We start from the raw sequence: 57,671 nt of genomic DNA on the forward strand, positions 1-57,671 counted from the left end.
GACATCGACTTGGCCCTTGCTCCGGTGCGGGCCGAACATACCGCGTTCTACCAACGCTACCTCGGCTATGAATTGGCGATGGGACCACGCAGCTACCCGGGATTGAGAAAGCCCATCCAGCTTCTGACCGCTGAAGTTCGCGAACAGCGCGCCGCGGTTCTGGCACGCACACCAGTTTTCGGTCCGGTGAACGAAATCCCACAATCCGATATTGCGTTTCCAGACCTAGCAGGGGTTTACGCCGCTTCAGCAGATGCTGGAAGTTCAGGGTTGTGGGCTCATCCACTGCTCGGCAGGGGTATGCGAAGCAGTCACTGAAAGGAGGGATGCGGTCATTACCAAGTTCGAGCACCGCTCAGCGGCGCATCGCCTCGCTGTGATAGAGCGTCTCTTCCGCCATCGGTTTCTCGGCGCATACCAGTTCTGAGCGAAGTAAGCCCGTAGCATTTTCTCCAACAGCATCGGCGGATGTCCACCGGTAATCCCACCTAAAATTAGTGGTGTTCAAAAGTAGAATTTTCTCGGCAAGGTATCTGAGATTTACGATGAAGAACGGACGATACAGCGACGCGCAGATCATGGCCGTGTTGAAGCAGGCGGAGGGCGGTGTGCCGGTCTCTGAGCTTTGCCGTGAGCATGGCATGAGCAGCGCCAGTTTCTATAAGTGGCGCGCCAAGTTTGGCGGCATGGATGCGTCTTTGATGTCTGAGATGAAGGATATGGCGGAGGAGAACCGCCGTCTGAAGCGCATGTATGCTGAGATGAGCATGCAAAATGATCTGCTGAAGGAAGCCCTTGGAAAAAAGCGTTAAGGCCGTCTCTGCGACGAGAGATGGCCATGAATGCGGTCGTACGACACGGCGTAAGCATCGCGTCGGCGTGCCGGGCGTTCCCAGATCAGCGAGACCTGCTACAGATACAGCCCTGTTATGAGCGATGAGAATGAAGAGATCGCCGATTGGCTGGAACGTCTGACAGCAAACAAGCGCAACTGGGGCTTCGGCCTGTGCTTCCTGTATCTGCGCAACGTCCAGGGTTACGGCTGGAACCACAAGCGGGTTTACCGGATCTACTGCGCAATGGAGCTAAACCTGCGTATCAAGCCGAAGAAACGCTTGAAGCGGGACAAGCCGGAGCCCCTGGCGGTGCCTGATAAGCCCAATGAGACATGGTCCATGGATTTCATGGCGGATCAGCTGGCAGACGGGCGCTCGATTAGGACATTAAACGTGCTGGATGACTTTAACCGCGAGGGTCTATGCATCGAAGTGGACTTTTCGCTGCCCGCAGAGAGAGTTGTCAGAAGCTTAAACCAGATCATTGAATGGCACGGACAACCGCAGACAATTCGCGTCGATAATGGCCCAGAATATATCAGTGGTAAGCTGATGGAATGGGCCGAGAAACGCAATGTTCGGCTGGAATATATCCAGCCGGGCAAGCCACAACAGAACGCTTACATCGAACGCTACAATCGTACCGTTCGCGGTGAATGGCTGGGGCAATACACCTTTGAAACCATCGAGGAGGCACAGGACCAAGCAACTGAATGGCTCTGGACTTACAACAACGAGCGACCCAACATGGGAATCGGCGGCATGACACCTGCCATGAAACTAAAGACAGCCGCCTGAATTCTACGGCTGGACCCCATTAAAAATGGGGGGATTACCCTATGGCGCGGAGTTTATCGCAAAGAAGGTGCGGGCTTGGATCGGGGCCGTGGGCGCGAAAACCGCATTCATCGCACCCGGCTCACCGTGGGAGAACGGCTACTGCGAGAGCTTCAACGCCCGATTTCGGGACGAGTTACTCAATGGTGAGGTCTTCACCACACTGCGCGAGGCACAGATCCTGATCGAACGGTGGCGTCGCCACTACAATACGGTTAGGCCGCACAGCGCTTTGGGTTACCGCCCGCCAGCGCCAAAAAGCATCGTACCGATAGACCAAAGACCGACCATGCATTAACAATCAAACTGGACCACCCGATGGGGGCACTCCAAGGCATCGCCAAGCAGAACTCCGATCCGATTGCCACCTTAACGAGATAATTCACTAATCTCGTTGAATGTTCGTCCGTGATTATCTTAGGATAAGATGGTTCAAAGCGCAGTTATGCGAAGGATGGGGCACCTTCGACTTTGTCAAAGATATTATCTACCACGGCATGAACTTCTGGAAGAGTTACGGTAGCAAAATCAGATATCTGGTCGATTTCTCTTCGAACAAGGTTGATCGCCTCGGCCTTTGTCAGGATGTTACGATCAGCAAGCGGCGACACTGCGATGTCAATTTTTCTGCCTCCAAGAGCGTCGGCGCGTTTCACTGCTTGGCATGCAGAATATTGTAGCCGGTTGTACAAAGGCTCGGACTTCCTAGATGTGCGGCCAATGATACAGCAAAGAAAATGCCCCTGCCCGATATAAGATAGCAGCAGCTGGGTGCCTGGAGCCGCATTGGAAATCTGCTCGCTGACCACATGTAAGCATCTAAGGCTGGTTTCACGATCGGCACGAGTGCAATATTCTTGAAAGTCAAAAATACAAATGCGGAAAATACTTAGCTGATAGGGACCGTCTTGCAGCCTGTGCAGTTTATTTTCCAGTTTGTAGTAATCCATCATTCCGCTTACGTCCGAAAAGCACACGTGCTCGTCGGCACACAACATATCGAGCCTTGGCACTGATACGAACCCAGTAAGCGAGGCATCGCTCAAGCGTTTTTCTTTCTTCGTAGCCTCGACGAGTAACATTGCAGTGCCGATCCGCCCAGCCAACTCTGTGTCATTCAGAGGTTTTCTCAGAAAATCGGTTGCACCAGCTTGGAACGCGCGCTCCATTAGCGGCGATTGCTGGCTAGCGGTAATCATAATGATTGGAACGGATTTGCTAGCGACTTGATGCCTCAATCGGCGACAAAGCTCAATTCCATCCATTTCCCCCAACATGATATCCAGCAAGTAGATATCAAAAGGCTGCGACTGTCCCTCACTCAAGTCCAAAGCCTGTTCCGCCGACTCAGCCCTAATGACATCATTAAAGCCGCGACTCCTGAGTTTACTCATAATTACATCACTGAATATGTGGTCATCGTCGACCAAGAGAATGCGCAAATCGAGTTTCTCCATGCAAAATGGCAATCAAGTTCTAGTTCAGAGAATAAATATCCTCCAAATATGGCCATTCTGAGGAACGTCTCATCAACGCCTTCGGCCAAGCCGGGGTTTACACATGAGCGTCGAATTCCACGCAGAACTGACCCGTTTTGGCGGATAATTCACCGTTGAAAATAAATGAATGCAACCCTTCCCTGAAAGCAGCCTGAAGCGGGGGTATCCAAGTGTTCCAAATTTGAGTTTTGAATATCATCAGCCGTATGGAGTTGTAGGTGCAAGTTTTTTGCAATCGTCCGTCCGAGGTAAGCATTTCAATTTGACTTGGGTGGCTCGCCAAGATGTGTGAGGCCCTGCTCAACAGCTGAACTGCTACTAATCCTCCCTCCTCCGTTTTGCGGGTACAAATTGCATAGCGGACGTCGTTCTTGGCACACCTCCACGAAGGCGAATCAGGCCAACAGAACGGCTTCATTGAAAACTTAAATGGAAAACTGCGTGAAGAATGCCTTAGTGAAACACTGTTTGGCAAACTTCGCGAAGCGTTGAAAGAATGGCAGAGGACTACAGAGGCGAAGGCCACATTCCGCACTAGGCAAACTGACGCTGACGGAATTCACGCCAACACAGAAAATGGACAGAATGGCCTCCTAAGATCACAGATTTAACCGCAGGAACTCTGGCGCCGGCTAGGGGAACTTGGGGCTCACGTCAGGCGCTAGCACTTGAGTAGGCCCGCAACTGGTCTGCCATGTTTGCCCACCGCTCTGTTCTCCACAAGGGTGATCGCGTGATCCGTCGCCATTCTGGCGCGCTCTACCTTTGTGCCCTGTGGTTTTACTGGCCCCCCAACCGACACGCCTATCCCCGTGCAAGCCTCCGAAACATTGCCTTTGAGCCATCTTTCAATGTTTTTCTCGATGATAACCGCAGGCAGTAGGTTTGTAGAATTTACAGCAATCAGAAGGGTTGCGTTGTCCGTGTAGGCCATCACGGTTTGATCGACGCCGAGACGATCGGCCGCTGCCGCTGCAACATTCTGAAGCAGCAAGACGAACTCTTGGGGTGAAGATCGCATTTGATCCGCTTGGACACCATCTATGCTTACGGCGAACACTTGGATGTCGGTCACTTTTATGCGGGGTAATTGCGTCAGATAATTCGAAAAGACCGTGTAATCGACGAGACTTTTGACGCCTTCGAAACGTAGTCCGTCGGGCAACGTCAAGCCGTAACGGCGCACTGGGCTCCAATGATATCCTGTACCCTCCTGCCCGGCATGGCTCCGCTCTCGCTGGGCGTGGATCGTTTTCTGCGCCAACCGCAAGCGGGCGCCTAACTCTTCGATATCGAATGGCTTGGTGGCATAATCCGTGGCACCGGCCCGGTAGGCGTCACCCATATTTTCCATGTCCCGCTTCGCGGTGAGCATGACAATTGGCGTCTGTAGGTATTGGGGGATCTGGCGTACACGCCGACAAAGTTCAATACCATCCATTCCGGGCATGTCGATGTCGAACAGGAGGCAGTCGAAAACCATGTCGGAGTCGGCCAACACTTTCAGGGCCTGTTCACCCGATGCCGCAGGAATAACTTCGGAGAACCCCGCCTTTGCGGAGATTTTTGGTATGAGCTCCAGAATGAATGGATCGTCATCAACGGCAAGGATTCTCATTGAGGTTTCGGTAGCCTCGCCTTGTCGGCTAGCGGAGGGTTCCGCCAAGTGCGGATTTCTTATCTCGTTAGAATTGCTTGTGGTGGCGAGGGCTTCGCCGCGATCAATAAGAAAACCGACGATCATCCGGGCAACAGGCAGCAGGATCACGGAGACCAGGCCGACCAAGGTGTAAAGACCTAACGCAAGCCAGAACGGTGCCCCAAAGATAAGCGCAGCAAAGAAGGTGAGTAGACCCGCAAAGGCACCGACCAGAATATATCCAAGTATCATATGAGCATCTCCCACACATCAATCAACCAAGAAAACAACCGAAAGGTGATCAGCAAGTTTAACCAATCATCTTTGGTCACCACCCTCGGCCTGACTATTTTCTGTTGTTAGAGGGGCTCCTGGGCGATTGTATGGAGAGAAGTATTCAACTTAGTGGCGAAATAATGGCACGCATGAAAGCTATGCCTACTCTCTCGTTCAAAGCGGGGTATTTGCGAATGCCTTATCGATGTGGCGCGCAGGATCTCGAAGCAAAGCTGGGCGAATGGGAACGCTTCTACAACTTCCACAGGCCGCACGGCGCGCACAACGGCAGAACACCTTACGAAGCCCTCAGAGAAAAGCTATAATCAACAGACGGGATGTCCCACGAGCAACCGCACCTTACAGTCTCGCATGGAAGCAATAGGGTTTGGTACCTACGGTTAGGACCGCATCCGCCGTCGCCGCACAGTTTCACCTGACCATTTTCACTTGGATGAAGTGGTCAACTCGATCCGCGGGCGGAAACACTGGCTTTGGTGCACCGTCCTGCAACCACAGCGAACCGCAGCAATTTCTTCCAAGCCGATTAACCCATAAGCGTATTGCTTCCTAAGCCACAACGGCACACCGCTCCGCCAGCAAACCTTCAACCTCGAGTATGCATATTGCGAAGCGGTAGTAAGCCAAAACAGCAAGTGGTCCGATTTTGTCGGACCGCTTCACTATTCGCCCAACGATTTGGTCACTTCGGCCAAAGCGTCCTCCAATATATCGAACATTGCATCAATTTCGGCCAAAGTGATCACCAGTGGGGGTGAAAATACCGCCATGTTGATCAAGGGACGCACCAAAAGCCCACGTTTCTCACAGGCCTTATCTAGCAAAGCCCCCAGACGACGTTCGGCTTCCAGTCCCGTGCCACTGTTTTCGGGACGCCCTTCGATACAACCTAGAAGGCCCATTCCACGCACGTCCCCGACAATGGAAAACTTTTTCAACGCTTGCAGGCGCGCCTGAAAATGCGGACTGATGGATCGCACATGCTCCAAAATCCCTTCATTCTCGAAAATCTCGATATTTTTCAGCGCGGCGATGCAACTGACCGGATGCGCGGAATAAGTATACCCATTCGAGAACATAACCGGTTGGTCCGGGCCGGTCATCCGCTCCATGACCCGATCAGAAATGATGCACGCCCCCAACGGCAAATATCCCGAGGTGAGGCCTTTGGCACATGTGATCATATCTGGCACGATGCCAAACACATCCTCGGAGGCAAACCAATGACCCAAACGGCCAAAAGCGGTCACAACTTCATCCGAAATGTAAAGGATATCGTATTTCTGGCACAGTTCCCATGTACGTTTGTGATAACCTTCGGGCGGGATGATCACGCCGCCAGAACATAGGATAGGCTCGGCGATGAAGCCGCCAACGTTCTCGGGGCCACATTCAAGGATCATCTTCTCCAAATCGGCGACCTTTTCGTCACACCAATCCGCCACACTCATCCCATCGGGCCGATGGTAGGGGTTCACGTCAGGTAGGAAGCGAACTAAGCGCGATTCGACATCAAATCTGGATTTCAGACGGTCCTTTCCACTCATGCTGGCGGCCAGGTAGGTCGATCCGTGATACCCCTTTTCGCGTGCAATCACGATTTTCTTGGACGGGCGTCCCAGCTGGTTATTCATAAAATGCACGGTGCGCAGCGCAGTGTCGACAGCGGTCGAGCCCCCCGTGGTAAAAAACACGTTGTTGAGATCTCCAGGAGCTTTTTCGGCGATCGAGCGCGCCAGCGACGCTGAGGGTTCGGTCGTGCTAGTCCAAGGGGAATTATAGGGCAATTTCATAACTTGAGCTGCAATCGCCTCGGCCATCTCAGCGCGACCATAGCCGATCTGCACACACCACATACCGCCGGGTCCGTCGATGAACCGTTTGCCGGTGGCGTCCCACAGGTAGATGCCCTTGGCCTGCTGCATGACCATCGACGCATTCTTTCGCCAAGCGTCCATTGCAGCCCAGGGGTGCAGTTGATGCACGCGGTCGTATTTCTCAATAGTTTCGGTTGCGGGTGAATTGGATAAGTCCGATGTAGAAAATTGGGTCACGTGAAGGCTCTCCTTGAGTGTTTCTATTACTAGCTGTGCGCGTTTTACTAAGGCGCGGCTGTGCTATTGCGAGCTATTTGGCCTTTTGCTGCTTTGATCCTCGGGTCAGGCGACCAAGCGTGCTTATGCCATGTGCCAGGCCTTTGGGCATCACCATCACGAACAGGATCAGTGCCAGGCCCAGGATCAGGTTGCGTGCGTCGCCCATGTCTTTTGCTAATTCGACCACGACCATCATCAATCCGGTCCCGATCAGCGGCCCCCAGGTGGAGCCAAGGCCACCGACAACGACCATCGCAAGGATGAACATCAGGGTCGAGAAATCAAACAGGCTGGGTCCGGCGAACCGGAAATGCGCAGCGTAGACCGCCCCAGCCAGTCCTGTCAGAAATGCAGTGACGCAAAATGCGATGATTTGGTATTTCTTGCGGTCGATGCCGCGACTGGCGGCATAGCCGGGGTTGTCGCGGATGGCGCGAAACGCCAGTCCCAGACGCCCGTGGATGATCACGACGCAGGCCAGAACCGTTAGCGCGAAGGCCGCCAGAACGGTATAATAATTGCCCAGCATCCAACTGCCTTTCAGCAGTGCGCGGAACCCGAAATCGTCGAACCGCGAAAACCCGGTTGAGCCGCCGAACAGCTGCTGACAGTTGTTGCGCACCAGCGTGAAACACTCGGTATCGGTAATGATCAAAACGTGGATCATCTCGGCAATCGCGTAGGTCAACAGGGCCACGTAGGCGCCGGTCAGGCGCAGGCAGGCCATGCCGATCACCAGCGCCAGAAGCGCCGAGGACACCGCCGCCATCGGGATCGCCGCCCAGACATTGAGCCCGATAAAGGTGACACCCATCGCCATGCCATAGGCCCCGACCGCGATGAACAGCATCTGCGCCAGCGAAAACACCCCGGCATGCCCCATCAGGATGTTCCAGTTCATTGCGACCATGGCCCAGATGAAAAAGACGACGATCTCACCCAGCAGGTAGCGTTCGGTGATGATCAGCGGCAGCAGGCAGAAGCCCGCGATGACGGCGATACCGACGGCAATATGGCGTTGAAACGGGCTGAGCGCGGTCATAGACGAACCACCTTTTCCTTGCCGAACAGGCCCAGAGGCCGCCAGATCAGCACAACGATGACCAGCATCAGCATGGTCGGAAATCCAAAGCGGACGCCGAAATAGAACCCAATGGCGGATTCAAGTAGCGCCAGACCAAAGGCACAGACGCCCGCGCCCCACACGTTGCCCAGCCCTGCGACCACGCAAATCACGAAGGCCTTCAACAACGGATCGCCCCCCATATGCGGCGAGAGGGTCGTGAGGGTCGAAATCATCAGACCCGCAACGCCTGCCAGCGCGCCCGCCAGCGCCATGACCTGTAGGTAGACGGTATTGGTGCGCACACCCATCAGGCGGGCCGCGTCGCGGTTCAGGGCCGTGGCACGGATCGCACGGCCGAATTTGGTCTTCAACAGCAGCCATGCAACCGCACCGATGAACACGGCCGCAACCAGCAAGATTACCAGTGCCTGATAAGTGATCGACACGCCGACAAGGACGAAAACACCCTCGACTTTTACAGGTTGCGGGAAGGGGTAGCCACCGTAACCCTTAAGCACCAGATCCTCCAGAACGATGGCCAGACCGGCAGTGGCGACCAGAATGTTAGTGCCGAACTCGGGTGAATTCAGCATGAAGCGTACAATCAATAGGTGGGTCAGGACACCGATAGCCGCGCCCACCAGCATTGCCACCAAGATCCCCGCCACCAGCGGCAGGTTCATCGCCGATGCCAACGTTAGTACCGCATATGCGCCCAACGTCATGAACATGCCATGGGCCATGTTGAACATGCCCAGCGTGCCATAGATCAACGACAGGCCAACGGCAGCCAAGGCATACATCGACCCCATCGTCAGCCCGGTTACGATGATCTGAATGACGATCTCCATCTTAGTGCCCTCCCAGATAGGTTTTCAAAATGTCCTGCGAACTGTCGGCCTCGGCTGCGGTGCCGGACCACACGATATGGCCCGCATCCATCAACAGCAGTCGGTCGGCAATGGCCATGACGCGGCTTGGGTTTTCTTCGACGATTAGGAACGACAGGCCCTCGGCGCGCAGCACCCCCAGCGCTTCGTAGATCTGTTCGATCAACAGCGGGGCAAGACCCAGAGACGGCTCGTCCAGCATGAGCACCTTGGCATCGGCCATCAGCCCGCGCCCGATCCCCACCATGCGCCGCTCACCACCGGACAGCGAGCTGGTGGGTTGATTGCGCCGCTCTTTCAGACGTGGAAACAGGGTGAACACCTTTTCTAGCTTGCGGTCGATGTCGAGTCCGTTCTTCAGCAGATAGGCCCCCATCAACAGGTTTTCCTCGACCGACATTTCCGTGAACAGCTGATCGCCCTGCGGCACGTGGATCAAACCCGCCTCGACGCGGGTATGCATGCTGGACTTTTCCAGACGTTGGCCAGCGATTTCACACTGGCCTGCGCGGAAGGGCAAAAAACCCGACAGCGTGCGCAGCAGCGTCGTCTTGCCGTGGCCGTTGGGACCGATCAATGCCAGCACCTCACCTTCGGCCAATTGCACGGTTACTCCATGCAGGACCGGGCGGTATAGGTAGCCGGACACGACACCTTGGGCATCCAGAAGAAAGCTCATCCTGCACCTCCGGTTCCGGCGGATCCAAGGTAGACCTCGGTCACTGTCTTGTCCGCACTCAATCCCTTTGGAGTGCCATCATAAATGATTTGGCCCTGATGCATCATCACTGCGCGATCCGCGACGGCCATCAGAAAATGCATGACATGTTCGATAAAGATCAGCGTCAGGCCCTGTCCCTTGAGGCGCAGGACCAGCGCGATGAATTCTTCGATTTCGGGTGGTGTCAGCCCGCCGACGGGTTCGTCCATCAGCAGGATTTCAGGTTCGCTAACCAGGGCCGTAGCTACCATCAGCTTCTTGCGGGCAAGGGTTGGAACACCGGCGACCATGTAATCCGCGATGTCCTCAAGTCCGATATCAGCGATGATCGCCCGCGCCGCATCTCGGTCGGCGCGTGGGGTCATCACCCAACCGCCCGCGCTGCGCCGCCCAAAGGATTGCGCAGCCAGCACATTTTCATAGACCGTCAGCCCGTCAAAGCCCGAGTTCAGCTGAAACGTGCGTGCCAGCCCCCGTTGGCACAGCTTGTGCGGCGCAGTGCCGACAATGGGCTGCCCCAAATAGTGGATCGTGCCATCACTGACCGGGGTCAACCCGCTGATAAGATCGAAAAATGTGGTTTTGCCCGCGCCATTGGGACCGCCGATGCCGACGGTTTCCCCCTTGGCGACGGCAAAGTCCACCGCATCCACAGCCACCAGCGCGCCGAAGCGTTTGGTAACGCCCCGGCACTCTAGTGCGGCCTGATCAGGCTCGCTCATACGGTTTAGCCTTTCATCCATGGTGGCGTCTGGAACTTGCCCTTGGTGTAGGGCCAGGGCGCGATCAAAACACCATCCTTCGTCTTGTCATGGATCTGGCTGAAGATGTGCGGCATTCCCAGTGACGGATCGTTGGTTTCGGTCGGATAGGAATAGGCCGATTGCGTGTCGGGACGGATGCGCAGGGTGCCCATGGGGCTGCGATAGATCAGCGATTTCAGACAGTCCGCCACAGCGCGGCTCTGTTCCTCCTCATAGGGCGCACCGGGGCCACCGGCCAGGGCGGCCGCGATGGCGTAGGCATGCAGCGCCGTATAAGTCTGACCGCCGCCGTTGGGTGATGAGTTTGCGCCAAAGCGTGCTTTGTAGGCGTTGGTGAAAGCGGTGCCGATTTCGTCCTGCAACGCACCGATCACGGTGGCATAGGTCACCCCGACCGAGTTATCCCCCGCGATATCGCGGAATGCGGCCAACGATGCGCCGTATTGCATGTAAATCAGACTGTCAGTGGGGTCATTCATGAATTGGTTCATGAACTGGGCCTGATCGGAGGTATAAAAATGCGTCACCGAGATCACGGCGGGCGGATCTGCACGCAGCTTGGCCAAAGTCGGACCCCAATCAGTCACAGGCACCTTCACTGTTTCATACAGCGACGTCTCAAAACCTGCGTCCGCGGCACCGTCGCGCAATGCATTAGCGATATTGACCGAGTAGGTACCGGGGCCGGTGATGATAGCCAGTTTTCTGTTGGGTAAATTGAATTCGTCGGTCGCCTGAATATCGCCAAGAAATTTCAGCAGACCGGTACCATACATTGTTTCCGGTGGGCCGTACTGGATCGTGCCCCAATAGCGATCGGGATCGGATTTGACCAATTCGTCATGCACCGCCACAGTGTTCGCGTGCATGGCGATGATGCCGGCATCGGCGGCAACGTCGTGCACCGCGATCCCAGTATCCATATTATAGCCGGTGATCAGCGCGCTGGCGTTGTCGCGGTCGATCAGGCGCTGGCAGGCCTGAATGACCACATCGTCGCCTTTGCTTTCGGTGTCGACGAACACGACCTCGACGGGGCGGCCAAGGATGCCGCCGGCCTCGTTGATTTCATCGCGGGCCATTTCCATGCCGTTGCGGAATTCGATGCCATCAGCGGCGACGATCCCGGTCAGTGGCGCGGGGCAACCGATTACGATGGGATCGCCCGATTGCGCGTTTGCGGCAGTGTTCAGACCGGCCAGAATCGCGGCACCGCCTGCGGTGGCACCGGCACCACGCATAAAGCTACGGCGCGATGGATTGGTTGGTTTAGTCATGTTTTTATTTCCCCTGTTGCGTGATTATTTGAAGAACGCTTCTTTGACGTTATCAATGAGTTGCTTCTGATCCCCGCTCAGGTCCTGCCCGCCATAGGCGGCTACGACGGCGGCGAACGGATCCTCGAACGTGGCATCCGCGCCAGACAACACCTCCAGCGTCGCCAGACCGCAGTAGGGCACATAGGTGGCGGAGTATCCGCCCTCATGCGTGACCACGATGCGCCCCTTTGCGTATTTGTCGGCCACTTCCATCAGGCGCGCCGTCATCCATGCGTAATCGCCCGAGGCCAGCATCTGCATCCCCAAAGGGTCCAGCGCGCAGGAATCGAATCCGCTGGGCACAAAGATCATCTCCGGCTGGAATGCCTCAAGCGCGGGTATCACCAGCTCTTCAAAGGCGGCACGATAGGCGCCACTGCCCGATCCTGGGGGGAGGGGTATGTTCAGGTTCGTGCCTGCACCGTCGCCCGTGCCCATATCGGTAAAGTCGCCCGAATCCGCCGGATAGAGACGGTTCTGGTGCAAGGAAATCGTCAGAACGGACGGGTCGTCATAGAAAACAGCCTCAGTTCCGTTGCCGTGATGCACGTCCCAATCGACGGTTGCGATCCGTTTCAGGCCATGTTTCTGTTGCGCGTGTTTCGCGCCCAGCGCCGCGTTTGCGAACAGGCAGAAGCCGCGCGCGCGCTCAGGCTCGGCGTGGTGGCCGGGCGGGCGGCACAGAACATAGGCGTTGTCCCAATCCCCGGCGACCACCTTGTCGACCGCATCCAAAACGCCGCCCACGGCAAGGCGTGCAATATCCAGACTGGCCCGGCTTACCGGCGTCAACTCGCCACTATCACCACCGCCCGACGCGCAGACCTGCGCAATGTGGTCGATGTGGCTTTGCGGGTGCACCATATGGATATCTTCGTCACTTGCCGAATGAGGGCGCAGAGCGTGCAAATGCGGCGCCAGGTCCAACGCCTCGACCAGCCCATGAAAGCGGCGCTTGGTCTCGGGGTTCTCAAAGTGCAGACCCGGCTGGATGGTCATGCCTGGCTCGAAAAAGCCACAATAGTTCTGCGTGTCGTGCCAATAATACAGCTCGGATGTAACCCATCCGGTGCGCTTGGCGCATTTGGTGTCGGCGTGAAACTGCATGATATACCTTTAATATGCATGATTTCGATTTCATGTTTTTGAGCTGGTTCATCTAGCCTTGTCTGAATTTGCATTTTGCAGCTAAGGCTCGTCTCGCTTTTTGCTCATCCGATCGCCAGACGCTTTTTGGGATGTAGAAGATCTTTATCGTTGGCATGGTAATCTCGTAGTGATTAGCCTTCGCCCAATCTCTCGAAGGTTTGAGCGTAGTAAAAATACTTTCAGTATCCCGCGATGTAACCGTGGCAACCACATCATCTGCATTAAACAGAGACCGCCTCTCAAGATCACCCTCAAGTTTTTTGTAGAATGAAAAGCGCCAGTGCTAAGCGTGTTCGTGGCATGAACACTTTCAAATGCCACCCTTCCAATCCGATCAAGATCGTCGTTCGCGAAGTGTACGTAAAAGCTTGGCAAGCGACCCGGACGCCAATCTATGTCGTCCTTCGCCTGAAGCTCCGTCGCGATGAAAACTTCAGCTTCATCGATGCCACCTTGCGGCAGTGATATACCATTCACCATATCTTGCCCCGTTTGTTATCACATATGAGGCAGAAAAAACTTCTATATGCAAGAACAAATATATTATAGTGCACTTTATAAGCTATCGAATGGTTAAATATGATGCTGAATATGAGACATTATAATACGTAAAGATGTGGCAAAAGTTATGATGGACGTATGATGGACCTTAAAGAGAAGCTTTCAAACGTCGATGTCGTCGTGGTTGGTGGCGGCATCATTAGGAGCGCACCAGCGCTGGCATCTGATCGAGATTGGCCCACAAACTTTATGCAGTTCTCCTGCTCTTGACGCTTCTGCCTCAGTGGTATCCGCTCCACCGTAGCCATAGTGCTCACCCTAGGTATAGCGACGCACTGACCGCCACGATCCGAACGATCACTCCTGCGCTGGCAGGCTTCCACTCGCCCTCGGCTTTGATGCCGGTGCTATCCGTTGCCCGGCAAGGCAATGCATAACAGTGTCCGGAGAGGGGATAAGAAGGTTCAGTGCGCCCGTTCCACCGCTATAGGGCAGGCCCACATTCAACACTCTTTGACGCGACAGGTCCACACAGTGTGCTAAAATCCGGGATCGTCCAGTCCGGCGAGCCGGAACAGACTCTGCACAAATTTGGAGGTCTGCCGGTGCGGCACCCAGATCATTATAGGATCAAGCCAGCCTTAAGGCGATTACAGACAATCGCCTATCGGCTCGTGGATCGACTACGATCCGTGTCAGCTCAAGCTGTCATTGCAGGACGGCCAGTTCGCGACCTTATACTTCGGCGGGAACTCAGCTGCTAATGATCTCCAACAATCACGCCGGATTCGCGAGATGAAACCCCTCACCCAATTTGCGCAACATATGTAATCGCCCCAAACGCAAGAGGGATTTTGAATCTTTTTGACGCGTCGTCGGGTCCAGATCAAAGCCCCGTTCTCATAGGCACTCTGTTGAACACTGGTTTTCCGACCCCGTCTCACGACTATTGCGCCAAACTGTTCCTTGCCCTCTTTCGCTCAGACGTCTCGCGACCGTCAATCGACTTACGCCGCCGCAGCCGGAGCCCTATAAACTTCGCTCTTCAACATCAGCGCTCAGACGATCCGCGCCATCCGTTGCCCGAGCAACCAAAGCTGTGGCGATCGACGGCCCGGGACCCGGAATTGTCATCAGCCTGCGCGCCACCTCATTCTCTTTTGCAGGCTGACTGATCTCTGCGTTGAGCCTGGTGATCTTGTCGTCGAGACGGGTCTTCGTCTCGATCAGAACCAGCAACGTTGCCCGAGCCTCTTGGGGCAAGCAACTTGCCGGAACCTCTATGATAGGAATTAAGAACGCTGCGTTCGCTGCGCCCAGTGGAGCTACCTCTCCAAACTCCGTCAGGTGGCCGCGAAGCGCATTGATCGCTTGAGTGCGCTGACGGATCAGCAGCTCCCGGACCCGGAAGACCATGGCTGCACCCTGCACATCTTCGCTCCTCACCGGCACGAAGCGCATTGATGGGCGTACCGTTGCTTCGCAAATCGCTTCAGCATCGGCCGCATCATTTTTTTTGGCGTTTAACGAAGGGTTTTACGTAGGCTGGCTGGATCAGCCGAACCTCGTGGCCCAGTTTGCCAATCTCGCGGCCTCAGTAGTGAGCGCAGCCGCATGCTTCCATCGCAACGACGCATCGCGGAAGTTGGCTGAAAAATGCCAAGACTTGTGCTCGCCGCAACTTCTTGCGCAGAACCGCTCTACCTGCGCCATCGGCTCCATGCACTTAGAATACATTCTTCGCCAAATCGAGCCCGACCGTGATAATATCCGACATGACCGCTCTCCTTTGTGGATCATTGCAGACCCACCTTGGCACATCGATGCCGTCGGAGGGCGGTTACATCATCAAAGCTAACAACACCGCACAGTGGACCGGTACCTCCTTCGGCCAGTTCTCTAGTCAGCGCGCATCCAATCATGCCAACGCCTATCGCCAAAAGATCGTAAGGGGTAGGTAAGTGACTGTATTTTAAGATAACTTACCAATATCTATTAAAACATCGTAGCATTTTATGGCTGCTATAAAATTTTGTTGTTGAATTTGTGATAGTATAATGTGAATGATTAGATATCAAACGAGGTCATAACATGGTGAATCGCATACCTTTCCCGCAAGCCGGTTTAGATGAACCTGAAATATCAAGCATTATGAAGCTTGAGAGCAACGCGGATGTTGATTGGCGTGGAGGGCGGTTGCCTGGCTTTTACGTCCACTTCGCGAACGACGAAGTGGACCGGGTGGGAAAAGCAGCGTTTGAACGATTCCATGCAACTAACGCACTTGGGCCGAGCGCTTTTCCTTCTATAGCGAAATTCAAAGCGGACTTGGTCGGGTGGGCATTGTCCCTATTTCACGCAGAAAATGGGGCGGCCAGCGTGACGTCAGGAGGGACCGAAAGTATCTTCATCGCGCTCAAAACCGCAAGGGATTGGGCAAAGGTTAACCGTCCTGAGGTCACTAGACCCAGGATGGTCATTTCGCACAGCGCTCACCCTTCGTTCGACAAAGCGGCAAATTATTTGGGCCTTGAGGTCGTGCGCATTAAGCCGCGGAGTGATTTCAGAACAGATATCGACGCCTTGAAATCGGCACTTGACGATCAAACCATTATTTTGGCAGGCTCAGCGCCTCAGTTTACCATAGGCGTGTACGACCAAATAAGTGAGCTGGCTGCTTTTGCGGAATCTCGAAATATCTGGTTTCACACCGACGCGTGTATTGGGGGTTTTTTGGCGCCTTTCGCAGAGCAGAATGGACATCAAATTCCTCCATGGGATTTCCGTGTAAAAGGCGTAAAGTCTATCTCCGCAGATTTACACAAATATGGATTTGCTCCAAAGGGGGCTTCTATCGTCGCGTTTTCCAGTGCAGAATACCGAAAATATCAGACCTTCGAATTCGACAACTGGTCGCGCGGGCGGTACATCACGGAAACCTTCGCAGGAACCCACTCAGGTGCTAACATCGCCGCTGCATGGGCGGTTATGCGATTTCTAGGGAATGAAGGTTATTGCGGTATTGCCGAACAAATATGGCGGGTTCGGGAAAAACTTATTCGCGAAATTCCTAGAATTGAAGGGTTGTTCATTTATAGCAATCCCGAGCTTACCGTCATGAGCTATGGTAGCAACACCCAGAATATTAACGACATTGCTGCAGGCCTGGCCCAAAATGGCTGGTACACAGTGACGCCGTCCCCCACCCCCCCGGCGATAAATTTGGGTATTATCAGTCTCGCATTTGGCGAAGTTGTCGATGAATATCTGAACGATCTTCGAGACATTATCGCCCAACTCAAAGCGGGCGATACCTTCTTCGATTCCTCTCTCCTCGGATCCTATGGGGATCAGCAGGCAAAAGGAACATAACTTCAGTCACCTAGAAGTGTCTGCTGTAAGATAAAGTGACAAGTTTCCAAATATCCGTTTGTCATCCACTGCTCAAAAATATCTGATCTTTCTGGGAGTTAGATAAGCGTAGCCTAATTATTGATATGTTTCTTTGAAATACCAAAAGTTATAAATATAAGAATGCACTCAAAGCGCAGCAGAGGGAAGTCCCTTAGGTTGAACAAGATAGCAACGATCAAAAAGGAGAACTGTCATGTTAGTAAAGTTAAATAAATTATTGCCTCCAGGGAGTGCCCACACTACGAACAGAAATGCTCGGATGTTCGCGCTCGCTTTGTCGCTGATCAGCCCGACGTTGGTAAATGCGGATGTTATACAGTACACTGCTGAAGATCCTGCGATATGTGCCAAATGCCAGTTTCTAACTGATACGTACTTTCCGGCTGTGGAGTCTTACACAGACGGCGATATCTCTATTCAACCACTATTTGGCGGCCTAATCGGTACACATCATGAAACCGTCGAACTTGTGGGGAATGATGTCGTAAAGTTTGGTACTACCTGGGTAGGAGCCCATCCGACCGTCTTCATCGCTCAATCGATATTTGACCTCTTTCCCATCGGACCAAACCGATATGAGGATCAGATGTATTTTTATCGTCAGGCATATGAGCGCATCCCTGCATTCAAAGCAGAGCTGGGAAAGAGGAATCTTGAGCTCATCATGATTTCGCCATTGCTGCATTTAGCTTTTGCTTCAAAGGAACCTATTTCTGAGCTTTCCGGCCTTGAAGGCAAAAAATTCCGAGCCGGAAATAAATGGCTACTTCGGTACTTGGCCACTAGCGGCGCATCGCCGGTTTCTGTGCCTTGGGCCGATATCTATATCTCCTTGCAGACTGGCGTCATTAACGGTGTACTGACGAACTACGACGGCATCGATAATATGAAGTTTTATGAGCCAGCGCCGCACCTTCTCATGGCGCCTGACCTCTGGATGGCTAGCCCGATGATTCACGTCGCAAACAAAGATTACTTTGACGGTCTATCACCCGAAGTCCAGGATGGCTGGATCAAGGCGTCTTTGGAGGCAGAGGACGCATTCGGCGAAGTTATGGCTACGGAGCGTGCAAAGATCATTCAGTCGCAAACAGCCGCCGGCGTGACCATTACTGAGATGTCAGAGGAGGATTTGCAGAGTTGGGGGGATCCTGACAGCCTCACAGAGGCGCGAACACTTTGGGTCGAAGAAGCATCGGCCGCTGGCCTTGAAGATGCCCAAAGTGTTTTGGATCTGGCAATGGAAATCTATAGTGAAACGCTAACGCGCTCTCAAAACTGATTGTTCCTGAGAAACACCAGCGCTCGGCTTAGTGCTGGTGTCACAAAAAAAATATCTACCGGAGGCGGCGTGCGATGGGGGCTCAGGCTTCGAAAATTCTAAGCGCAATAAACGATAAATGTACGATCGTTGCGGGATGGCTTCTGATGGTCATGGCCGGCTTGCTTGTGGTTGATGTGATATGGCGAACTTTCTTTACCCCACTTCAATCATTGATCGAACTCAGTGTCTTTGCGATGATGATCGTTATTGCACTCGGACTTGCTGCTTGTGAGGAAGGCAACGAACACGTGAGCCTCGAGTATTTCGTGGAAAAATTGCCAAGTAGTCCGCGTCATGTTGTAGAAGTTTTGGCGAGAATGCTTTCCTTACTTGCGGTAATAATTCTCTTTTGGGCAGTCTTTGTTAATGGCGTTGGGGCGTACCGTTCGCAAGCGTCGACAGAAGGTTTGATTTCGTTTTCCCTGTGGCCGGCAAAGTTTGTGATGGCTTTTGGTGTGCTTCTGCTAGCAATTGAGACATTGCGAACCCTTGCTAGACCTTAGCAAGGGCGCCTCGTTGGCAGCTGCCGCGCGACCTTGAACTAGGCTCACTGTCCTTCGCACCAAATTCTTTCTCGAGACGCACTAGCGTACTTTGCCAGGCAGGAAAGTGATTTCAATTATGGATCCAGTAACCGTAGGAATAATATGCATAGGGACACTGCTTGCGCTTATGGCAATTGGCGTAAACATTGCTTCTTCCTTTATTCTCGCCGGTTTTTTGGCGTCTTTTCTAATCCTCAGTGTTGACGCAGCAATCTCATTTTTGGGGCAGGCTGCGTATGGTTCCGTAGCGCGACCAACATGGGCTGCGATACCTCTCTTTATTCTGATGGGGGCTTTCTGCGCCAACGGGGGGTTGGCGCGACGCGCATATCTGGGCACTTATACAATGACGCGACGTCTGCCGGGCTCACTGATGGTAGCGACCTGCATAAGCTGTGGTATGTTTGGGGCGATCTCGGGCTCGTCGGTCGCAACTACGGCCATGTTCGGAAGAATGGCGCTTCCGGAAATGGACAAATTTGGATACGATCGCGCATTGTCTGCCGGATGCATCGCTGCGTCAGGTACATTTGCATCGATGATTCCACCAAGCATTATGATGATTGTGTATGCGTTGTTCACGCAGCAGTCCGTGGCGAAACTTTTTGCGGCGGGGGTGATCCCTGGACTTATGACTGTTGTGGTCTACGCGGCAGTGATCGTGCTGTTGGTGAAGAGAAGGCCCGAATATGCGCCCACAAAGAACAAAGCCGGTGAGGACATTTTGCAGGGTCGCGGACACTCAAAGACTGTAGTCGAGATGTGGCCAATCTTTTTGATCGCCGGATCGGTATTGGGCGGTTTATATGGAGGGATTGTTACGCCAACTGAGGCCGCAGCGGTCGGTGCTGTCATCAGTCTTTTGCTTGCCATTTTTCTACGTGCATTCAGAACTGTTGGTGATGTCAATAGCGCTATGAATGAGTCAGCTCGCACGACTGCAATGCTGTTTTTTCTTGTGATCGGCGCGTTATACTACAGCCGTGTGATCGCGCTCACGACCTTGCCAAATGTTATTACCTCCAGTCTGATCTCGATGGATGTCCCGCCTTTTGTGACGCTGTCGATTATCATGGCAGTCATGTTTGTGCTTGGAATGTTTATGGTTCCCGTAGGGATCTATGCAATGACTCTGCCCCTTGTTGTGCCAGTTCTTATTGATCTTGGTTACAATCCGATTTGGTTTGGCGTTATCGCGCTCAAATTGACAGAGATTGGTGCAGTGACGCCTCCTATAGGCTTAAATGTGTTCGCCATGAAGGCAGTAATTCCTAAAACGTTCAACATGTCCGTGACGGATATTTACAGAGGCTGTGCACCGTTCTTATTGGCAGACCTCGCTGTGCTTGCCATACTCGTAGCATTTCCTAGTATAACACTGTTCCTGCCAAGTCTCCTGTAGCGATTTGAATAATCATTGTAAGCGTCCGGTGAGCCTGCTCTGACGTGGCATAGAGTGTGTTGACTCTGTTGCGCAAATCAGCTGACGGACGGTTCTCCCCTTTCCCCAGACTGATTTATCCCGCGGCTTTCGTGACAGGAATGCCAAGTGCGGTGTAACCGTTCAGGATCAAGATGCGCAACTGAACTTCGGCGACCTGTCGGTCAAAGTCCCGTGTTATCAGGCGCTGACCAAGCAGTTTCATGCAATGCATCTTTGTCTCGACGCGACTCCGGCGGTGGTAGCCGCTCCAGTTCTGCCAGAGTGCCCGACCCAGATACTTTGATGCGCGCAAAGCATCGTTCCTGGCGATGGCACCGGCGGTGGTTGGCTTCCATGGCTGGGCATTTCTGCGCGGCGGGATGACCGCAGAGGCTCCACGATCAGCGATGACGTTGTGGCATCTGCGCGTGTCGTATGCTCCATCCGCAGTCACGCTGCCGATCTGCCGATCGCGCAGGATCTGGTCGAGAAGATGAGGTAACATCGGTGCACCGTTGGCGATATCGGCGTAGAGTTCCGGGTCTTGATTGATCATGTTCTGCGTCGGCTGCCAATGCGGCCAACTGACTTTGCGCTTGATCGTGTAGGTGCCACCGCTGGCGCCGCGTCGGAAACGAAGATAAACTGCATCAAAATGTTAAGCCTACCTGTCATGGCCCGAAACTTTGATTGGCAGGTTGAGGGAATCCAATTCTGCATCACCTTACTCTCCCGTTTTACCGCTCTTGGCATACCTGTCACAAAGGCTGTACAATACGTCCGTCTGGGGAAAGGAAAAGTCCTGGCATCATCCGATTTGTGCAACGAAGCCAACTGATGGGGAAACTCTACATGCCCGCGCTAAATGTCACAGAGGCACTCAATATCAGCTCCGTCAATCATTGGGGCCCTGATACCTTTAGTAGGGCCAACAACAATTACTGTATACAACGACAAGCTTGAAAAGGTTTATTCTGTGATCACCCCAAAACAAAATATTCATAGAGACCGAGTTTACAGTCGACTAGGTGAATTAATCCGTTGCGGCCAGTTTAGGCCAGGTGAGAAAATCTCGATTCGAAATTTGGCAAGCGACCTGGAAATTAGTGCCACACCAGTTCGTGAAGCCCTCTATCGTTTGATATCCGAGGGGGTCTTGCAAAGCGAAACAAATAAAACCGCATACATACCACTTTACACACCCGAACAGATTAGAGAAATCAAGGAGATCCGTCTGCATATTGAATGCTTCGCAGCAGAACGAGCAGCCCTCAGGGGCACGCCGGAAGTCGCCAATAATTTGCGAAAGATATCCGCTAAAATAAAAGAGGCTCGGGACGTTGAGAATCGTCGTGCCGACCTTGCTTTAGTGCACGAGTTTCAATTTGAACTGTATAATACTTGCAATATGCCGGATTTAATTAGAATTATAAGCTCTCTCTGGCTAAAAACCGGACCTTACCTAAACCTTCTTTTTCCCTATTACATCCTATCAACATCCGCTGATCGTGGTGACTGGCGCGAAAGGATTGCGGTGGCCGTTGAGAAAAAGGATGCCCCAGCAGTCAAGGAAGAAATCAGACAGGATATTACGCAATCTCTCGACTACATTGAGAGCATTGTCTCAGCGGCCAACCAGCTAAATAAGTGAAGCTATTTTTGGGCGTTGTTGCAGAACTCTATTCGCGAAGGAATCACATTGCGAATCCATGCGGTTAGACGGGTTGGATCAGCAAGCCGACACCCGCCCGCTATCGCACGACGAACTGGACTAGCCACACTTCGTCGCTTCGCAAGCGCGGGTCCTTGATGATCTGTTTAAACAAGAAGATGATTGGCTCGCGCCGCGTGGCGGTAGCCTCGGTCGGCCTGCGGTATTTTCCGACGCAGCGATCCAGTTTTGTCTGAAGAAGGGCCAGATTTGCACCGCTCTTATCGGTAGAAATACGATACGGGACACTGATTGTACCAACGCACGCTTGAATGACACTCGCCCCGAGGCGGTTTCGCGTCGCTCTGACAGCATAAAATCAAGGCTTTTCCCGTTACAATCAACTGCGCGGTATAGATAGGTCAATTAGCCTCGCAACCTTTATGTAGGTGTCGTATATCCGCCATGAGAGGGCTGTTGCTTTCTTTCTGAGCTGGGCATTTACACCAATCAGAGGTGAAAATTTACCACCAAGCGGTTCAACGTGGCATGATATTGATCATGGCTCGTTCAGGAATGATTTCTTCGAGGTCTCGGTATACCAAGAGTCGTAAAACGGTTGAGCACAACAACGCGAATCTGAATTTCGCGCGATCTTGGTATTGAGCTCTCTGACCGCCAGGGATTACCGCCCACCGGCAAAAAGGCATCATGCCAATAGGCCAAGAGACCGACCATACAATAACATTCGTACCGGGCCACCCCATCAAAGCTCTCCAAGGGGCATCCAAGCCATCAACAAAGCTTAGCTTAGGTTCAGGACTTCGGTAACGGGTCCGTCCCAGTCAAGACATTTTTCGCAAAAAGATTGATCCCGCCGAAGCAGGAGAGCGGCATCTATTGGTGTTCGTTCCTGATCTTCAAGCCGCCCTGAATGAGATCCTTTGGGCACATGCTTCGGTCCGTGGTCAGCGCTTGGCTGCCGACATGATGCTAGTTCGATGCAATTCCGATGTGCCCATCTCATAGGCGTGCTTGACGGATGCCAGCGACGGTCCTGAGCACGACATCATCGGAACCACGTCCCTGCGGGACCTCGAGGGCCTACGATCAGGCAGGCAACGGGTGACAGATCAGGTCGTCGGCGCAGCCTCAGCCAGTAAAGTTTGCTCAACGTTCCCCCAAATCATTGGGGTCCGTGAATCATGACGACAAATCAGCAGCAAGGCATTTAATGGGTCCTGAGCCTAACTATACGTGACCCAATTGCGATTGCGCAACTTACATTTGGAGAGATTTCTATTCAGGATCAAAAAAGGTCAATTATATTTTTACTCCATAGAGATTCTCTGCAGCGGAACGGGAAACTATTCCATCACGAACATCGCGCATTACGGCCAGTCGATCACGTTTCAGGGGATCTCCCCAACCGCCTCCACCAGACGATTCAATTGTTATCCGCTTGGGTCCCAAATTCTGAATGCCATATTGTGGGGATGCGATTTCATCGCCGCTATCAAGTTCAAATACGTGAAATTCACCTTTTGCGCCATCTAGGCCCTCGGCCACTCCGAAACCGCTCGGCTTTCGGCTGCCTTCACCTCTCAAGGAATGTTGCGTGTCTGCCCACACTTCTATTTCATAGGAAATGCCACATCCACCACGAAATGTTCCAGCGCCAGCGGCATCGATCCGAAATTCCTGTTGGTGAATTCGACATGGATAGGATTGTTCATACGTTTCAACATTAGGAATTACCATTCCTCCCAACGTAGCTTGATGGCTTATGGACGGGAACCCATCGCGCCCACGTACTGCGCCCCCGCCGGCGCAAGCATGCCAATGATAAAGGGTAAAATTACGCCCGACTGAATCTGGTCCGGAGGAAACTGAATACGAGATTTTCCCCCACCCTGCACACGCCCTCTCCTGATCTATTTGAGCAAGCGCTTTCCAACATGCGTTGATTATATCACCTGCGGGGTAAATCGTATTCATCGTCATTGCTGCCGGAGGCAGCGCGTTTAAGTGAGTTCCTTCCGGTGCAATTATCTTTACCGGCCGGGAAATCCCTTCGTTATGAGGCATCGACTCATCAAAGAATGCGGCGATAGCGACGTTAACAGCGGAATGGGTGTTTGCAACGCTACTGTTCTTAAAGCCGCGCACCTGAGGCGAGGAACCAGTGAAGTCTACAATGAGGGAATCGTTTTCGACCGTAATCTTGACGCGCGTCTCTACCTCTATTGTTTCAAAACAATCGGTGTCACTGAAATCGCTGGCAGTCCAGCTGCCGTTCGGCAGAGACGAGATTGCCTGACGCATGCTTCTTTCACCGTAATCAAGCACCGCTTCTAGGCAACGAGCCGAGCGTTCGGACCCGTGGTGTAAGATAAGCGCCTGGAACCGCTCAGTTCCGATGCGCGTCGACCCAAGCATCGCCCCGAGGTCACCGTCCAGAAGGTCCGGGCTTCTGGAATTCAACAACAGAAGGTTCCAAAGATCTTGTCGTAATTGCCCTTTGTCGACTAGTTTTAATACCGGGAGCCGAATACCCTCGTGAAAGATCTCGGTTGCTGCGGAGTTGTATGTTCCTGCCGCGCCACCGCCGATATCCGATTGATGTGCCCGGTTGGTGCAAAAACCGAAAAGACGATCATCCACAAAGACCGGACGTATGACCGTCCAATCCGGAAGATGATTTCCTCCTGCGACGTATGGATCACTGAGAATAAAGACGTCATCCGGGAATATTTGGTCGGCAAAGTCCCGCAGCACAGCCCGAACTGCGAAGCCGCCGCCTCCGGTGTGAATCGGTATACCATCTGCCTGCGCGACAGTTTCTCCATGCGCATTGCTGAGAAAACAAGAAAAGTCATGACTCTGGCTGAAAATCGGACTTCTGGCAGTCCGCGTCATCACTAGGCCCATCTGAAGACTGATATGATCCAGTTGGCGCTGTATGATCGACACTAAAATCGGGTCTTCAGTAATACGGGTCATAGACATTTTACCTGCTTTTAGGTGATTTGGATTCTAAAAATGAGACAGGCCGGCGCATTATATCAGGCTCGAGTCATATTCAGGGCGAATTAAATACCCGTCCGCGGATGTTATCTGCATGTGGTCGCCCTGGCTGAGGAGAATTGTTGTGGTATCTTCTTCAATAATTGCCGGACCGACAACCATATGACCCAACTGCAGCTTTCGCCCATCATAGATATCGACATCAACTGTTCCAATCTGCGCGTTGATCCAAACCGGACGTTTCGCGATCGGAGTAGCTGTTTCGAGCGTAACCGAGGGGGTTTCAGGCAAAACCTTTGGAAGTATGCCTGTTGCTGAAATCCGCAGATTTACAATTTCAATCTGACCTTTAGGTTGAGCGTAGCCATATCGGCGTTCATACTCTACCTCAAAGGCATCTCGGATTAGATCCGGATCCATCGTCTGGACGTCCACCGCGACCGTCCACTGTTGGCCATAATATCGTAGATCATAGCCAGTTTTCACAACGATTTTTTCGCTTGGAAACCCCTCACGCAACAAGATCTTTTGTGCATTTTCTTCAAGGCGGGTAAACTCACCGCGAAGCTTTTCGCAATCATGGTCGTCATCATCATCAAGATCTCGGAGCCAAGTTGACGTGTAGTCATGCCTTATGTCTGTATTGCACATGCCAAATGCGCAAAATACGCCAGCAAATCGTGGAATAAAAATGCCAGCACAGTTCAGGGCTCGCGCGACACCCGGCGCGTGCAATGGTCCTGCCCCTCCAGCTGCCACGAGCGTGAAAAGTCTTGGGTCGTGGCCACGCTCCACTGATACTCGCTCCACGACATGCTGCATGTGTTGTTCAGCCAGCTGGATCACACCAGCAGCGGCATCGCAAATGCTTAACCCCAAAGGATCGGCTAGATGCTCTTTTATCGCATTGGTCGCCTTGCTGAGGTCTAGCGATATCGCCCCACCCGCATAAGGGCCGGGTTTCAATCTTCCAAGAACGAGTTGAGCGTCGGTAACAGTCGGTCGGACTCCACCCAATCCATATGCCGCTGGCCCGGGAACCGCTCCGGCACCTTCCGGCCCTACGCGCAACAGTCCGCCCTTGTCCACGTAGGCGATGGTCCCTCCCCCAGCGCCCACCGTTTCGATATCAACGGCGGGAACAATGAGATGATTGCCATCCACTTCCAGCCGATCTGTCATGCCCGTCACGCCGTTTTGCGTAAGCATTACATCACAGCTCGTACCGCCGACCTCTATCGATAGAATGTCGTCCGAGCCAATGCTGTTCGAGTAATACTTTATCGCTCCAGCTCCAGCTGCCGGGCCTGATAAGATCAACTCCACAGGTTTTTCACGAATCTCTTTCACCGAAATTGCGCCTCCGTTGGATTGAACAATGAGGACCTCTTTCGGGAGGCCCAGTTTGTTCAACCGTCCGTTCAATGCACGCAAGTACGGGATAACCTTAGGCGCAACGTAGGCGTTTACCACTGTTGTCGACGTCCGTTCGTATTCCCCAACGACAGGCGCAACGTCGGATGAACAAGTGATCCATACGTCGGGCAGATGCCGCTTTAACATCTCGCAAACTGCATACTCGTTGTTCGGGTTGCGATAAGAATGCAGCAATGAGATGGCGACTGCTTCGACCCCTTCTTGTCTGAAAACTTCGGCAGCTTCGCTTACAGTGGTCGCGTCAACCTCGCGAATGATTTGCCCGTCGGCAGAAACCCGTTCGTCAATTGGTAGCCGAAGATATCGTGGCACAAGGACCTCGGGAGCCGGAGTCCGATGTTCCCAAACATTCTCGCGTAGCCCACGCCTAATTTCCAAGCTATCCCGAAACCCTTTTGTTGTCAGCAACCCAACGCAAGAACCCTTCCTCTCAAGTAGAGTATTGGTGGCGATAGTAGACCCGTGCACAAAATGCTCGGTTTCGCTAAGTAATTTTTCAACTGAACAGTTTTGAGAACGGGCAGCAAGTTCGATAGCGGCTATAACCCCGTCAGTCGGGTTGGCAGCGTTTGATGGCACTTTGAATGCGTAAACACTACCAGTGTTCCCTACAATTACCAAATCAGTAAACGTTCCGCCAATATCGACGCCAATTCGATATGATTCTGACTGCATAAAGATAGTGTCCTCTTGACTTTTAGAGCATAGATTATGGGAACCGATTTTTCAGGGAACGGCTTTGACAACAGGATTGTGGCTCAATCTAATTCAGAAAAATTTCGTTACTCATTGTGGCTCAAGATTTAAAAACTTCTCAAAAACTTCCACAATCCCATCAATATCTGCATCAGTCATCGCGGTTGACAAGCACGCCGCTCTTCCTATGGGTAATATGATATTCTGGCTGAGAAAATATCGCTTCATATCGCTCATGTTTTTTGCTTCGTCCGGCGTTGTGTGCGCTTCCCGATAATTTTCAGGTAATGTTGCTTTGTTATGAATGCGAAATAGCGATGCAGCTCCGCTAACTACATAATGCACATTACGCCGGCTTATGACGTCACTTAGACCGGAACGAAGACGGTCGCCCATACTGTCGAGGCGTGCAAAGGCTGTTTCGTCCAATGCCTCCATACATGCATAGCCAGCGACCATAGAAACCGGGTTTGCGGAGAATGTGCCGGCTTGCCCAACTTTCGCAGGCCCATTCGACCCGTCAAAGACACTCATCACTCGACTTGACCCGCCAACTGCCCCTATCGGGAATCCTCCGCCAATGATCTTGCCAGCTGTAATAAGGTCCGGTTCAATGCCGTACCGTGCTGAAGCGCCTTGGTAACCTTGGCGTAGATTGAGCACCTCATCACAAATCACGAGCACCCCGTATTCGCGCGCTGTTTCAACAACTGCCGCAATAAATTCAGGATCTGGATGATTCAGCCCACCACAACTTGGCATTGGGTCAAGCAGAATACACGCGAGCCGATCAGCCGACGCAGCGATTTGCTGTCGCGCTTGGTCCGGGTCGTTGAAAGGAAGAATTAGGCAATCGTCCGCGACCGACGTCGGCATGCCTTCATATGCCGGCACAGGGACAGGTGAGTCTGCATCCCCCCAGGTCGAGGGGTTCCCTACTTGGCCGACCTCGGCCCAATCATATGACCCGTGATACGACCCCTCAAACTTCGCGACGCCTGGTCGACCAGTAAATGCGCGCGCAGCCTTGATCGCGAACATGACGGCTTCGGTGCCTGTGTTTACAAAACGAATTTTGTCGATCGCCGGTATGCGACTGACTAAGAGCTCTGCCAAAGCAACTTCATGGGCTGTTGGGTTGGAAAAGCAAGTGCCATCTTGAAGAACGCGCGAAACCGCCTCGATCACAGGTGGATAGGCGTGCCCATGAATTAATGTGGTGAAGTTATTGCTGAGATCGAGAAATTTCTGACCATCGACATCAGTCAAATATGCGCCGGAACCTTTAGAAATATAGCACGGCGATGGATCGCGTTCTACAGTAGAGCGTGTGATGCCACCAGGAAAGACCTTTTGGGCGCGGGACGATAACTCCCTTGATTTGAGACCCGGAAAGTCTGCACCAGAACACTTCATAGATTTTCCCATCATAATTCGCTCCTTAATGAAGTTTAGCCTTCTCGCCGTTAGGCGCGCATCTCTCAACTTGCCAGATTTACATGTCGCACCCCGACACACATGTCCATCTTTAGCCGATATTATATTCTAAAATCATCATTTTGATATCACACATTACATCCAAAGCAATGTCAATAGCATGCCGCTCGTTTCAAAGGCCCACGAAAGGCCGAAGGGCGATGTTGTCACATTAACGGGCCTGAGGTTGCTGGTTCATTGATCTGGTCTTAGGCGGTGTCGATGCAGACAGTGAAAATCAGCTAAAAACGCCACCGGTTTCCGCCCCAGATCATTGCTCATGTTGTCTGGCTCTACGCCCGGTTCAACTTGAGCCTGCGCGAGGTCGAGGAGATGATGCTGGAACGTGGCGTGGAGGTTTTGTACGAGACGCTCCGGCGCTGGACCGTCAGGTTTGGGCCCCTGATCGCCCACGTTCTGCGGCGACGGCAGCCGCACCCCGGCGAGGTCTGGCACCTAGACGAAGTCGTCGTGAAGATCGCGGGCCGGTCATACTGGCTGTGGCGTGCTGTCGACTAACACGGCGTGGTTCTTGAGGAAATCCTGCAATCGAGGCGAGACAAGCGCGCGGCAAAGCGACTTTTGGTCAAGCTGATGAAACGCTGGGGCTTCGTTCCCAAAAGGATCATTACGGACAAATTGAGATCCTACGGCGCCGCCAAGCGCAATGCCGCAAGCGTCCTTGCGATCAGTCTTTACAGGAATTGCTGACAATGCGGCATGCAAGTGCCGTGTTTCCATCAGGTTAGCATGCACGCCTTTTGGTTTCAGGCCGCAAACGAGGAATTCTCAAAGCGGCCCAGCTTCAAGCCCAATTCCTTCTAACGTCGCCAAGTATGGCGAAAGGGCAGATCACAGCATATCTGTGAACAAGGGAGTCAGAAGATGGAATATTATGTTGGATTAGATGTGTCGCTTCGGTCGTGTGCGCTGTGCATCGTCGATAGCAGGGGTAAGGTTCATCTCGAACGAGAGTTGCCATGCGAAATCGAGGACATCGCCAATTGTCTCGCAGCTTTTGAATACCCCGTCGAACGCAACAAAGCCGCTCTGCCATCATAGTCAAAAAATCAGAGTTTTGTCGCGCTGATCCCATTCTTCCACTCAATCTTGTCGAGCAGTGATTCAATGACTTCCAATACCTTTTCGACCTGCTCTTTTTCTTCCTGCAGAATGGCGATGCGCTCAGGTTTTCTGGCACGCTTTAATGCCCTGAGAGTAGCTTCCAGTTCCTCCTCAAACATGCGCTGCCGGTCCCGCCACATTTCAACCTCGCCGACCTGATCTTTGGTTGCAGGACCTTCGATGTGGGCCAGACCGGTACTCATGTTGATCTTGACCTGGTCAGGATGCGGCAGCGGCGGTGGCAGGTCAGTGATGCCGAGCATCTCGCGGCGATGCAGCTCGCGCTCCCATTCCACCTTATATTCTATTGCGGTGCCCAGCCATGCGTCGGCCAGAGCCTTATTTTGACGTTCTGTGCTGGAAAGTATCTCCGCAAAGAGCCGTTGCGCGCGGTGCTGGCCCTTTGCAGCATTGACCGCCATTGACCGCACCACAGCCTGCGCCATAGGTACCGACACATTACGATGCCCGTCACGCACGGTGATGTTCCGATAGGCTTCCTCGAGAATGATGCCCTTGAGCCGTTCGTCATTAAGCGCCGGGCGTTTATTTTTGGCACCGCGTGGACGTCCCTTCGGATTACCGGACTGTCCCGGCATGAACCTTGTGCCCGCTGGCGGCTTGCCGAAGCCAACTTCATATCCCGCTTCAGGCGGGCTTGCAGGCAACATGAGCTTGCGGTCCTTCATTCCGCCGCCTCTAGCGAGTGTACCGACGCAGGCGGTGTCCAGCCGCAGAGGATCTGCTCGGCATTGTCCTTGGCATACCCCTCCCAGCGGGTCAGAATACGGTCACAGTAGATCGTATCAAGTTCGCAAAGATATCCCCTGCGGCCGGTCTTCTCAGCCGCAATCAGCGTCGAGCCCGAGCCTGCAAATATGTCCAGGACAATATCACCGCGACCAGAGACATCCCGGATCGCATCGGCAATCATCTGCACTGGCTTCACTGTGGGATGCAGTGCCAGCTCCTCCATCCGCCCTGCCCGCATGGTGTTCACACCGCGGTATTGCCAGACGTTCGTGCGGTAGCGCCCATGCTGACCGAGCTCGAAGGTGTTGATGTGGGCGGCTGTGCCCTTCTTAAACGCAAAGATTAGTTCGTGACGCGAGCGATAGAAGGTTCCCATACCCCCATTGTCCTTGACCCAGACAATGAGGTTTTTCATCTCGGCGTAAACCCCCTGCCCTGCCTGCAGAATCTCGGCCATGTGCCGCCAGTCCATGCAAATGAAGTGGATGGAGCCATCAACGCTTTGGTCGGACAGGTTTTGGAAAGCGGTCGTCAGGAATGCGGTGAACTCCTGTGACGACATCTCTCCCGATGCCATCGCGAACTCCCGGTGTTGAATCTTGCCGGAATTACCGACATGACCCTCGATCGGCACGTTATAGGGCGGATCCGAGAATACCATTCGGGCAGCCTCCCCTGACATCAAGACCGCGACCACCTCCGGGTCCAGCGCATCGCCACAAACCAACCTATGCCGCCCCAGTTGCCAGATATCGCCTGAGCGCACGCGCGCTGGGGCTTCGGCGGGCAGAACATCATCTTCCGGATCGCTTGGCTCCTCTGGTGCCACCGCCTCCATCAAGCTGTCGATTTCCGGGATTGAAAACCCGGTAAGGCCGATATCAAAGTCGAGGTCATCCGACATCAGTGCTCCCAGTTCGGCGGCAAGAAGATCTTCATCCCAACCCGCGTTCAACGCCAGCTTGTTGTCGGCCAGCACATAGGCGCGTTTTTCCTTCTCCGTCATATGATCCAGCCGCAGACAAGGCACCTCCCGCATCCCCAGAAGCTTCGCTGCCTCGACCCGCCCGTGACCTGCAAGGATTGTATGGCGCTCGTCAATCAACACCGGATTAGTAAACCCGAAGGTCTCGATGCTGTCGGCAATCTGGCGGATCTGCTTCTTCGAATGCGTCCGGGCATTGCGCGCCCAAGGCGTGAGATCACCGATGGCGAGGTGGTTAATGTTCTTCAGGGCCATGATGGCTTTCCTCTTTGCTCGCCGATTGACTCAATGAATCGGCCTCTGGAGTTAGATGTATCATACGACTGGCTATCCGTCAAATGTGGGTGTATCAAGGTGTCAGACAAAACTTACGGCTGGGAGAAGCCAATGCAAATCGGTGAACAATTGTTCAGCTTGCGGCAAAAGACCGGAGAATCGCTGCAAATGGTGGCCGATCAAGTCGGCCTGTCAAAAGCCCATGTCTGGGAACTGGAGAAGGGGCATAGCAAAAACCCCTCCTTTGACCTGGTGCGCAAGCTCGCCTCGCACTACGGCGTCAGCATCGACGTCCTCACAGGAGAGAGCGACGTGCCGAGCCAGAAAGACCTTCAGGTGGGCCGACTGAACCGTGGGTTTGAAGACCTCTCGCCACGAGACCGTGAAATCGTAGAGCAAATGATTGAGACCATGCGACAGAAGCAGCCTGAGGCATCCAGACCCATTGAATCTTGACCGAGTAGCGCTTTCCGACATTCATCATCCCCGTGCACTCGCTAAAGCGATACATGATCAACTGGGACCGGTTGAATGCAGCATCCCCGTGGTCAGGATTGCGAAGGAACTCGGAATCGGAGAGGTCAGATTGTGTCTGCTTGACGGACTGGAAGGCATGCTGCTCACGGACAGGGTACGCAGCAGAGGGTCGATTCTGGCAAATACCCTCAAAGGCAATCGGCGCGCCAATTTTACCGTGGCTCATGAATTGGGCCATTTCCTTCTGGAACGGCACATCTTTGAGAGCGCAGGATTCACATGCAGTCCTAAAGATATGCGGGTCAACGCGGGGAGCAGCCGCCACCAGCAGCAGGAGGCCGAAGCAAACGAATTTGCGATTTCGTTGCTGGCACCGCCGTACCGTATCCTGCCACTGTTGGGCAGCACGCCGGACCTGCAAGATGCCGTTCGATTGCGAAACGAACTCGACATCAGCCTCGAAGCAAGTGTTCGGCTGCTCATCGATTTCAGGCCTGAACCAATAGCGGCAATTTGGTCTAAAGGCGGAAGGGTACGTTACTTCGTCACCTCCCGCGCGTTTCCCTCTGTCTCGGTCAATCCAGGAGAAATGCTGCGAGATGACACTGGAGCCACAGGACTCATTGCTGCCAATAATCAGCGCATGTCAGAGTTCGTCAAAACACCGTCTGCAGCCTGGACCAAGAAAAAAGATATTCCCATGGGTGAGCAGACAAGGCTAGGGCGTGATGGCTATGCGGTGACGCTCCTAATTTGCGGACCTCTCTGATGAGGATGGGACCGGACGAGTGACGTCGCAATCGGGACGAAATGATCATCCGTTCAAATAATCTGCATGGGTACAGCACACCCTGTTTACAACATATCCTTCCCTGCAATCTCCTGAGCTTTCCCTGATAGAAAACTAAAGATTCCCTGTTCTTTAAGTAGCAGGGAAATGCCGCGCAAGACCCTGTAATCATGCCTAGAATCAGGCAGTGAATTGCTGGTTTTGCCGGACTACTCCCCAAAATCGCCAAATTTCCCTGTAAATTCCCTGTTAACCGGGAAGTACCAAGCCAGACCAGTTAGCTCAGAGGTGTCTCCACGACCAGACACCCAATGCACGCCAGACCCTTCGACTGCGTACGTTAATCACAGTTCGCGCGCGTTTGGGGGCGAACGTGTTATCCGCTAATCTGCAGAGTGATGCGATCGTCAGCTGCCGTCATTCGCAAAGTGATTGCGATTACTCTATCACGCGCCACGGACGTCGCTGGATAGCGACAAGGCGGGCGGTGATCGCCCGCCTGCCGTGTCTATGACGCCTCACTGCCAATGGCGCACACTGCATCAAGATAGGCGTGTATCGGGCGCCCGCGTCCCCCGGCATAATCCAGGCCCACTGCTGCCCAATCGATCCGGGCCGCGCGGGACCAGTCGATACCGGCGCCTTCATGCCCTGCATAGGACGGCGCGCTGATCTGCCCGGCGGATTGGGAGTAGTCTACATTGCGTTGCCCCTCCTCAAACGCGTCCAATGCCTGATCCCATCTCTCACCGCTCAGCGTCAGGCCCAAAGTCCGATCTTTGGGATTATACTCAGCTGTGAACAGCGTCCCGAACCCTTCGCCATAGCGGTCCTGAATCAACGGCGACTTAAGAAACTGCCGATTCAGGTGGCGCGGGCTGATGCGCAGATCCTTCAGATGCGCATGACGCTCGTAGCTGCGGGTAAAGGCAGGCCGGGCCGCAGGTTCAGGGCCGCTTTGGTGGTTCGTCGCTATTGCCTGCGGCATCACCCGCACTCCGCCGCCGGGGATTAGCTCAACGCTGGCCGTGCAGCCGGAAGCATCGGCGAGGACAAGATTATAGGCCATATGAGACGGCACTCGCCGCAGCGCTTTCAGTGCATCATCAACTGTATCGCACGTCTCGAGCACATAGCGCAGGATGGTCGTCACGCCAAAGCCCTCGCCCGTCTGGGCGCGCCCGCCATATGCCAGCGCCACGCTAAGGCCCGCATCGTTGATGCCGTCCGATAGCCCCCAGAGGAATTCGATCATGCCCATCACGGCGCGCCCGGTCCATTCGGTGCGCAAGAGCAGCCCCTCGTTCAACTCGGGCGACAGATCGTAATTGCGCACGAGGCGAACGTCGGTTTTATCGGACAACGCGGCCAGCGAGCAGCCGCCCAGATATGCCGGTGGGCACCACGTGGACAAGAAGCGCGCCGCACGATCAGACCCGCCTGCAAGCGCGACTAGCCTGTCATAGAGTGGCACTATTTCCGGCATGTAGTCGCGCATCGCGTCCCTGCAATCTGGCGCCGATGGGCCATTGTCACCGCCGCGGGCGACAAACCACGCCTCGTAGGCGGGCCACGACCGCTGCCAGCGTGCAACCCATTTTGGTCCGGGCGTTGCCTCGGAAACCGCGTCGAATGTCAGCTTCATACTCGTCATCTCATGTTTCCTTGTCGGTATCGTTAAAGAAAAAGCGGATCATTTCGGCGCTGGCATCGGGGCCTTTGGCATCCGTGTAGGACCCGGCAGGCTGGCCGCCTGACCACGCATGACCCAGTCCGTCGATTGCCCAGTGTTCCAGCGCCGTGGTGCCGTCCGGTGCGGATGTGATCTTGCGACTGTACGTTCTGCCCCCCGCAGTTCCTCGGTCCTCGTGCTCAATCGTTTGGCGCGGCCCGCGATCCATGGCGTCCCGTGCAATGCGATCCCCGTTTGACGGATGCACCGTTGCGTCTGCCGTCCCGTGAAAGACTATGGTGCGGGTAGCTGCCGCAGTGGATGCGCTGCGCGGGCCTTCCTGCGCGGTGCCGGACATGGCTGCAAAAGCAGATGGCACATCCTTGGCCGCGCCAAATGGCAGACCGGAATGCGCGCCGACGGCGGCGAACACGTCTGGATATGTCTCGCCAAGGATCACAGCCATGGCAGCGCCAGCTGATAGCCCCGCGACAAACGTCTGGTCGGACGAAACCCCATGCTCGGCCATCGCCTTACGGGTCATGCCGACAAGGATCTCAGGCTCGCCTCGATCACGGCGTTGATCGCCGGCGCTGAACCAGTTCCAGCACGATTGCGCGTTATCACCGCGCGATTGCTCTGGGTAGATCACGATCAGGCGGTGTGTTTCCGCCAAGGCGTTCATGCCCGTTCCAGCGGCAAAATCTTCAGCGTTCTGCGTGCAGCCGTGCAGCATTACGACGATGCCGCGCGCGCCTTCGTCGATTGAGGCTGGAATGTAGGTCCGATACTGACGACTTCCTGATTTGCCAGTATGAGTGCTTTGCCGGAATTCAGCCCCTTCTGGAATGATGACTGGTTGCGGCGAGAGGCCGCCTTGCTTGGATGCGAGCCCTGCCATCAGCGCATTCATCGATGGCAATGGACCGCCAGATACTGCCGTCTGGCCGGAAAGCCCGTGCTGCGCCAATGTGCGCTGAACAAGGTCGTTCGCACCCTCAAAACCTTTTGCGCGTGCGTCATCGTTCGCCCAGCGCAGTGCGCCAGCGGCAAAATTCTTCATTTTTTTCGTCCTTTTTTTCGGCTGTTAAGCCTATTGGATACGGTCTGCGAGGGCTTTCTTAATCTCGGCGCTGGCCTGCAATGCACCCAGCACAGTGATGGAGCCGATGGTAGCCAAAGCCAGCTCTGGCGTGACGTCAGGGGCGATGCGCGCAAGGCCAACGACCTTTACGTGCAATATCTCGCCCGCGGCCCGAACCGCCTCAAGATCGGCAGCGGTATAATCGCGCAGGCCCAGTTCCATCGTGTGTCGCTCGATGGATTGACTGACGGCAACTTCGTGAGTGCCTAGCTGATTGCGAATGGCCGTTCTGATAAAATCGCTGCGGTTGGAGTAGAACCCCTCCTGCACCAGCAAGTCGATCCGGCCGAGGTCGACATAGCCCAGATTGATCGTGATTTTCTCGCTATCGGGGGTCTTGTCTCGCAGCTGTCTGATGTTGCTCATCTCATTTCTCCATCCATATGGATGGTATATGGATGCTTATTACGGCTTTGCAAGACTGAAATAGACATGGGTGTGATAAAAGTTCGCGCGCACAGGATCGGTCTGCAACGCATACCTTCGGGCGACGACGCCCTAAATTTACCTATGGATCAGTCAGCTAAACCAGTGTCATGCAGGCGCCGCGACAGGCGCACTTTGATCTCGGTGGGCTCTGCGCCGATGGCCTGCACCACCTGCTCAAGCTTGCTATGCGCGCCATGCAACTGATCGAGCAGCGACATGATGATGACCAGTGCATCCTCGTTGACGTCAAAATCGTCGGTCAGCTCGCACAACAGCGTAATCCTGCGCACATCCAGCGTGTGATAACGCGGCCCTTCAGAAGTATTTACCGGGGTTACGATGCATAAACGCTCGAAATGGCTCAGGCGCTCTGCTGTGAGCGAAGTGATCGCATCGATCACCTGCTCCGGGGCGAAGGCATTGTTCATGATGTCTCCTTTCCAGCGCGGGGATTATAAGCGTGTTTCGCCCGCCACCCTTCCATGAAGTGTTTCAGCTCTGCGTCGATCTTGGGCGGGCTAACAATGCGCAGCGTAATGCGCTGGTCCCCCTTGCCCGAGCGTCCTTTGACACCGCGACCCTTTAGACGCAGCACCTGTCCAGAACTTGCACCAACAGGCACCGTCACATTCACCGCGCCTGTCACCGTGTTCACAGGAACTTTGCCGCCGAGGATCGCCTCATCGATTGAGATCGGTAAAGTGACCAAAATATCGTCGCCATCGCGCTCAAAATCTGGGTCCGGGGTGACGTCCAGAGTGATAAATGCGTCGCCGGGCCGGCCTGCGCCGTAACCTGGCCCACCTTTGCCGCGCAATCGCAGAGTTTGCCCGTCGCGCGCACCTTCGGGGATCGTTACCTCCAGTGCGTTTCCATCTGGCAGGGTAATCCGTGTCTTGGCCCCCCGCGCGGCATCTAGAAACGACACGGCGAGGCGATATTGTGCGTCCTGCCCCGGCATATCGCCGGGTGCGCCACGGCGCGGGTCGCCGCCAAACCCAGCGCCGCGATTGCGTGCGAATTGCGCGAAGAAATCATCCGCGTCGAACCCGTCGCCAAAGGGATCGCCACCTGATGCGGAGCGGCGTTGCGTATAGGGATTTTCCGGCCTGCGTGCCTCATCCCGATAATAGCCGCGTGGCGCCTGTTCAGCGCCGGTCGCATCAATTTCTCCGGCGTCGAAGCGGCGCCGCTGCTCGGGATCTTTGAGCAAATCATGCGCGCGGCCTGCTTCCTTGAAGCGCTCCTCCGCGCCGGGATCATCTGGATGAAGGTCTGGGTGGCTCGTGCGCGCAATCTTGCGATATGCCTTCTTTATCTCGTCCGCCGTTGCATTCTTGGTTAAACCGAGCGCGGCATAGGGGTCTCGTGGCATTATTCGCTCCGCATTTGGTTAGTGGTCTATGACGGCGGGCCCGAATGCGCCGCAGGGCAAACTGTCGACCACTTCTGTCGTAAAATGGCACAAGCTATATCGTATCATTTCATTAACTAAGGGCAACCTCTACCGAAATCTAAAGCTCCGTGGCAAAGCGCTGAGCTGCATTTTCCCCTATGCAAACGAAAACGGGGCAGATTGCTCTGCCCCGTTTCGTCGTCTGTATGGCTAGCTTTGGATCAGAAGCCGACCACGAGGGACACGTTGAACGATGTATCGGTATCGTCGCGGCCGGGCAGTGGATCGCTGTTCCATTCAGTCCGCAGGCTGGTCCGAGTGGCCAGACGCTTGGTCAGTTGGAATGTCACACCCAGATCGTTGACGACGAGCGTATCGGTATCGGAGAACAACACGTCTGTGTCATTCGACAGGAAGGCGTTGTCGTTGATCTTCTGGTACAGACGCGAGGATGCAATGCCCGCAACTTCGGTGTTGTCATTGCCGTTCTGATCTTCGATGTAGCGCACGCCGGGGCCCGCCTGAACGCGCCATGCGGTCTGCGGTGTGTTGATGATCCGGTAGCCCGGACCAGCGCCCAAGAACGCGTCCCACTTGTTGGAAGCAAAGCCGTCGTAGCGCACGCTGCCCAGACCAAAGAGGTAGAAATCTTCGGTGACGTAGCGGTTCGCTTCGTAGGTTGCGAAGGCTTCTTCTTTGTTGCGGACACTGTTGTCCTCAGCGGCTTCGAGTGCGAAGCCGAACGTGTGGTTCCAAGGTCCGTTGCCGTAGCGCAGGCGACCAGCGATCGACAGATCGGCGGTATCTGTGTTGCCTTCGGTGGCCGACAGACCCAGCGACAGGCTACCAGCCCAGCCTTGGGCGAACTGGTTGTTGCCGAAACGGTTGCTGTCTTCGCCATCGTCCATGTCGCGCGAGATGTCGCGCTCAATGTCTTCGATGCGATCATCCAGGCCTTCAATGCCGACGATCGCGCTCTGAGCGAAAGCGGGTGCAGTGAAAAGCAGCGCCAGGGCGGTGGCAGACGCCAGTTTGGTTGCGTTTTTCATGGGGTGATTCCTTTCCCAACAAGGTGACCCGATCTGATTTTCAAACCGGGAGCATCTCTGCTGAGACTGAAATATGAAATGCGGACGCCTAAGTTAAATTCATTTCATTCAAGGATGAAACGTTTATTACTCACCCTTGATACCCTTGAAATCGCCAAGGATTGCTATGTTGTCCATATCACTGATTTGACGCCATTTCTCCAGGACCTGTTCCTGCTCTACCTCGTTGTTCAGGGTCACATCCAGCAGTGCAGAGCGTGCCATTTCTGCCACTTCCGGATCTAAATCTTCTCGCAAGATGCACCAGATCGGGAAGGGAAATACCGGCGCCTCGGGCACCAGATGCAACTGGCCGCTATCGAGGTATCGCTTGACGTATCTGGCGGGCAGATAGGCCGCATAATTGCGCAGCAAGATAAACTCTGTCGCCATAGCCCCCAGCGCGAATGTCAGGCCCGGATTGGTCAGATGGGGCAGTTCGTGCGCATGGGACTGCACGAATTCCGGCCCCCAGTCGACGAACAGGTAGCGCCCCTCCAGATCCATCGTCGGATCGGGCCAGGGCGCGACCAGCACCAGATCCTCCTCAATCACCTTCTCGACCGACAGGCCCGGTCGCACCTGCGGGATATACATCAGAGCTGCGTGCAAAACCCCCTCGGTCAGCAGGCGGGTCAGGCGGTCGGGCATCCCTACCTCGGCTCGGATGTTCAGCTGCGGCATGATCTCTCGCAGGCGGTCAACCCAGCGAAAGCCGGACCGCGGCCAGAGCGAGTACTGCGCGCCGATTGTCAGCGTCTTGGTATAGCCTGCCGGGATTGCGATCTGCTGGCGCGCCTCCTCCCAGATCTTGATGAGGCTCAGCGCATAATGCTGAAATTCGCGGCCCGCAGGCGTCAGCTCCGCCCCCGCCTTGGACCGGGTGAAAAGAGGCCGGCCCAGCGAGTCCTCAAGTCGCAAAATGCGCAAGGAGACAGCCGATTGCGTGACGAACAGCCGCTCGGACGCCGCCACAAAAGAGCCGGAGGCCGCAACTTCGAGAAATGATTTGATGAGAGTGATATCCATGCGGCCAAGCATGAGAGATCCTCATGACATCAGCAAATAAAAAGCATGGTTAGTGGCGATCTAAAGCGAAACGAGGTGGTTATCCCACATCAGGCCGGGATGGGCGACCTGCGCCTTGTCGCGGCCCAGCCGGACCAGATCACCGGTGCCGGACGCCACGATCAGACCGCCAGTACAGGCCGCAACACCGCAGGCATCGGCCATCGCATCGCTGCGGAGATATTTGGCACTACCGGTGTCGAACATCTGCACAAGCCCGCCACGCGGCGAGGTGACCGCCACTTCGCGTTGCCCGGCAGCAAAGGTGATGCTGCCAATATAGCCTTGCATCGCGCGAAGGTGCGTATCGGGCGCTGTGCACAGGCGGATCGCGCCGCCGCGCCGGTGCAAACCCACCAACGCCGGGCCATCCTCATCCCCCTGCCATTGCATTCCAAAAGCCACCTCGCCGATCTGCGACACGGCAATATGCCGGATTGAGCCCCTGTGCATCTCAGGCGGCAAAGCGGCCGTTTCAGTCACCTTGCCGCTGTCGATATAGCTAAGGTTCGGCTGCATTATGGCGATGTTCAGCTTGGCCCGGCCCGACGCCGGATGCGTTTCGATCCCGCCATTGGCGACGACCAGTACATCGCTGCCGGGCATGCGCCGTATCTCATGCGGACCAGTGCCGCCGCTGGCAAATTCGCCTGTGCGTTTATATCCGTGTTGCGCATCCCAGATACCAATGACACCGCGCGCGGCTTCAAAATCGTTCTCAGTGGTATAGAGCCAGCGACCATCCAATGAAAACGCGCCGTGCCCGTAGAAATGCCGTCCTGTGGGCGCGGCCATCTGCGCTGTCTGGCGTCCGGCGGCGCAGTCGATGACGATGGCAAACGTGCCGGGGCGGCGGGCGAATGCGACGGCCTCGGGCCGCTCGGGGTGGGCGGCGGCGGCGTGTCCCCTGCCCGGTAGCGGAATGCGAAACCGCAGACCCATATCCTCGCCAATCCCGCACAGCGCAAAGCCGCCATCTGGCAGCCCCGCCGCCGACAGCCAGCGGGGCGCGCCCGCGTCGGCCCATGTCGCGGCAGGCGCAAGACCCGTCGCCAAAAGCCCCGCCAGAAAACCACGTCTGCTGGCCATGGCGTCAGTCCCCATCCATCGCGTTAAAGCCGGGGGCAACACCCAGTTCTGGCCCCAAATCATCGCGCACAATCTCGCGCACTTGGTTGATGGACTGCTGAAGTGATTCTACCCGAAGCCGTTTCAGCGGATCAGCGACGCCCGCGAGGATCGGATCATCCAATGCCTCTGCATCCGCGATCGCGATCCGAAACGCATCCTTCAGGCGGGCCTGCAATTCCGTATCGCGCTGCGCGAGGATTCCCGCAAGATCATCGAGCGACGCCAACGACAGCGCGATATTGCGCAGGGACCGGCCCGCGCGCCACGCCTCCGCACGTTTCGGGCGTGGCTTGTCGAAAGTGCCCAAGGGGCGGCCCAGCCGTGTATCGGAAGTGATTTCAAGCCCGAAGGTCAACGCCTTGAATAACTCCTGCACCGCTTCTTCGTCGCTGCGATAGGGGCTGCCTTGCCCTGTGTTCAGAATCTTGTCTGCATAACCGCCTTGCCAGCCATTAAGGATATCCGCGCTGAGCGCCGCGATATCTGTTGCCACCGCGCGCACCAGCTCGCAGCGGTACTCGGCTTCGCCCATGGCCCGAATTTCGGGATCGTAGAGCAAAAACTCCAGCGCATAGAAACCGCGCGCGGCGATAGACACACCCGCAAATGCGCTGGGATCACGCGCCACCGGATCAGCACCGTCGATCAAAGCAGCCAGGGCCCTCGGCGTGATCCCGCGCGTATCGGGCCAAAAGGCCAGCGCGAATGCGCGGTCCTGTGCCTCGCTGGGACCAAAGCGCAGGTGGCTGGCCGCGATCCACGCGTCGAAAGCATCGCTATAAGCCGCCGTCAGGGCGGGCGCATCGGGGCTGCACTCAGATTGCGCAGTCGTGGCCAACGTCTCGCCCGCCTTGGCGAGCGCCTCGTAGCGGGGCAGGATGTGCTGCGTCACGGCAATTTGCGCCGTCTCCCCCGCAGTTTGGGCAAAGGTCGTGGCGGGCAGCAAAAGTGCGAGGCAGAGAGGGATCAGGCGCATATGTCAGAGGCTTTCCAGATATTTGATCAGGGCGTCGCGGTCATCAGGCGGCATTTGGGTGACGGTATCCCGCGCGGTTTGCGCCTCACCCCCGTGCCACAAAACAGCCTCAAGCAGCGAACGGGCGCGCCCGTCATGCAGGAAATAGGTGTGATCGCTGACACGTCCAGTCAGGCCAATGCCCCATAGCGGCGCGGTGCGCCATTCGCGCCCGGTCGCGCGCGCCTCAGGCCGGTTGTCAGCCAGCCCCTCGCCCATGTCATGGAGTAACATGTCGGTGTGCGGCCAGATCAACTGAAAGCTCTGCTCGGGCTGATCCTCTAGCCTGTGGGTTACGAATTTTGGCGTATGGCAGGCGGCGCAGCCAGTATCCTGAAACACCTTCTTGCCACGTAGCACCTGCGGGTCATCGACGTCGCGCCGCGCCGGCACGCCAAGGTTGCGGCTGTAGAATGTCACCAGATCAAGGCCAGTCTCGTCCACCTCATAAACGCGGTCGTCGCCGGCGCCACTCGGCGCGGTCTGGCAGGCATCCTGAATGGTGGTGCATTCGCCAAAGGGATCGGCAAAGATGGGGTTTGATATGCCGATATCACCCGCGAACGCCCCGGCGCTCTGCTCGCGAATTGTGGGCGTGCCGGCCTTCAGGCCAAAGCGGCCCAGCATGGGCATGTCAAACTCAGCCGACCAGACGATATTGGCGCGGCCCGATATGCCGTCGCCATTCGCATCATCCGGGTCGGCGCCAGCCAGAATATCCGCTGCCGGAATTGCCTCAAGAAGGCCGAGCCCGATCATCTGCGGCGCGACACGCGGGCTTAGCATGGCCTGCGGGTGCATTGGGCCATAGCCCAAATCGGCGGCCGTGTACGTGGGCGCACGCAGGCTGGCCATTTCGCCGCCGGATAACGCAACGGGGATCTCTTTGAATTCGATTTGCAGCCGGTACTCTGCGGGAATGCCCGGCAACGCGAAATCCTGTAGCTGCGTGCCGTATGTCGGGTCGGGCGCGGTGCCTAGATATTCCTCAATTTCGGCAATCTGCGCGGCCTCGTCCGGGATCGAGATGCGCAGAAACATCGACACCGCATTGTCCTGCGGTCCCTCGGGCGGATGGCCGCGACCATCCTTTATGTGGCAGCTCTGGCACGACCGCGCATTGAATAACGGGCCCAGCCCATCAGAAGCGAGCGTCGAGGACGGCGAGGACACCCACAGCTTGCGAAAGAGGCCATTGCCGACCTTGAATTTCAACTCGCCGTCGAAGCTGATATTGTTCGACGGGTCCGAAAACGCATCAGCGGAATTGCGCACGCGCACCGTGGCGGCGCCTGCTGGCAGGTCCTCGAACCGTTCGGACGCGGTAAAATCATCGGTGGGGCGCACCGCGCCGGAAATGCGCGCCGCCTCGGCCTCTGTCCTGGGGATGATAGGCAGATGCGGCTCGTCCAGCGGGCCGGACAAGGCAGGGCCGACTAGCAGTGCGAGCGCTGCGAGGCTAATCGACGTGATCCATGCTGAGTTGGACGAGCTGCGCATGATGTCCTTTGCTAGCCTCGCAGAGCCAGTCAAATTGCGTTTGACCAAATGGTTATGCCCTTCGCGCCCTATCATCAACTGCCTCTGCGCCGCTATCGCCCTAAAATCGCACTTGGGCCTGTCGCATCCTCGGCCCTCTCAAAACTCGTAAGTAATGAGGGTTCCGATGGTCTGGTTCTTGTCCGCACCCTCGCGAGCCCACCGATAGCCGAGCGAGCCGAAGAGGTTTGGCGCCAGCGCCATCTCGCCTGAGACCGTGGCCAGATGGTCAGTGCGCGCGCCGCGGGCGTCCCGGGCCGAATAGGTGCCCGACACGGTCACCGGACCAATCGGCGCGGCAACGCCGACCGTGCTATACAGCGCAGATGCGTTTGTGCCGCCGAAATCAGTGAAGTACGCCGTCTCGGCGAGCAGCGCGATGGGAATGCCAAAATCGTAAGTATGCGTGACGCCGAGCACCGCGCCGGTCTGGTCATGCGTATCGCCCGCGCCGCGCGCAAGGCGCTGCACGCCAACGTTATAGGTCGTATCGCCCAACGCGCCGTTCATGGCGATGGCGATGCTTTCTGGTCCCTTCGTATTACTGACGCCGCCCGCAGCAATGTTGTTTTGCCCGCGCACGCGGCCCAGAGAATCCGACAGGATCGTGCGGTCAGCATTAAACAACGCGACCGATAGGAAATTTTCGGACGCGCCAATAGCGAACGGGATCAGCACCGCGCCGCCAAGTTGCTCGGTCAGTTGGTAATCCTCGGCAAAGTCGGCGCCAAAGATGCCAGGCGCCTCGTCCCATGCGACGCCGAACGCGGGGTTGAATTTGCCCAAGATCAGCTCGACTGCGCCAAAATCGTGGTTAAAGAATAGCTCTTCGGCATACAGCCCGTGATCCTCGAAAAATCGGTCACCTGCTGCGTCGGTGATCGGCTCGAACACCAGCGACGCATTCAACGACGACGATGCACCAATTGCCATCGTGATGGCGGCCTCTATTGTCGCGTAGGTATCGCTCATCTCTTTCGCGGGGTCGGTCGATTTGAAAAGCGAGTCGTTTTCGATTTCGACGGTAAGTTCAGCGATCAGCGATCCGTATTCCAGTGCCGCCGCGGGGGGGGGCAGTCATTAACGCAAGCGTGCCTGCGATTGGGGCCAGTGTCTTCATGATCGTGTCTTTCTGTGACTGAAGGATCTGGCTGGCGCGCTGCGCGCGTGGCTGAGGATTGGCCCGCCGCCGCGTGCGGCGGGCAGAGGGTTTATTGGAACACGGCGTCCGGATCATCGAGGCTATCGGACCCCTCAAAGGCGATGCTTTGGGCGCCCAGCGCCGTGACGATACGCTCAATCGTCTTGGTCTGGTCGATCAAGCCGTCTACGCCGCCCATGATCAGCGCCTCGCCCGCCGCATTACCGCGCGCCAGCATCTGGTCGTAGGAGGTGCCGGCCTCGGCCGCCGTCTTGATCCGGCCCAGCGCGCGCATCGTCGTCGACAGCTTGGCCTGCATTTCGGTATCAAGCGCCGGTTCGGCCTCCATGACCAGATCCGACAGCGACGCACCCGACACGACGCTGCCGTCGATGCGGACATACTGACCCAGATAGACGTTCTGCACGCCGATGCCATCATAGTAATGGCTGTTGTGGGTGTTGTCGGAGAAGCAGTCATGCTCTTCCTCGGGATCGTTTAGCATCAGGCCCAGCCGCATCCGTTCGCCCGCTTGCTCGCCGTAGCTGAGGCTGCCCATTCCGGTCAGCATTGCCGAGATACCGGCGTCCTCATTCTTGGTCACTGCGGCGCGCGCATCGCCGCCTTCGGCCCATTGCTGCGCCATCCAGTCCAGGTCGGAAACCAGCAGATCGGTCGCCGCGACCAAGTATTCGCCGCGGCGATCGCAATTGCCGTTGGTGCAATCATCACCTGCGCCGTAGTCCGTCCAAGGCCGTGCGCCCGCGCCATGATCCGTTCCGTTCAGATCCTGGCCCCAAAGCAGAAATTCGATGGCGTGGTAACCTGTCGCGACATTCGCCTCATTGCCATCGGCCTCGTGCAGGGTACCTGATAGAAACTCGGGCGTAATAGCGCTTGCATCGATCTGGTTTCCGGACAACTCAAAACTGGGGTTCGCCACGACGTTTAGCGCCTTCAGCTCATTCTCATCGGACGCTCCGCCATAGGCGGCATCGACGTAGTCGATCAGCCCCTCATCCAACGGCCACCCGTTTAGCTGCCCCTCCCAATCGTCGACGATTGGGTTGCCAAAGCGGAACACCTCGGTTTGCTGGTAGGGTACGCGCGCTGCCAGCCAGGCGGCGCGCGCCGCCTGCATCGCGCCCGCCGAGGGGGCGTCGATTAATGTCTGGACCGCCTCCCGCAGGGTGCGCGCGGCGATGGCGCTATCGTCATATCCAGCGGCGGCAATGGCGGCGTAGGTGTCCAGCACCTCGGATTTGGTCGCGGCGAAGGCGGGCAGCGACAGGCTGATGGCAATGGCGGTCGAGCTCAAAAAGAGGCGGTTCATTACGTTCTGTCCTTTGGTGGGATGGGGCAGGTTTGGGTGCCTGCCTTAAGTTGATGGTTTAGCGCGACGGCGGGCAATCTGGCAGCGGCGAGCGCGCTCACTTGGTCAGGATCAGCTTACCCGCGCGGGTGATGCGCAGGTTATACACCTTGTCCTCGAACACGATGCGGGCCTGATCGCCGCCCAGCACCAGATGCCTAGCGTCGTAGGTCGGCAGGCTGTCTGCGATGTGGTCAATCTGAATTGTCTTGGGCCGGTGGTTCATGGCCGGGCCTCCTGCGTTGGGCGCATCCGGTCCAGCATCCACTCAAGGGACGCGCCCTCAATCCCGCCATCCTCGTGCCACCGCTGCACAAACTCGGCGGCACCGGGGCGCGCGGCGGATCGTGCAGGTATGGGGGCGGTCTGCTGCGGTGATAGCGGGGCTGGCATACATTGCGCCTTGATTTGTGAACATCAATCGGCTGCCCGTGGCCGGGGCGAACCCGAATCGAGGTGGCTGGTAGAAATTCATTTCTGAGTATTTTCATAGGGTATGTCAATCCGACTTTTTTAGTCAGATAAAATGCGCGCCGTTCTGAGGCCCTGCTAACCCCGCGCATGCAACCCTTGCCTTTTGCCGCGTCCCTGTTGAAAGTCGCCTGAAACCTGCAGTGCCACCCTGCCGCCCGGAGATGCCCTATGCCGCCTAACAGCTACGTGTCCTCGCCCGCGCATAACGCCTATGACGTTATCATTATCGGGGGCGCAATGATGGGCGCGGCGGCGGCATGGTTTACCGCCAGCGACCCGGATTTCGATGGGCGCATTTTGGTGATCGACCGCGATCCCAGCTATGCCAACTGCTCGACCGCGCATACGAATTCTTGCATTCGCCAGCAGTTTAGCACTGCGCTAAATGTACGTATTTCACAGTTTGGCGCGGACTTCATTCAAAACCTGCGCGGCTACATGGGGGGCGATCCCCGCGTGCCCCAGCTAAAAATTCAGAACTATGGCTATATGTATCTGGCAGACACGACGGCCGGGGCCGATGCACTGCGCTCCAGCCATGCGGTGCAGCGCGCCGAGGGGGCCGAGACGCGTTTGATGACACCGGAGGAGCTGGCGACGGAATACCCCTTTTATGCCACGGACGATTTGGTCCTGGGCAGCATCAATACCAAGGATGAGGGCTATTGGGACTACATGGCCGTCTTTGACTGGTGGCGCCGCTCCGCGCGCGAGCGTGGGGTCGAATTTCTGGCAGGCGACGTGACGCAGATTAGCCACGATGCAGGACGCGTGACCGGCGTGACGCTGGCCTCGGGTGACAGCATATCCTGCAGACAGTTGGTCAATGCCTCGGGCCCGCGCGCCGCGCGCACCGCCGCTATGGCTGGTATCAATATCCCGGTAGAACCGCGCAAACGCTATACTTGGACGTTTTCCGCCGCGCAGCCGCTTTGCCGCGAATTGCCGCTGACAGTGGACCCGTCGGGCGTGCATATTCGGCAGGACGGCGCGGAGACTTACATGGCGGGCGCGCATAGCCATATAGATCCGGCGGTCGACCCGGATGATTTTGATATGGACCACGAAATCTGGATGGATCACGTCTGGCCCGCCATCGCCGCGCGCATCCCCCAATTCGAGGCGATCCGCGTGTTGCGCGAATGGGCCGGGCATTACGCGATGAACACATTCGATCAAAACGCCATCTGCGGGCCGCACCCCGAGCTAACGAATTTTCTGTTTCTCAACGGATTTTCCGGCCATGGCCTGCAACAAGCGCCCGCAATGGGCCGCGGCACTACCGAATGGCTGGTGCATGGCGGCTATCGCACGCTTGACCTAAGCCCCTTTCATTTTGAGCGGATTACGATGGGCAAACCCTATGTTGAGACCGCTATAATCTAAAGGATCGCCCATGAAGATCGTCCGCACCGACGCCGAGCTGCAAACCCCCATCACCGACGCGGCCCTGCGCGCGGCTGGGCACGATCTGGTCACCCTGCCTGATGGGATTGATGAGGATAGCCTGATCGCCGCCGTGCAAGACGCAGACCTTTTGCTGATGTGCTACACACCCATCACCGCGCGGGTGATAGAGGCTGCACCGCGCCTGCGCGGTATCGTCAAATACGGTGTCGGCATCGACGCCATCGACATTCCCGAGGCCAAGGCACACGGCGTAACCGTCGTGAACATCCCCGAATACGCCGAGGAAACGGTGGCCGAGGGCGCATTCACCCTGATGATCGCACTGGCCAAACGTCTGATCCCGCTGGACCGCCAGATGCGCCAAGAGGGCTGGGCGTGGCCCGAGCCTGCGTGGCTGGGCAGTGACATCGCGGGCAAGACGATCGGCATTATCGGCTTTGGCAAAATCGGGCGCAGCATGGCGCGGATGTGCGGCAAGGGCTTTCGCGCCGACGTGGTCGCCTATAGCCCGCATACGCCCGCCAGCGATATGGAAGCCGAGGGCGTGCGCCATGCCGCCACGCTGGAGGAATTGCTGGCACAAAGCGATGTCGTTAGCATCCATTGCGTTTTGAATGACAGCACCCGGCACTTGATCGGCGAGGCGCAGCTGCGCGCGATGCAGCCCCACGCGCATCTGATAAACGTCTCGCGCGGGGCCATCGTGGACGAGGCGGCACTGGTGCTTGCGTTGCAGGAGGGCTGGATCGCGGGCGCAGGGCTGGACGTGTTCAGCGAGGAGCCGGTGCGCCGGACCGGGCACACGATCAGCCCGCTTTTCGATATGGATAACGTGATCCTGTCGCCGCACCTGACATTTTATACAGCAGAGGCAATGGAGCGGTTGGAGCGCGAGACTTTGGAGCGGTGCAGCGAGTTGTTAGAAGGCAAGCCAGTCATGATCAAATCTGCCGATCCGCGCCTTCAAGGGCAGCCCGGCGCGCGTTATCCGTGACCGGCGATCAGCACGATCCCCAGCGCCACGATGATCGCCGCGATCAGGCGCCGCCCGCGCGGCCCTTCACCAAACCATAACACGCCAATCATCGCGGCAAAGATCACTGACGTCTCGCGCAGCGCAGATACCAGCCCAAGCGGCGCCAGCGTCTTGGCATATAGAACCAAGCCATAGGCGCAGCCCGATATAACCCCACCCAGCAAGGCCAGCGCGATGGTCTTGGCAGGTAGGGCGCGCAACCGTGCTATGCGCGTGGGAAAAATGTACATCGCCACCGTCACGTTGCCGATAAACACCCACCCGATATAGGCCACCGGATTGCCTGATGCCCGCACCCCCATCCCGTCGACCAGTGTGTAGCTGGCCACGATCACGCCGACACCGATCGCCGCCATGACGCCCGCCAACGGCAGCGCGCCGCGCAGAACCGGGGCGGCCAACACCGAGATGCCGACGCTAATCGCCAGGATGCCCGCCCATGCGTAGGCGGGCAGTACCTCGCCCACCCAAAATTGCGCCCCAAGCGCCACCAGCAGCGGGGCAAGACCGCGCGAAATGGGATAGATAAGGCTCAGATCGCCCAGCCCATAGGCGACGTTCAGCAGCCAGAAGTAGCCCCAGTGAATGACGATGGACGCGATCAGCCACGGCACCGCGTCCCAAGACATGAACGGCGAATAGAACGCTAGCACCAGACCGAACGCCGCCTGCCCCACACATATCAGCCCCGAGGTCAGCGCGCGGTCCCGCGCGCCCTTCATCACGGCATTCCAAAGCGCATGAAGCAGCGCGGCGCAGAGCACCATAAGGCTGACAGTTAGTGTCAGCTTGCCGCGTCCCGAATTGCGGTCACGACGATGTTCAGCGCGCGATCCAGATCATCCTTCGGGATGGTCAGCGGCGGTGACAGGGTCAGCACGCAGCCTTGGGATATTTTGAAGCTGAGGCCCGCGTCGAGACAGGCGTAATAGATACTCTCGGCCAGCGCATTTCCGGGGGTTTTACCCTCACGCTCCTGCACGATCTCGACGCCGAACATCAGGCCGCGGCCCCGAATATCACCAACGATACGGCAGCCGTCCAAGCGGTCACGCAGCATGTTCATCGCGTAATCGCCCAGCTCGGCCGAACGCTCGACAAGGTTCTCGTCCTCGATGATTTCCAGCGTGGTCAGCGCCGCGCGGGCGGTCACCGGGTTTTTCTCATGCGTGTAATGCCCGATGGCAAAATCACCGCATACGTCCAGATCGCGACGCGCAACGCAGGCCGCAATGGGCAGGATGCCCCCGCCCAGTGCCTTGCCCATCGTCACGATATCTGGGATCACATTGTCATGCTCAAACGCGAACATGCGGCCCGTTTTGCCCAGGCCTGTCGGTATCTCGTCAAAGATCAGCAGCGCGCCGTGGCGATCGCACGCCTCGCGCACCGCCTTCCAAAAACCGGGGGGCGGCACGTAGGGCACCGCGCGCATTGGCTCGGCTATCACAGCCGCGACATCGCCCTCACGCTCGAGTACGTAGTCTACCATCTTGGCGCAAGCCAACCCGCAGACGTCCGGCCCCGCGTGGTTGTAGGGGCAGCGATAGCAGGCGAAGGGCGCAACATGCTCGGCGCCAGGTATCAGCGGCCCGGCAATATGGCTGCGGAACGTCGCCTCGCCGCCGACGCTGGCCGCGCCCATCCCCGCACCGTGGAAGGCATCCCAGAAACTGACCGTCTTGAACCGGCCCGTCGCCGCGCGCGCGATTTTCAGTGCGACCTCATTGGCGTCCGAACCGCCCGTGGTGAACAGCGTCTTGCCCAGATCGCCGGGTGCGATCTCGGCCAATTTCTCGGCCAGTTGCGTCGCAGGCTCGTTGGTGAAACGGCGGGGGGCGAATGGCAGCGCGTCCATCTGTGCCGCGATGGCGGCCTTGAGGCGCGGATGGCCGTACCCAATATGGTGCAGCGAATTGCCGTGGAAATCCATGAAACGCCGGCCATCGAGGTCTTCGATCCAGATGCCTTCGGCCTTTGCGATGGTGCTGACACAGGGGCTGCTCAGGCTCTGGTGCAAAAACGCGTTCGAGTCGCGCTGCAGCAGCGGCGCAGAATTCGGCCCGATTGATTTCTTCAGCCACGCCTGACGCGCCTTCGAGGTGTTGGATTCGCCTTCGGTGTGAACAATCGGGGTCATGGGTGCCTCGTCTTTGGGGTGCCGGTGGCGTCAAAAAAGAGAGGCCCGACATGCGGGCCTCAAGTCTCAGGAAGAGTGGCTATACCGGCCAAGGAAGCGAGTATGTTTTAACATTGGTGAAGAACTTCATCGCCTCGATGACGCCCTCTTTTACGCCATTTCCGCTATCTTTGATCCCGCCGAAGGGCGACATTTCTATCCGGTAGCCGGGCTGTTCCCAGATATTGCATGTGCCCACGTTCAGCCCGTTGATATAGGCGATAGCGCGGTTCAGATCGTTGGTGCAGACGCCGGACGACAGGCCAAAGGGCGTCGAGTTCGAAATCTTCATCACCTCGGCGTCGTCATCTGGCACACGCACGATGGGGATGATGGGGCCAAATGTTTCCTCCATCACCAGCTCGCTGTCGTGAGGCACAAAATCCACTACAATAGGCGGCAGTAGCGCGCCTTGCCGTTTGGGATGATAGAGTATCTTGGCACCCTGCTTTTCTGCGTCCAGAACACGGTTTTCGAAAATTTCGGCGGCTTTGGAGTGAATCACGCAGCCCAGCTGTGTTTCTGGGTCTTGCGGGTCACCAAAGCGGATTGCCTTGGCCTTTTCCAGCACCAGCGGCACGAAGCGGTCCGCGACCGATTCCTGAACCAAAATACGCTTGATCGCGGTGCAACGCTGGCCAGAATTGCCCGTCGCGCCCGCAACGGCGATGGTTGCGGCCTTATCTAGATCGGCATCAGACAGGTCGTTGCAGATGATCAGCGGATCGTTTCCGCCCAGCTCCAGCGCTTGGCGTTTATAGCCTGCCTTGGATGCGATCATCTTGCCCACCGGGACGCCGCCTGTGAACGTGATGATATCGATATGCTCGTTGGTGATCATCTCGTCCCCAATATCGCCGGGCAGGCCGGTGACGATCTGAAACATTTCGGGCGGCAGGCCGGCCTCATAGAGGATATCGGCCAGCGCAATCGCGGTTAGCGGCGTCAGCTCGGTCGGTTTGCAGACCATGCAATTATTCGTGGCAATTGACGGCGCGATCTTGTGGCTGACCATGTTCAGCGGGTGGTTGAACGGGGTAATCGCGCTAATGCAGCGCACCGGCTCGCGCATGGTGTAGATGTTACGCGCCTTCCCATTGTGCGTCAGGTCGCACGAGAAGATCTCGCCATCGTCAATCAGTGCCTGACCTGCGGCAAATTGGTAGACATCCTGCGCGCGCTTCGTCTCGTAAATGGCGTGCTGGTGGCAAATACCTAGCTCCAACGTCAGCCACTTTGCCAAATACTCGCGCTTTTCGCCGATCAGCTGGCCTGCGCGGGTCAGGATCTGGCTACGCTCGTAGCGGGTCAGGGTCGACTTGTAATTTGCGGCGATCTCGAACGCGCGGCGCGCGTGCTCAGCCTTGCCCGCGGGGACGGTGCCCACGACCTCATCGGTGTAGGGATAGAGCACCTCGATGACATCATCGGTAAAGACGATTTCGCCGCCGATGCGCATTCCCTCGTGGCGTTGCTCGATCTTGGTCATGGGCTGGCCCCTTACTGCGCGGCGGCGGTGGTGGCGTAATAGAATGCGTCGAAATTACGCAATTCCGGCTTGCTGGGCAGGTCGAGTTTGCGGTTCGCGATGAAGGGCACGACCTGCTCGGTCAGGCCGCCGTGGCTGCGCAGCGGCTCGTTCAGGGCGGCCAGATCATGGCGATGCTCGGACGTGCCGATGGTCATGTTTTCGGTCGAGATCATGACGATATCGCCGATGCGATCCTCTGGCAGCTCAAAGCGTTTGACGGCCTCTTCTTTGCTGATGACTTCCAGCAGCTCGTCGTGCTTTTTAAGGCGCGCGATGATGTCGGCGCGGTCGGCGTTCTTGGGCAGGTAGGCGGTGGCAAAGCCGCCCAGCGCGCCGTGGTGGACAACATAGGGATCAGTGATTGGCAGGATAACGCGGGCCGCAGCCTCGCCCAGCCATTCGTCCATCAAATCCTGCACATAGATGACCTGCGGATCGCCATTGGCGTCATGTTTCGGCTTCATGCCGTGGTCCGCTGTCACAACGATAGCCGCGCCCATCTCATCAAGTTGGCCCAGATATTTGTCGAACATCTTGTAGAACGATTTGGCCTCGGCGTCGTCGGGCGCATACTTGTGCTGAACATAGTCGGTGGTGGTCAGATACATCACGTCCGGCTTCCACTCCCGCAGCAGCTTGACGCCGGCGGCGAACACGAATTCCGACAGCTCGGCAGAATATACCTCGGGCTGCGCCATGCCCAGCCACTTGCTGGCGGCGTCCTGCCCATGCTCGGCCTGCGTGGAGGTATCGGATTTCTCGGCCGAGAAGCATTTGGCGCGGTCGTCGTCGAACTTGAGCCCCGCGCCCAAGAGCGCGCGCAGCTTGTCTTTGGCGGTGACGATGGCGACGCGGGCGCCCGCCTCGTAGAATTTGCTGAACACGGTCGGCGCGCGTAGGAAGCGGACGTCGTTCATCATCACCTCTTCGCCAGTATCCGGATCATAGAGGTAATTGCCGCAGATCCCGTGGACGATGGGCGGGCGGCCCGTCGCGATGCTTAGGTTATTGGGGTTGGTAAAGGACGGGATCACCGAATGGGCCAGCCGGTCGGTGCCCGTCTCCTTCATCCGCGCAAGGTTCGGCATCAGGCCATCCGCGATGGCTTTTGTCAGATATTCCGGCTCGCAGCCGTCGAGGCAGATGGCGATGGCACAGACCTTGGGCGCGGGATAGGTGCGGTCGTTGGCAGTGACGGGGTTGGTTACGGGCATCTTAGTTCCTTAAAATTCAGGCGGCCAGCTTGGCGCGTTCTTCCAGCGCGATGGCCGGCGGTGTGGCGTCGGTGACGCCCATTTCCTTGAGCGATGCGGCGGCGGCATCGACCACCTTGCGCATCACGTGTTCGTCCATCTGCCCGATGCAGCCGACGCGGAAGCTGTCCACGATGGTTAACTTGCCGGGGTAGATGATGAAACCTTTGTCCTTCATCAGGCTATAAAAGCGATCAAAGACGAAGCTCTCATCCGCAGGGCAGAAAAATGTGACGATGATTGGTGACAGCCAGCGATCTTTGAGCAGCGTCTCAAAACCGAGGCCGCGCATCCCCTCGACCATTACGTCGCGGTTGCGTGCATACCTCGCGCCGCGCCCAGCAACGCCGCCCTCAACCTCGTGTGCGCGGAGGGCCACGAGGAACGCCGCGACCACATGGGTCGGCGGGGTAAATCGCCATTGGCCGGTTTTGTTCATATGCGCCCATTGCGCGTGAACGTCGAGGCTAAGCGAATGACTGCGGCCTTTAGCGGCCTCCAACTCAGACTTGCGCGCAATGACAAAGCCAAAGCCGGGCACGCCCTCGATGCATTTGTTGGCGGACGATACCAGCGCCTCATAGCGGATTTCGGACGGCTTTAGCTCAATCGCGCCAAAGGCCGACATCGAATCGATCAGCAGCTTGCGGCCTGCCGCATATGTCGCCTCCGATATTTCCTGCACCGGGTTCAGAATACCGCTCGACGTTTCGCAATGAATGGCGATGACGTGGGTAATGGCGGGATCGTTCGCGAGGATCTGCGCAACCTCTTCGCCCCGCGGGGGCAGGTAGTCGCCCTTATCCAGCACGATGTGATCGCGGCCCAGATACTCCAGCGTTTGCACTGTGCGTTTGCCATAGGCGCCGTTGGCCAGCACCAGCGCCTTGCCGTCCTTGGGCAGAAATGACGCCAGCATCGCCTCGACCGCAAAGGTGCCGCTGCCTTGCATCGGGACGCAGTCGAAATCGTCCTTACCGTCGCCCAACAGCACCAGCAGCCGGGTGCGCACCTCAGCTGTCATGCCGCGAAAATCGTCGTCCCAACTGCCCCAGTCACGCAGCATCGCCTCCTTGGTGGCCAGCGATGTGGTCAGCGGACCGGGCGTAAGCAGGTAAGGCTCACCCAGATGCGGGGCCTCAAGAGGGGGGGTCTCGGCCATGGACGTATCTCCGAAATAGCTGTTTCTAGAATAGGATTGCCGCAAGCGTGCCCATATGTAAAATTGCAATAATCAATTAAAGCATAGGCGCGACTTATGCTTCTTTACCAGAGAGGCCCTATGCGGCACAGCCAGCTACGCGCGTTTCACCATGTCGCCGCCCTTGGCGGATTTTCGCGCGCGGCTGAGGCGCTATTTCTAACGCAGCCCGCCATATCGGAGCAGGTTCGCAAGCTGGAACAGGCCTATGATGTGCTGCTGTTTCACCGCGAACGGCGGCGCGTGCGTCTGACCGAAACGGGCGAGCATCTATTCCTGCTGACCAAGCAATTTTTTGAGGTCGAGCAGCGCATCGCCGACTACATGACCGAAACCCGCGCCCGCGTGGAGGGCGAACTGCGCATCGTCGCCGACAGCGCGCATCACGTGATCGACATGCTGACCCAGTTTCGCCAGAAATATCCGGGCGTGACCCTGTCACTGCGCAGCGGCAACACCGAGGGAATCTTGCATGACTTGCGCAGCTACGACGCCGAGATTGGCGTAATTGGCGACGCACCTTCGGGGCCCGACTTGCAACTGCTGGATCTGGGCGACACGCCCATCGTCGCCTTTGCGGCGGCGGGTTTGCTGGACGATCCTGCCGCCGGGCTAACGCTGGCGCAGGCCGCCAAGTGGCCGCTGATCCTGCGCGAGGCGGGATCGAAAACACGCGCCAGCCTAGAGGAACAGGCAGGAAAGCTGGGTATCACCCTGAGCCCCGCTATCGTGGCCGAGGGACGCGAGGCGGTGCGCGAAATGGTGGCATCCGGCGCCGGGATCGGCTTCGTCTCGCAGGCGGAATTCGGGTATGATCCGCGGCTGGTGCAAATACCGCTGACGGATGTAGATATTCGGATGCGCGAGACGATCGTGCACCTAAGCCAGCGCAGCGAGGTGCGGGTAATCCGCGCCTTCATGGAATTCGCGCGCGCGGGTGCACCGCCGCAGGACTAGCGGGTGCGCCACGCCTGCGTGCGTCCCAAGATCCCTCTGGACGCGATGAGGTGGATGATCCGCGCAAACGCGTTGGTATAGAAAATCATCATCCCCATCGCCGCCGCCGGGGCGATATCGCCCGCGTCGTCCATATTGAGCACAGCAATCGACGCCAGCGCCGTGTCGGTCGAATAAAGGAAAACGACTGCCGATACCGTCGTCATCGCGTTGACGAACAGATAGATCGAAATGTCGAGGATCGCAGGTAGGCAAACCGGGACAGTGACGCGCGCAAACAGCTTCATGGTTGGTTGCTTGAGCGACGCCGCGACAGATTCGAACTCACCGTCCATCTGCTTGAGTGCGGTCACAGCGGTCAGATGCGACACGGTGTAAAAGTGAGTGACCGTCGACACGACGAGGATCACCATCGTGCCGTAAATCACGTTCAGCGGATTATCGGGATTGTTGAAAAAGAAGATGTAAGCGAGGCCCAAGACCATTCCGGGGATCGCCATGGGTAGCATCGCAAAGCCCTGAAATATTGCGCGTCCGGTTGTGAAACCCTTCGACTTCTCGACGAGGTAGGCGCCAAAGAATACGACCGCCGTGCCGATAACCGCCGTGAGCAGGCCCAGCTTGATCGAGTTGTAATACGCCTCCCAGCCGCCGCCATCCATGCGGTTGAATTGAAAGTTCTTCAGACTGAGGCTAAGATCGTAAGGCCAAAATTTAACCAGTGCGGCAAACTGGCAAATGGCGAGGATGCCGACAATAAATATACCGACCAGCGTGCAATAGATCAGGAATATCCTGTCCATCTTCTTGTCCGGTTTGGGCTGGAACGGGACGGACCGCGCCGATAGGGATGAGATCTGTTTCGACTGCACCAGCCGGTCAATGGCGAAGGCGAAGATCGCAGGTATCACGAGGACGACGGACACCACCGCGCCCATCTCAAAATTCTGCTGGCCGATGACCTGTTTGTAGATATCGACCGCCAGCACGTTGAACTGGCCGCCGATAACCTTGGGCAGGCCAAAATCGGTGATCACCAAGTTAAACACCACGAACGCCGCAGAAATCAGGCCATAACGTGCAGCGGGAATCGTGACCGTCCAGAATGTGCGCCACGGCGACGCGCGCAAGGAGGTGGCCGCCTCGTACAGCCGCGCGTCCGATATCGCGAGCGCGGTTGATATGATGATGAATGCATGCGGAAAGGTGAAGAAAACTGAACCGATCAGGATGCCGATGGGGCCGTAGATCGACGCGCCAAAGAGCAATTCTTTGAGCATTCCCTGATTGCCGAAGAGATAGACCAAGGCAATGCCGGGCAAGAGTGACGGGACCAGAATGGGCATCATCGCGATCAGCCGGAACACGCCCTTGAACCTTATGCAGCTACGGTTCAGCGCATAGGCAAACCAGAACGCCAGCGCCACGGTGATGACCGTGCTAACGGCGGCGATCCATAGCGAGTTCTTGATCGAGTTCGACAGCGCAGGGGTCGAGAAATACTCGACAAAGTTGCTGATACCGCGCGATTTCGTCGGTCGCAGCGACACGCGCCGGAACGTGTTACTGTCCAGTTGCTGCCATTCAGAACCAGTGTAAAGTGTTGAGCCAACTAGATAACG

The 57,671-nt window shown here is 56.4% G+C and carries 47 protein-coding genes and 10 pseudogenes (2 of these 57 only partly in view); 19 read left to right on the top strand and 38 right to left on the bottom strand.

Translation table 11 applies throughout. The annotated features are described in order from the left end of the window. From MK6180000_RS14495 to MK6180000_RS14505, 3 genes and pseudogenes are all read left to right on the top strand, one after another. Positions 1-318 carry the 3' end of an N-acyl amino acid synthase FeeM domain-containing protein gene (locus MK6180000_RS14495; protein ID WP_138935377.1) on the top strand. Its footprint begins 414 nt before the window's first position, so 318 of the gene's 732 nt are visible here — the last part of the coding sequence; its start codon lies off the left edge, out of view; the stop codon is at positions 316-318. 227 nt (positions 319-545) lie between these two features. Beyond that, positions 546-1,634 (top strand): annotated as a pseudogene (locus tag MK6180000_RS14500) (IS3 family transposase). Positions 1,635-1,677: 43 nt separating this feature from the next. Continuing rightward, positions 1,678-1,971, top strand: a pseudogene (locus MK6180000_RS14505) (integrase core domain-containing protein); the annotation flags it as partial. A gap of 145 nt (positions 1,972-2,116) precedes the next feature. Here MK6180000_RS14505 and MK6180000_RS14510 read toward each other — a convergent pair. Further along, on the bottom strand, positions 2,117-3,130 hold the full coding sequence (locus tag MK6180000_RS14510) for a response regulator (protein ID WP_138935378.1): 1,014 nt from the start codon (positions 3,128-3,130) through the stop codon (positions 2,117-2,119). A 413-nt stretch (positions 3,131-3,543) separates the two neighbouring features. Here MK6180000_RS14510 and MK6180000_RS21040 point away from each other — a divergent pair, with 413 nt between their 5' ends. Then, on the top strand, positions 3,544-3,783 hold the full coding sequence (locus MK6180000_RS21040) for an integrase core domain-containing protein (protein WP_138935379.1): 240 nt from the start codon (positions 3,544-3,546) through the stop codon (positions 3,781-3,783). A 50-nt stretch (positions 3,784-3,833) separates the two neighbouring features. Here MK6180000_RS21040 and MK6180000_RS14520 read toward each other — a convergent pair whose 3' ends face one another. Then, positions 3,834-5,063 carry a response regulator gene (locus tag MK6180000_RS14520; protein WP_138935380.1) on the bottom strand — a complete coding sequence of 410 codons (1,230 nt, stop codon included), beginning with the start codon at positions 5,061-5,063 and terminating at the stop codon, positions 3,834-3,836. Positions 5,064-5,296: 233 nt separating this feature from the next. Between MK6180000_RS14520 and MK6180000_RS14525 the strand changes: the two are divergent. Beyond that, a pseudogene (locus MK6180000_RS14525) lies at positions 5,297-5,413 on the top strand (integrase core domain-containing protein); the annotation flags it as partial. 85 nt (positions 5,414-5,498) lie between these two features. Next, positions 5,499-5,594 (top strand): annotated as a pseudogene (locus tag MK6180000_RS20735) (IS6 family transposase); the annotation flags it as partial. 176 nt (positions 5,595-5,770) lie between these two features. On the opposite strand, the gene MK6180000_RS14530 reads toward MK6180000_RS20735, so the two are convergent. From MK6180000_RS14530 to MK6180000_RS14560, 7 genes are all read right to left on the bottom strand, one after another. Then, positions 5,771-7,162, bottom strand: a complete 1,392-nt coding sequence (locus MK6180000_RS14530) for an aminotransferase (protein WP_138935381.1) — start codon at positions 7,160-7,162, stop codon at positions 5,771-5,773. A 73-nt stretch (positions 7,163-7,235) separates the two neighbouring features. Continuing rightward, positions 7,236-8,246, bottom strand: coding sequence for a branched-chain amino acid ABC transporter permease (locus MK6180000_RS14535; protein ID WP_138935382.1), 1,011 nt, complete (start codon positions 8,244-8,246; stop codon positions 7,236-7,238). Beyond that, entirely contained in the window at positions 8,243-9,121 is an 879-nt protein-coding gene (locus MK6180000_RS14540) for a branched-chain amino acid ABC transporter permease (protein ID WP_138935383.1), read from the bottom strand. The genes MK6180000_RS14535 and MK6180000_RS14540 overlap by 4 nt, the downstream gene beginning before the upstream one ends. Position 9,122: 1 nt before the next feature. Beyond that, positions 9,123-9,839, bottom strand: a complete 717-nt coding sequence (locus MK6180000_RS14545; RefSeq protein ID WP_138935384.1) for an ABC transporter ATP-binding protein — start codon at positions 9,837-9,839, stop codon at positions 9,123-9,125. Next, positions 9,836-10,603: an ABC transporter ATP-binding protein gene (locus MK6180000_RS14550; protein ID WP_138935385.1), complete on the bottom strand. Its 768-nt coding sequence runs from the start codon at positions 10,601-10,603 to the stop codon at positions 9,836-9,838. The genes MK6180000_RS14545 and MK6180000_RS14550 overlap by 4 nt, the downstream gene beginning before the upstream one ends. A 5-nt stretch (positions 10,604-10,608) precedes the next feature. Further along, positions 10,609-11,922 carry an ABC transporter substrate-binding protein gene (locus tag MK6180000_RS14555; RefSeq protein WP_138935386.1) on the bottom strand — a complete coding sequence of 438 codons (1,314 nt, stop codon included), beginning with the start codon at positions 11,920-11,922 and terminating at the stop codon, positions 10,609-10,611. A gap of 24 nt (positions 11,923-11,946) precedes the next feature. Next, the gene (locus tag MK6180000_RS14560; RefSeq protein WP_138935387.1) at positions 11,947-13,071 is read right to left on the bottom strand and encodes a class II histone deacetylase; all 1,125 of its coding nucleotides are present in this window, start codon (positions 13,069-13,071) and stop codon (positions 11,947-11,949) included. Positions 13,072-13,380: 309 nt separating this feature from the next. On the opposite strand from MK6180000_RS14560, the gene MK6180000_RS20380 reads away from it, so the two are divergent. Next, positions 13,381-13,578: a hypothetical protein gene (locus MK6180000_RS20380; protein ID WP_212751910.1), complete on the top strand. Its 198-nt coding sequence runs from the start codon at positions 13,381-13,383 to the stop codon at positions 13,576-13,578. Between the two features lie 1,116 nt (positions 13,579-14,694). Here MK6180000_RS20380 and MK6180000_RS14565 read toward each other — a convergent pair. Continuing rightward, positions 14,695-15,340: pseudogene (locus MK6180000_RS14565) on the bottom strand (IS110 family RNA-guided transposase); the annotation flags it as partial. A gap of 365 nt (positions 15,341-15,705) precedes the next feature. Here MK6180000_RS14565 and MK6180000_RS14570 point away from each other — a divergent pair. The 4 genes from MK6180000_RS14570 (at position 15,706) to MK6180000_RS14585 (ending at position 20,299) form a co-directional block, all read left to right on the top strand. After that, the gene (locus MK6180000_RS14570) at positions 15,706-16,986 is read left to right on the top strand and encodes a pyridoxal phosphate-dependent decarboxylase family protein (RefSeq protein ID WP_138935388.1); all 1,281 of its coding nucleotides are present in this window, start codon (positions 15,706-15,708) and stop codon (positions 16,984-16,986) included. A 235-nt stretch (positions 16,987-17,221) separates the two neighbouring features. Beyond that, on the top strand, positions 17,222-18,310 hold the full coding sequence (locus tag MK6180000_RS14575; RefSeq protein ID WP_138935389.1) for a TRAP transporter substrate-binding protein: 1,089 nt from the start codon (positions 17,222-17,224) through the stop codon (positions 18,308-18,310). A gap of 146 nt (positions 18,311-18,456) precedes the next feature. Continuing rightward, positions 18,457-18,855, top strand: coding sequence for a TRAP transporter small permease (locus MK6180000_RS14580; RefSeq protein WP_171054638.1), 399 nt, complete (start codon positions 18,457-18,459; stop codon positions 18,853-18,855). A gap of 118 nt (positions 18,856-18,973) precedes the next feature. Continuing rightward, positions 18,974-20,299 carry a TRAP transporter large permease gene (locus MK6180000_RS14585; RefSeq protein WP_138935391.1) on the top strand — a complete coding sequence of 442 codons (1,326 nt, stop codon included), beginning with the start codon at positions 18,974-18,976 and terminating at the stop codon, positions 20,297-20,299. Positions 20,300-20,414: 115 nt separating this feature from the next. Here the strand turns inward: MK6180000_RS14585 and MK6180000_RS14590 are convergent. Further along, positions 20,415-20,831, bottom strand: a pseudogene (locus MK6180000_RS14590) (IS5 family transposase); the annotation flags it as partial. Positions 20,832-21,296: 465 nt separating this feature from the next. Here MK6180000_RS14590 and MK6180000_RS14595 point away from each other — a divergent pair. Together MK6180000_RS14595 and MK6180000_RS14600 are read left to right on the top strand one after the other, a co-directional pair. Further along, on the top strand, positions 21,297-21,971 hold the full coding sequence (locus MK6180000_RS14595) for a GntR family transcriptional regulator (protein ID WP_212751911.1): 675 nt from the start codon (positions 21,297-21,299) through the stop codon (positions 21,969-21,971). Between the two features lie 77 nt (positions 21,972-22,048). After that, positions 22,049-22,227 (top strand): annotated as a pseudogene (locus tag MK6180000_RS14600) (IS5/IS1182 family transposase); the annotation flags it as partial. Here the strand turns inward: MK6180000_RS14600 and MK6180000_RS21045 are convergent. From MK6180000_RS21045 to MK6180000_RS14620, 4 genes and pseudogenes are all read right to left on the bottom strand, one after another. Beyond that, positions 22,222-22,570, bottom strand: a pseudogene (locus MK6180000_RS21045) (DDE-type integrase/transposase/recombinase); the annotation flags it as partial. The pseudogenes MK6180000_RS14600 and MK6180000_RS21045 overlap by 6 nt on opposite strands. Before the next feature lie 724 nt (positions 22,571-23,294). Then, complete coding sequence (locus tag MK6180000_RS14610) at positions 23,295-24,974, bottom strand: hydantoinase B/oxoprolinase family protein (protein WP_212751912.1); 1,680 nt, start codon at positions 24,972-24,974, stop codon at positions 23,295-23,297. A 57-nt stretch (positions 24,975-25,031) separates the two neighbouring features. After that, on the bottom strand, positions 25,032-27,110 hold the full coding sequence (locus MK6180000_RS14615; RefSeq protein WP_138935394.1) for a hydantoinase/oxoprolinase family protein: 2,079 nt from the start codon (positions 27,108-27,110) through the stop codon (positions 25,032-25,034). A 111-nt stretch (positions 27,111-27,221) separates the two neighbouring features. Beyond that, complete coding sequence (locus tag MK6180000_RS14620; RefSeq protein ID WP_212751913.1) at positions 27,222-28,562, bottom strand: aspartate aminotransferase family protein; 1,341 nt, start codon at positions 28,560-28,562, stop codon at positions 27,222-27,224. Positions 28,563-28,877: 315 nt separating this feature from the next. Between MK6180000_RS14620 and MK6180000_RS14625 the strand changes: the two are divergent. Continuing rightward, positions 28,878-29,273: pseudogene (locus MK6180000_RS14625) on the top strand (IS6 family transposase); the annotation flags it as partial. Here MK6180000_RS14625 and MK6180000_RS20745 read toward each other — a convergent pair. The 3 genes and pseudogenes from MK6180000_RS20745 to MK6180000_RS14640 form a co-directional block, all read right to left on the bottom strand. Beyond that, positions 29,271-29,432 (bottom strand): annotated as a pseudogene (locus MK6180000_RS20745) (IS110 family transposase); the annotation flags it as partial. The pseudogenes MK6180000_RS14625 and MK6180000_RS20745 overlap by 3 nt on opposite strands. Positions 29,433-29,677: 245 nt before the next feature. Then, positions 29,678-30,421, bottom strand: coding sequence for a DUF5681 domain-containing protein (locus MK6180000_RS14635; protein ID WP_138935395.1), 744 nt, complete (start codon positions 30,419-30,421; stop codon positions 29,678-29,680). Beyond that, positions 30,418-31,725: a site-specific DNA-methyltransferase gene (locus tag MK6180000_RS14640; protein WP_138935396.1), complete on the bottom strand. Its 1,308-nt coding sequence runs from the start codon at positions 31,723-31,725 to the stop codon at positions 30,418-30,420. The genes MK6180000_RS14635 and MK6180000_RS14640 overlap by 4 nt, the downstream gene beginning before the upstream one ends. A gap of 132 nt (positions 31,726-31,857) precedes the next feature. Between MK6180000_RS14640 and MK6180000_RS14645 the strand changes: the two genes are divergently transcribed. Further along, positions 31,858-32,202: a helix-turn-helix domain-containing protein gene (locus tag MK6180000_RS14645; RefSeq protein ID WP_138935397.1), complete on the top strand. Its 345-nt coding sequence runs from the start codon at positions 31,858-31,860 to the stop codon at positions 32,200-32,202. 157 nt (positions 32,203-32,359) lie between these two features. Continuing rightward, entirely contained in the window at positions 32,360-32,992 is a 633-nt protein-coding gene (locus MK6180000_RS14650) for an ImmA/IrrE family metallo-endopeptidase (protein WP_138935398.1), read from the top strand. A 529-nt stretch (positions 32,993-33,521) separates the two neighbouring features. On the opposite strand, the gene MK6180000_RS14655 is transcribed toward MK6180000_RS14650, so the two are convergent. The 14 genes from MK6180000_RS14655 to MK6180000_RS20390 form a co-directional block, all read right to left on the bottom strand. Continuing rightward, positions 33,522-34,667: a C45 family autoproteolytic acyltransferase/hydrolase gene (locus MK6180000_RS14655; RefSeq protein ID WP_138935399.1), complete on the bottom strand. Its 1,146-nt coding sequence runs from the start codon at positions 34,665-34,667 to the stop codon at positions 33,522-33,524. Position 34,668: 1 nt separating this feature from the next. Then, positions 34,669-35,748 (bottom strand): extracellular catalytic domain type 1 short-chain-length polyhydroxyalkanoate depolymerase, encoded by a 1,080-nt coding sequence (locus tag MK6180000_RS14660; RefSeq protein WP_138935400.1) that lies wholly within the window; start codon positions 35,746-35,748, stop codon positions 34,669-34,671. Between the two features lie 30 nt (positions 35,749-35,778). Further along, entirely contained in the window at positions 35,779-36,195 is a 417-nt protein-coding gene (locus tag MK6180000_RS14665; RefSeq protein ID WP_138935401.1) for a CopG family transcriptional regulator, read from the bottom strand. A gap of 149 nt (positions 36,196-36,344) precedes the next feature. Further along, positions 36,345-36,686: a hypothetical protein gene (locus tag MK6180000_RS14670; RefSeq protein WP_138935402.1), complete on the bottom strand. Its 342-nt coding sequence runs from the start codon at positions 36,684-36,686 to the stop codon at positions 36,345-36,347. After that, positions 36,683-37,633 carry a DnaJ C-terminal domain-containing protein gene (locus MK6180000_RS14675; protein ID WP_138935403.1) on the bottom strand — a complete coding sequence of 317 codons (951 nt, stop codon included), beginning with the start codon at positions 37,631-37,633 and terminating at the stop codon, positions 36,683-36,685. Before MK6180000_RS14675 ends, MK6180000_RS14670 begins: the two co-directional genes overlap by 4 nt. Before the next feature lie 242 nt (positions 37,634-37,875). Continuing rightward, the gene (locus MK6180000_RS14680) at positions 37,876-38,703 is read right to left on the bottom strand and encodes a DUF481 domain-containing protein (RefSeq protein ID WP_138935404.1); all 828 of its coding nucleotides are present in this window, start codon (positions 38,701-38,703) and stop codon (positions 37,876-37,878) included. Between the two features lie 126 nt (positions 38,704-38,829). Further along, on the bottom strand, positions 38,830-39,783 hold the full coding sequence (locus tag MK6180000_RS14685; protein WP_342777728.1) for a LysR family transcriptional regulator: 954 nt from the start codon (positions 39,781-39,783) through the stop codon (positions 38,830-38,832). 48 nt (positions 39,784-39,831) lie between these two features. After that, on the bottom strand, positions 39,832-40,899 hold the full coding sequence (locus tag MK6180000_RS14690) for a DUF1513 domain-containing protein (RefSeq protein WP_138935405.1): 1,068 nt from the start codon (positions 40,897-40,899) through the stop codon (positions 39,832-39,834). Between the two features lie 4 nt (positions 40,900-40,903). Beyond that, positions 40,904-41,917, bottom strand: a complete 1,014-nt coding sequence (locus MK6180000_RS14695; RefSeq protein ID WP_138935406.1) for an imelysin family protein — start codon at positions 41,915-41,917, stop codon at positions 40,904-40,906. A 3-nt stretch (positions 41,918-41,920) separates the two neighbouring features. After that, on the bottom strand, positions 41,921-43,456 hold the full coding sequence (locus MK6180000_RS14700) for a di-heme oxidoreductase family protein (protein ID WP_138936525.1): 1,536 nt from the start codon (positions 43,454-43,456) through the stop codon (positions 41,921-41,923). A gap of 138 nt (positions 43,457-43,594) precedes the next feature. Further along, on the bottom strand, positions 43,595-44,467 hold the full coding sequence (locus MK6180000_RS14705; protein WP_138935407.1) for a hypothetical protein: 873 nt from the start codon (positions 44,465-44,467) through the stop codon (positions 43,595-43,597). Between the two features lie 239 nt (positions 44,468-44,706). Then, positions 44,707-45,969: an imelysin family protein gene (locus MK6180000_RS14710; RefSeq protein WP_138935408.1), complete on the bottom strand. Its 1,263-nt coding sequence runs from the start codon at positions 45,967-45,969 to the stop codon at positions 44,707-44,709. Between the two features lie 97 nt (positions 45,970-46,066). Continuing rightward, positions 46,067-46,234 carry a hemin uptake protein HemP gene (gene hemP / locus MK6180000_RS14715; protein WP_138935409.1) on the bottom strand — a complete coding sequence of 56 codons (168 nt, stop codon included), beginning with the start codon at positions 46,232-46,234 and terminating at the stop codon, positions 46,067-46,069. Next, positions 46,231-46,401 carry a hypothetical protein gene (locus tag MK6180000_RS20390; RefSeq protein ID WP_171054641.1) on the bottom strand — a complete coding sequence of 57 codons (171 nt, stop codon included), beginning with the start codon at positions 46,399-46,401 and terminating at the stop codon, positions 46,231-46,233. Before MK6180000_RS20390 ends, hemP begins: the two co-directional genes overlap by 4 nt. Before the next feature lie 249 nt (positions 46,402-46,650). Here MK6180000_RS20390 and MK6180000_RS14725 point away from each other — a divergent pair, with 249 nt between their 5' ends. Together MK6180000_RS14725 and MK6180000_RS14730 are read left to right on the top strand one after the other, a co-directional pair. Next, positions 46,651-47,868 carry an NAD(P)/FAD-dependent oxidoreductase gene (locus tag MK6180000_RS14725; protein ID WP_138935411.1) on the top strand — a complete coding sequence of 406 codons (1,218 nt, stop codon included), beginning with the start codon at positions 46,651-46,653 and terminating at the stop codon, positions 47,866-47,868. Positions 47,869-47,878: 10 nt separating this feature from the next. Then, a complete protein-coding gene (locus MK6180000_RS14730) occupies positions 47,879-48,886 on the top strand; it encodes a 2-hydroxyacid dehydrogenase (protein ID WP_138935412.1) in 1,008 nt (335 codons plus the stop codon). Here MK6180000_RS14730 and MK6180000_RS14735 read toward each other — a convergent pair. The 5 genes from MK6180000_RS14735 to MK6180000_RS14755 all read right to left on the bottom strand — a co-directional run bounded on the left by MK6180000_RS14735 (position 48,877) and on the right by MK6180000_RS14755 (position 55,053). After that, entirely contained in the window at positions 48,877-49,650 is a 774-nt protein-coding gene (locus MK6180000_RS14735; protein WP_212751914.1) for a DMT family transporter, read from the bottom strand. The two genes, MK6180000_RS14730 and MK6180000_RS14735, sit on opposite strands and share 10 nt — an antisense overlap. A 62-nt stretch (positions 49,651-49,712) precedes the next feature. After that, positions 49,713-51,068, bottom strand: coding sequence for a (R)-1-hydroxy-2-aminoethylphosphonate ammonia-lyase (pbfA, locus tag MK6180000_RS14740; protein ID WP_138935414.1), 1,356 nt, complete (start codon positions 51,066-51,068; stop codon positions 49,713-49,715). Between the two features lie 79 nt (positions 51,069-51,147). Continuing rightward, complete coding sequence (phnY, locus tag MK6180000_RS14745) at positions 51,148-52,596, bottom strand: phosphonoacetaldehyde dehydrogenase (protein WP_138935415.1); 1,449 nt, start codon at positions 52,594-52,596, stop codon at positions 51,148-51,150. A gap of 11 nt (positions 52,597-52,607) precedes the next feature. Next, on the bottom strand, positions 52,608-53,852 hold the full coding sequence (gene phnA / locus MK6180000_RS14750; protein ID WP_138935416.1) for a phosphonoacetate hydrolase: 1,245 nt from the start codon (positions 53,850-53,852) through the stop codon (positions 52,608-52,610). Positions 53,853-53,868: 16 nt separating this feature from the next. Then, positions 53,869-55,053 (bottom strand): 2-aminoethylphosphonate--pyruvate transaminase, encoded by a 1,185-nt coding sequence (locus MK6180000_RS14755; protein WP_138935417.1) that lies wholly within the window; start codon positions 55,051-55,053, stop codon positions 53,869-53,871. Between the two features lie 120 nt (positions 55,054-55,173). Here MK6180000_RS14755 and MK6180000_RS14760 point away from each other — a divergent pair, with 120 nt between their 5' ends. Further along, positions 55,174-56,049: a LysR substrate-binding domain-containing protein gene (locus MK6180000_RS14760; RefSeq protein WP_138935418.1), complete on the top strand. Its 876-nt coding sequence runs from the start codon at positions 55,174-55,176 to the stop codon at positions 56,047-56,049. Here the strand turns inward: MK6180000_RS14760 and MK6180000_RS14765 are convergent. Further along, positions 56,046-57,671, bottom strand: the 3' portion of a protein-coding gene (locus MK6180000_RS14765; protein WP_138935419.1) for a putative 2-aminoethylphosphonate ABC transporter permease subunit. The gene runs 402 nt beyond the window's last position; 1,626 of the gene's 2,028 nt are visible here — the last part of the coding sequence; its start codon lies beyond the right edge, outside the window; it ends in the stop codon at positions 56,046-56,048. The genes MK6180000_RS14760 and MK6180000_RS14765 overlap by 4 nt on opposite strands.

Source organism: Roseovarius arcticus, assembly GCF_006125015.1.
Taxonomy (GTDB): domain Bacteria; phylum Pseudomonadota; class Alphaproteobacteria; order Rhodobacterales; family Rhodobacteraceae; genus Roseovarius; species Roseovarius arcticus.

Excerpts from the sequence above, each read along its gene's own strand:
- MK6180000_RS14710 (WP_138935408.1), bottom strand. The coding sequence starts at position 45,969 with ATGAACCGCCTCTTTTTGAGCTCGACCGCCATTGCCATCAGCCTGTCG.
- MK6180000_RS14615 (WP_138935394.1), bottom strand. The coding sequence starts at position 27,110 with ATGCAGTCAGAATCATATCGAATTGGCGTCGATATTGGCGGAACGTTT.
- MK6180000_RS14570 (WP_138935388.1), top strand. The coding sequence starts at position 15,706 with ATGGTGAATCGCATACCTTTCCCGCAAGCCGGTTTAGATGAACCTGAA.
- MK6180000_RS14620 (WP_212751913.1), bottom strand. The coding sequence starts at position 28,562 with ATGATGGGAAAATCTATGAAGTGTTCTGGTGCAGACTTTCCGGGTCTC.
- MK6180000_RS14680 (WP_138935404.1), bottom strand. The coding sequence starts at position 38,703 with ATGAAAAACGCAACCAAACTGGCGTCTGCCACCGCCCTGGCGCTGCTT.
- pbfA (WP_138935414.1), bottom strand. The coding sequence starts at position 51,068 with ATGACCCCGATTGTTCACACCGAAGGCGAATCCAACACCTCGAAGGCG.
- phnY (WP_138935415.1), bottom strand. The coding sequence starts at position 52,596 with ATGACCAAGATCGAGCAACGCCACGAGGGAATGCGCATCGGCGGCGAA.
- MK6180000_RS14550 (WP_138935385.1), bottom strand. The coding sequence starts at position 10,603 with ATGAGCGAGCCTGATCAGGCCGCACTAGAGTGCCGGGGCGTTACCAAA.
- MK6180000_RS14725 (WP_138935411.1), top strand. The coding sequence starts at position 46,651 with ATGCCGCCTAACAGCTACGTGTCCTCGCCCGCGCATAACGCCTATGAC.
- MK6180000_RS14755 (WP_138935417.1), bottom strand. The coding sequence starts at position 55,053 with ATGGCCGAGACCCCCCCTCTTGAGGCCCCGCATCTGGGTGAGCCTTAC.
- MK6180000_RS14675 (WP_138935403.1), bottom strand. The coding sequence starts at position 37,633 with ATGCCACGAGACCCCTATGCCGCGCTCGGTTTAACCAAGAATGCAACG.
- MK6180000_RS14560 (WP_138935387.1), bottom strand. The coding sequence starts at position 13,071 with ATGCAGTTTCACGCCGACACCAAATGCGCCAAGCGCACCGGATGGGTT.
- MK6180000_RS14705 (WP_138935407.1), bottom strand. The coding sequence starts at position 44,467 with ATGAGCGATACCTACGCGACAATAGAGGCCGCCATCACGATGGCAATT.
- MK6180000_RS14650 (WP_138935398.1), top strand. The coding sequence starts at position 32,360 with ATGCTGCTCACGGACAGGGTACGCAGCAGAGGGTCGATTCTGGCAAAT.
- MK6180000_RS20390 (WP_171054641.1), bottom strand. The coding sequence starts at position 46,401 with ATGCCAGCCCCGCTATCACCGCAGCAGACCGCCCCCATACCTGCACGA.
- MK6180000_RS14735 (WP_212751914.1), bottom strand. The coding sequence starts at position 49,650 with ATGAAGGGCGCGCGGGACCGCGCGCTGACCTCGGGGCTGATATGTGTG.
- MK6180000_RS14580 (WP_171054638.1), top strand. The coding sequence starts at position 18,457 with ATGGTCATGGCCGGCTTGCTTGTGGTTGATGTGATATGGCGAACTTTC.
- MK6180000_RS14655 (WP_138935399.1), bottom strand. The coding sequence starts at position 34,667 with ATGACGAGTATGAAGCTGACATTCGACGCGGTTTCCGAGGCAACGCCC.
- MK6180000_RS14510 (WP_138935378.1), bottom strand. The coding sequence starts at position 3,130 with ATGGAGAAACTCGATTTGCGCATTCTCTTGGTCGACGATGACCACATA.
- MK6180000_RS14575 (WP_138935389.1), top strand. The coding sequence starts at position 17,222 with ATGTTAGTAAAGTTAAATAAATTATTGCCTCCAGGGAGTGCCCACACT.
- MK6180000_RS14520 (WP_138935380.1), bottom strand. The coding sequence starts at position 5,063 with ATGATACTTGGATATATTCTGGTCGGTGCCTTTGCGGGTCTACTCACC.
- MK6180000_RS14700 (WP_138936525.1), bottom strand. The coding sequence starts at position 43,456 with ATGCGCAGCTCGTCCAACTCAGCATGGATCACGTCGATTAGCCTCGCA.
- MK6180000_RS20380 (WP_212751910.1), top strand. The coding sequence starts at position 13,381 with ATGAAAAGCGCCAGTGCTAAGCGTGTTCGTGGCATGAACACTTTCAAA.
- MK6180000_RS14665 (WP_138935401.1), bottom strand. The coding sequence starts at position 36,195 with ATGAGCAACATCAGACAGCTGCGAGACAAGACCCCCGATAGCGAGAAA.
- MK6180000_RS14730 (WP_138935412.1), top strand. The coding sequence starts at position 47,879 with ATGAAGATCGTCCGCACCGACGCCGAGCTGCAAACCCCCATCACCGAC.
- MK6180000_RS14645 (WP_138935397.1), top strand. The coding sequence starts at position 31,858 with ATGCAAATCGGTGAACAATTGTTCAGCTTGCGGCAAAAGACCGGAGAA.
- MK6180000_RS14690 (WP_138935405.1), bottom strand. The coding sequence starts at position 40,899 with ATGGCCAGCAGACGTGGTTTTCTGGCGGGGCTTTTGGCGACGGGTCTT.
- MK6180000_RS14685 (WP_342777728.1), bottom strand. The coding sequence starts at position 39,783 with ATGCTTGGCCGCATGGATATCACTCTCATCAAATCATTTCTCGAAGTT.
- MK6180000_RS14640 (WP_138935396.1), bottom strand. The coding sequence starts at position 31,725 with ATGGCCCTGAAGAACATTAACCACCTCGCCATCGGTGATCTCACGCCT.
- MK6180000_RS14540 (WP_138935383.1), bottom strand. The coding sequence starts at position 9,121 with ATGGAGATCGTCATTCAGATCATCGTAACCGGGCTGACGATGGGGTCG.
- MK6180000_RS14545 (WP_138935384.1), bottom strand. The coding sequence starts at position 9,839 with ATGAGCTTTCTTCTGGATGCCCAAGGTGTCGTGTCCGGCTACCTATAC.
- MK6180000_RS14585 (WP_138935391.1), top strand. The coding sequence starts at position 18,974 with ATGGATCCAGTAACCGTAGGAATAATATGCATAGGGACACTGCTTGCG.
- MK6180000_RS14660 (WP_138935400.1), bottom strand. The coding sequence starts at position 35,748 with ATGAAGAATTTTGCCGCTGGCGCACTGCGCTGGGCGAACGATGACGCA.
- hemP (WP_138935409.1), bottom strand. The coding sequence starts at position 46,234 with ATGAACCACCGGCCCAAGACAATTCAGATTGACCACATCGCAGACAGC.
- MK6180000_RS14695 (WP_138935406.1), bottom strand. The coding sequence starts at position 41,917 with ATGCGCCTGATCCCTCTCTGCCTCGCACTTTTGCTGCCCGCCACGACC.
- MK6180000_RS14635 (WP_138935395.1), bottom strand. The coding sequence starts at position 30,421 with ATGAAGGACCGCAAGCTCATGTTGCCTGCAAGCCCGCCTGAAGCGGGA.
- MK6180000_RS14760 (WP_138935418.1), top strand. The coding sequence starts at position 55,174 with ATGCGGCACAGCCAGCTACGCGCGTTTCACCATGTCGCCGCCCTTGGC.
- MK6180000_RS14610 (WP_212751912.1), bottom strand. The coding sequence starts at position 24,974 with ATGACCCGTATTACTGAAGACCCGATTTTAGTGTCGATCATACAGCGC.
- MK6180000_RS14670 (WP_138935402.1), bottom strand. The coding sequence starts at position 36,686 with ATGAACAATGCCTTCGCCCCGGAGCAGGTGATCGATGCGATCACTTCG.
- MK6180000_RS14555 (WP_138935386.1), bottom strand. The coding sequence starts at position 11,922 with ATGACTAAACCAACCAATCCATCGCGCCGTAGCTTTATGCGTGGTGCC.
- phnA (WP_138935416.1), bottom strand. The coding sequence starts at position 53,852 with ATGCCCGTAACCAACCCCGTCACTGCCAACGACCGCACCTATCCCGCG.
- MK6180000_RS14535 (WP_138935382.1), bottom strand. The coding sequence starts at position 8,246 with ATGACCGCGCTCAGCCCGTTTCAACGCCATATTGCCGTCGGTATCGCC.